This window comes from Nocardiopsis alba DSM 43377 (assembly GCF_000341225.1).
Taxonomy (GTDB): domain Bacteria; phylum Actinomycetota; class Actinomycetes; order Streptosporangiales; family Streptosporangiaceae; genus Nocardiopsis; species Nocardiopsis alba.
Genome location: NZ_ANAC01000010.1, coordinates 229,430 through 287,100, shown reverse-complemented (window position 1 = coordinate 287,100; position 57,671 = coordinate 229,430). Strand labels below are relative to the sequence as shown.

Sequence of the window (57,671 nt, the reverse complement as noted above, 5' to 3'; positions counted from 1 at the left end):
CGGGGACCTGCGCTATCCGGACGTGGACTCGCTCTACGCGGCGGTGGGGGAGCGCCAGGTCAGCGCGCAGAGCATCGTCGGCAAGCTCGTCGACGCCATGGGGGGCCTGGACAGCCATACCGAGGACATCGCCGAGTCCTCCCTGCCCTCCAAGGCCGCGGCCGGTCGACAGCGTTCGGGCAACCCGGGCGTGGTCGTGGCCGGCGACGGGGACGTGTGGGCGCGTCTGTCCAAGTGTTGTACCCCCGTCCCGGGCGACGAGATCGTCGGTTTCGTGACCCGGGGCAACGGGGTGTCGGTGCACCGGGCCGATTGCGCCAACGCCGCCAGCCTGGACCGGGAGCGCATGGTCGACGTCGAGTGGCGGCCCACCGAGGACTCCATGTTCCTGGTGGCCCTGCACGTGGAGGCGCTGGACCGGGCCCGGCTGCTGTCGGACATCACCCGGGTCCTGTCCGACCAGCACGTCAACATCCTGTCGGCCACCGTGCAGACCAGTCGGGACCGGGTGGCGCAGAGCCGTTTCACCTTCGAGATGGCCGACCCCACCCACCTGGGCAGTGTCCTGCGCGCGGTGCGCGGGGTCGACGGCGTCTACGACGTCTTCCGCGTGCGCAACTGATCGCGGACGGGTCGCTCGTGCGGCCCTGCCTCGCACAAGAGAAAGGCCCCGGCCACCCGAGGGGGTGGCCGGGGCCCTTCCCGTGTCCGGTTCAGATCCGGATGGTCGTGGACCGCACGATCCGGAAGACCGGGTGCCGATCGGCCTCGGCCACGAACGCCTCCACCGGGGCCTCCGGCGGGGCGTCGAAGTACGGGGCCACGATCGCGGCGCGGCCGTGATCCAGATACTCGCGCAGCGCCGGACCGGCCTCCTCGGGGGCCGCCTCCCGCACGCTCACCAGTTCGATCCAACCACCCCGACGCAGGGTCGCGAAACCGTCCTTGCGCAGGTTGCGCACCCAGTTCACCTCGCCGTACGGGGAGACCAGGTACCGGCCGTTCTCGCCGTCCAGCACACTGACCGGAGTGGTCCGCAAGAACCCGGACCTGCGCCCCCGGGTGGTGAGCAGGTGCATCTCCGGCGGGCAGACCCCGTACTTGACGAAGCCGCTGACGACCGCGTCGGCGACACGGCGCAGCCTCGTCGCCTCGAACCGCTTGGTCGGTTCGTTCACCATCTGGGCTACTCCCTCACTCGGCTGTTCCCCATTGTGGTGGGTGACGGCCTCCGATGACACCCGGGAATCGGCGAGATCCGGCACAGGAACGGACGAGTCCTCAGCGGAAGGCGGAGATCCCGGTGACGGCCTGACCGATGCTCAGCGCGTGGATGTCCTCGGTCCCCTCGTAGGTGGCGACGGTCTCCAGGTTCACCATGTGGCGCATCACCGGGTACTCCAGGGTGATGCCGTTGGCCCCGTGCAGCCCGCGCGAGACGGACGCCACCCGCTGGGCCGCCGCCACGTTGGCGAACTTACCGAAGCTGACGTGGTTGTGGTGGCATTCGCCCCGGTCCTTGAGTCGGCCGATGCGCAGCGCCGTCATGCCGGCGTGGTTGACGTCCACGACCATGTCGGCCAGCTTGCGCTGGGTGAGCTGGAAACCGCCGATGGGGCTTCCGAACTGCTCACGGGTGAGCGAGTACTCGCGGGCCGCCTCGTAGCAGGCGCGGGCGGCGCCGGCCACGCCCCACACGATCCCGTACCGGGCCTCGTTCAGGCAGGACAGCGGGGAACCCAACCCCTTGGAGGAGGGCAGCACCGCGTCCTCGGGCAGACGCATGCCCTCCAGGACCAGTTCGGAGGTGATGGAGGCGCGCAGGGACAGCTTCTTGTGCACGACGTTGGCGGTGAACCCGGGGGTGTCGGTGGGCACGACGAACCCGCGGATGCCCTCGTCGGTGGCGGCCCACACCACGGCGACGTCGGCGACCGAACCGTTGGTGATCCACATCTTGGTGCCGTCGAGGACCCAGTCGGAGCCGTCCTTACGGGCACGGGTGCGCATCGAGCCCGGGTCGGAGCCCGAGTCGGGCTCGGTCAGACCGAAACAGCCGATCGCGTCGCCGGCGGCCATGCGCGGCAGCCACTCGTTCTTCTGCTCCTCGGAGCCGAACTTGTGGATCGCGGCCATGGCCAGGGATCCCTGCACGGACACGAAGCTGCGCAGACCGGAGTCGACCGCCTCCAGCTCTCGGCAGGCCAGACCGTAGGCGACGGCGCTGGAACCGCCGCAGCTGTAGCCCTCCAGGTGCATGCCGAGGACACCGAGGTCGCCGAAGGCCTTGGCCAGACCACGCGGGTCGGGCAGGGTGCCGGCCTCGAACCAGTCGGCGACGTGCGGCAGGAGCTCGCGGGAGGCGAATCCGCGGACGGCGTCGCGCACGTCGCGTTCGGTGTCGGACAGTTCGGAGTCGACCGCCAGGAAGTCGTACGGGTCCGGGGCGGCGGCCTTGTGTCGGGGGTCGCTCATGGGCGGATGTCCTCTCGTGACTCTGTGCTGTGCGGGGTCGGTACGGGGGTCATTCGGTGGTATCGGGACGGACGTCGGTGCGCTGGACGGCGCCGCGTTCGACGAGCGCGGCGATGCGTTCCGGTGTCAGCCCCAGCTCGGTGAGGATCTCCTCGGAGTGCTGACCGAGCAGCGGGGGAGCGGCCATCGGTACGGGGGTCCCGGCCATGCGGAACCCGGCGCGCACCTGTTCGAGCGGGCCGGCGGTGGGGTGGTCGACGGTGCGCAGGACGTCGTCGCCCGAGGTGTCGGCGGTGCGCAGGGCGTCCAGGACCCCGCGTACGCGGCCGACGGGGACCCCGGCATCGACCAGGGCCGTCATCCAATGGTCGGCCGGGCGCGATCGCAGGACCTTGGACAGTTCGTCGATCAGGGCGTCACGGTGGGCGACCCGGTCCGGGTTGGTGCCGTAACGGGGGTCCTCGGCCAGGTCGGGGCGGTCGATCGCCGCGCACAGGCGCCGGTAGAGGGCGTCGTTCCCGGCGGCCACCACGATCTCCGCGTCGGCGGTCGGGAACACCTGGTAGGGCACGATGGTGGTGTGCGCGTTGCCCACCCTCGCGGGCTCCCGATCGGTGACCAGGGACTGCTGGGCGAGGTTGACCAGGGCGGAGAGGGTGGAGTTGATCAGCGAGACGCTGATCTCCTCGCCCCTGCCGGTCTCCCGGGCCCGCATGAGCGCCCCCAGGATGCCCACGGCGGCGTTGAGGCCGGTGAGCACGTCGGTCAGGGCCACCCCCACCTTGCTCGCGGGGCCCTCGGCCGGGCCGGTGGTCGCCATCAGACCGCTCTCGGCCTGCACGACGATGTCGAAACCCGGTCGACCGGTCGGTTCGTGCTCGGGGCCGAAACCGCTCACCGAGCAGTACACGACCGCGGGGTTGCGTTCGCTGATCCGCTCGTAGCCCAGGCCCAGACGGTCGATCACCCCCGGACGGAAGTTCTGGATGACCACGTCGGAGGAGGCGCACAGCTCCTGCACCGCGGCCAGACCCTCGGGGTCCTTCAGGTCCACGGCCAGGCTGCGCTTGTTCCGGTTGACGGACAGGAAGTAGGCGGCCTCGCCGGGGGAGTGCGCGGCCTCGTGCTCCTCGGTGGGCGCGGCGTAGGGCGGCCCCCAGGAACGGGTGTCGTCTCCTCGCCCGGGCTGTTCGATCTTGACGACCTCGGCGCCCATGTCCGCCAACAACATGGTCGCGTAGGGGCCGGCCAGGACCCGGGACAGATCGGCGATCCGGACCCCCGCCAGGGGCAGGGGCGCGTCGGTCGTGGAGGGTTCGGGACTGGTGGTCAAGGGTCACTCCTCGCCGTCGGGGGCAACGGGAAGCTGGTCGCCGTCCCGCAACTGGTAGTAGGTCTCCAGGCAGCGACGCAGGGCCGTCGTGAGCGCGGCGCCCGACTGGCCCGCGTACCGTGTCTGGACCCGATGGACGATCTCCGCGATGTCCTCGGTCACCGAGGCGCCCTCCACCAGGGCACGGAAGAAGTCCTTGGCCAGGTCGGTGAGCAGGGTGGTGTCCGCGGCGACGATGCGGCCGTCCGCGGAGTCCACCGCGAGCACGACACCGAGCCGCTGGTACTGGGAATGGCTCGCCACCGAGTCGGGAAGACGGGCGTAGCCGGAGATGAGCACAACCCTGGGGTTGCGGAAGAGCTGCTGAATACGGTCGTCGCCGTGCAACGGACACACCTCTCGTCTGCGGGCATGCGAAAACTCCGATGGACTGGAGTCTCGCGCCTGAAGGGCGGCCGGGGGAAACCGGACACCCGCGACGTGAGGGCAGTTCGGGAACAGTATGGCCCAGTGGCTCCTCTCGATGTCAAGCAGGGAGGTGTTCCAGACCACAGGAGAGCGCGGGTGCGCCCTCACCGAACGTTGTGTTACATTTCCGCACAGGTCACGAGTGCCAGCGTCAAGCCCCGGCTTGCTGGCCGGCAACCCTCCTTCCGCGGTGGGGTGCCCCGGGTGAGGACCAGGTCCCGACACGACCGTGTCAGACAAGCGCGGACCCCTGAGGCTGAGCCATGCGGAGCCATGCCCTGTGGGTCCCCCGACCCACAGAAGAGGTGCCCTCATGACCACTGTCATCCCGTTCGACCCCGCCCGTGCCGGCCGTACCGACGGAGTGCCCCACCCGGCCTCCCGCCCGGCCTCCGCCGACCGTTCGATCGTCACCGCGGACGGTGGTGTCCCCCTGATCACCGGCGAGCGCGTCGACTACGCCAACTTCGACTACGCGGCCAGCGCCCCCTGTCTGACCGCCGTCGCCGACGCCCTCTCCACGGCCCTGCCGTTCTACGCCAGTGTGCACCGGGGCGCGGGTCACCACTCCCAGGTCAGCACCGAGGCCTACGAACGCTCCCGGCGCAGCGTCGCCCGCTTCCTGGGGGCACGCCCGGACACCGACGCCGTGGTCTTCGTCCGCGGCACCACCGACGCCCTCAACCTGCTGGCCCGCTCCGTCCCCGAGGGCTGCACCGTGGTGGTCTTCGAGTCCGAGCACCACGCGAGCCTGCTCCCCTGGGAGCACCCCGCGGCCCGCTCCGGCCGGGTGGTGCGGCTGCCGCTGCCCGAGAGCCCCGAGGCCGCCGTCGAGGCCGCGCGCGAGGCCCTGCGCGCGGCGCCGGAGGGGCCCCGACTGCTGTGCGTGACGGCGGCCTCCAACGTCACCGGCGAGATCTGGCCGATCGCCGAGCTGGTGGCGGCCGCCCACGCCGAGGACGCCCGGGTGGTGGTCGACGCCGCCCAGTACGTGCCCCACCTGCCGTTCAGCCTGGCCGAGACCGGCGCCGACTACGTGGCGCTGTCCGGGCACAAGCTCTACGCCCCCTTCGGATCCGGGGTGCTGGCCGGACGTTCCGACTGGCTGAGCGAGGCCACCCCCTACCTGTCCGGCGGCGGCGCCACCCGGCGGGTGAGCGAGCACGACGTCCTCTGGAACGACCTGCCGGCCCGGCACGAGGCGGGCAGCCCCAACGTGCTGGGCGCCGTGGCGCTGGCCGCGGCCTGTGACGCCTTCACCCCCGAGGCCCTGGCCGAGCAGCACATCCGTGAGTCGGTCCTGCTGGAGCGGCTGCGTTCGGGGTTCGCCGAGATCGACGGGGTGCACGAGCTGACCCTGTGGGACGCCGAGCACGAACGGGTCGGCATCGTCTCCTTCGTGGTCGACGGGCTGCCCGCGGGCCTGCTGGCCGCCGCCCTGTCGGCGGAGTACGGCATCGGGGTGCGCGACGGCCTGTTCTGCGCCCACCCGCTCACCGACCACCTGCTCCCCGAGGGGCACGACCAGGCGGTCCGCGCCAGCCTCGGCGTGGGGACCACCGAGGAGCACGTCGACCGTCTGGTCGGCGCGGTGGCCGATCTCGTCGCCCGCGGTCCGCGCTGGGAGTACGTCGACCTCGACGGTCGCCTCGTCCCCGCCCCGGACCCGCGCGCCACGCTCTGAACCCCCTCCGAGACCCGCTCCGTCCGGTCCGGGACGCTCCGACGCGGCCCTCGGGACCTCGGTCCCGCACGAACGCGGGACCGAGGTTCGTGTGAAGAGAGCAGAAGGACACATTTCACCCGGGGGTGTGTCGGGTATCACTTTCGCAGACGGTACTATCTGGCCCTGACGGCAAGGCGCGCACCGTCGGGGACCCGACCGGTCCCCTCGGCTCCGGCGCCCTGCCCGCCACAGGCGAACCGGTTGGGGAGCGTGATCGTGACGGACGTCCGAGGACCCGAGGCAGGTCGTCTCACGGCCGTGTTCCGAGAACGTCGACCCCTCCGGGTTCCAGGGCAGCGCCCCCGCGTGGTCGAACTCGACACCCGTGATCGCCCGGCGGCGGACCCGGCACGGGCCGAGGAGATCCGTCTCCACCAGGCCTTTCTCGGCCGGGTCGTCGACTACCTGTGCGCCGACGCGGGCGTACGCCAGTTCGTGGACTGGGGCTGTCCGGTCCCCGGCACGACCGAGCGAATACGCGAGGCAGCCCCCGAGGCCCGGGTCGTCCATGTCGCCCCCGAGGGCACCGCGGGCGTCCTGGCCTCCTCCGGGACCGCGACCGCCCTGTCCGGTGACGGTTCCGGGACCAGGTCGCTCCTTCGCAGGCTCCGTGACAGCGGGCTCGTCGACTTCGGCGAGCCCGTCGCCGTTCTGATGACCCGTCCCTTCCCCTCCGGCGCCGCCCCCGATGGCCTCGGCGACCTGCGCTCCCTCATGCGCGGCGGCGGCTACCTCGCCCTCACCTCCACCGCCCCCCGTGCCGAACTGGAGCGTGCCTTCGACCCCTTCCGCACGCTCGAGCCCGGGGTCGCCGACCTCACCTGGTGGCCCTACCCGGACGAGGACGTGCCCGACCGGGGCTGTGGGATCCTGGCCGGCCTGGGCCGAGTCCGTGAACGAGGAAGGGGTACGAGCCGATGGCGGTGAACTGGAACGGCGAGATCCTCGCTCAGACCCGCTTCTACTGGGATTTCTCGCTGTGGCCCCGTCTCGAGGGGCTCACCGACGAGGAGTTCTACTGGGAGCCGGTGGAGAACTGCTGGACCGTGCGCCGGCGTGAGGACGGACGTCACGCACCCGACGGCGCCTATCCCGAACCCGATCCGCCGCCGGTCACCACCATCGCCTGGCGGCTCGGCCACATCGTGGTCGACGTGCTGGAGACCCGGATCGACCGCCACTTCGGCGACGGCACCGCCAACCGCGACACCATCGACTGGCCCTCGACCGCCGACGAGGCCCGCGAACGCCTGCGCGTCGCCTACCTCACCTGGTCCGAGTACGTGGGGCGACTCGACGACGAGGACCTGGCCCGGCCGGTCGGCTCGGCCGAACCGTCCCAGTGGTCGACCTTCCCGATGGTCGTCCTGGTCCTGCACCTGAACCGGGAGCTGATCCACCACGGCGCCGAGGTCGCCCTGCTCCGGGACCTCTACCGCGCCGACTTCGGCTAGGAGCGACGCCCGCGTCCGGGGGACTCAGATCACCCGGAGCGGGTCCACCCGCACCTGCGCCAGATGCTCGTCACGGCGGGCGCTGCGCGCCACGGCGGCCGCCTTCAACGCCCGGGCCAGGGCGCCGATCGATCCTCGGGGCACCCGCAACAGGGCGCGTTCGGTCGGCTGCCCACCCTGGTCGGAGCGTTCGGGGTCGATCGGGACCGGCCCGAGCAGTTCGGCCTCCTCGGGCAGGGCGATCTGGTCCAGAAGCTCGCGCACGTGCTCGGCGCCGCCGGTGATCGAGGCCATCGAGACGGCCGGAGGGAAGCCCAACCCCCTGCGGTCGGCCAGCTCGCGTTCGGCGAAACCGCCCGGATCCCAACGCACCAGCGCCTGGACCACCGGGGAGGAGGCGTCCGCCGACACGACCACGGTGCCTCCGGGACGGACCAGGGCGGCGGCGTTCAGCCACCGGCGCAGGGTCTCCTCGGAGGCGCGCAGGTCGGCCCGGTTGAGCAGCGCCCACCCGTCCAACAGGACGGCGGCCGCGTAGCCGTCGCCCTCGACCGTCGGTTCGGCGCCGGGGGTGGCCACCACCAGCGCCGGACGATCCGGCACCCGGGTCAGTACCTCTTCGCGGCCCGAGGTGCGCACCGCCAACGAAGGGAAGGCACGCCCCAGCTCCTCGGCGGTACGGCGGGCCCCCACCACGACGGCGCGCATACGCGTCACCCCGCACTCGGGGCAGGCCCACTGTCCGGCCACACGCCCGCACCAGCCGCAGGAGGGCATGGCGTGCGATCCGCGCAGCGCCAACGGGCCGTGGCAGGCGTCGCAACGGGCGGGCTCCCGGCATCCGGCGCAGGCCAGGCTGTTCAGGTACCCCCTCCGAGGGACCTGGAAGAGCACGGGTCCCGACCTGGTGGCCTCTCGGGCGGAGCGGAGCGCCAGGCTGGGCATACGGGCGGAGCGGGCGGCCTCGTCCCGTGCCAGCTCCCGGTCGTCCCCGGCCGGACGGATGACCGGGGCCCGCCGGCGCAGGGTCGCCCGGTCGGCGAGCAGCGGATGGGCCCACCCCGATTCCACCAGGAGTTGGGCGTCGGTGGTGCGGGTGTGTCCACCGATGAGCGCTCCGGCGCCCGCCTTGTGCGCGCGCATGGCCAGCACCGTGCGCGCGTGCGGGTAGGGGGCGTGCGGCTCCACGTGCACGTCGTCGCCGTCGTCCCACAGCACCACCAGACCCAGGTCGCGCACAGGAGCGAAGACGGCGGCCCTGGTACCGACCACCACCCGGACGCCGCCCCGCAGGACCGACAGCCAACGCCGGTAGCGTTCGGCCGGACCCAGATCGGCGGTGAGCGCCGCGTGCCGTCCCTCGCCCAGGTGCCGGACGAGCGCGGCGTCCACCGAGGCCACGTCGCGACCGTCGGGCAGCACGATCACGGTGCCCCGGTCCGCGGCCAGGGCGGCCCGCGCCGCGACCGCGATCGCGTCGGTCCAGTCGGTGCCCGGCAGGGCGTTCCATACGGCGCGGGCGGGCCGGCCCTCGCTCAGCGCGCGGACGAACGCGGGACCTTCCGGATAGGCGTCCCACGGCCCCGGGTCGATGCCCAGGACGGCGGCCTCCACCGTCCCTTGGACGGCGGGCCCTTCGCCCTCGGCCGTCTCCGGGGGCGGGGCGGTGTCCGACGGGGGGTCCTCGCCTCCATCGTCGGTGTCCGAGGTCTTCGCGTCGGGCGCGGCCTCCTTCTCCACCCGCGCGTGGCGGGGAGGGATGGCCAGACGCAGAACGTCGCTCAGCGTGCCCGCGTAGCGGTCGGCCACCGCCCGGGCCAGATCCAGGATCTCGGGGGAGAGCACGGGTTCGGGGGAGACCACCGTCTCCAGGTAGGCCAGGCGCCCCGCGAACTCCGAACTCTCCACCCGCTCGACGAGCAGGCCCGCGAGCTGACGGCCGTTGAAGCGGACCTTCACCCGACAGCCCGGTACGGCCTTCTCGTCCATGTCGGCGGGCACCCGGTAGTCGAAGGGACGATCCAGGTGGGGGAGGGGGGTGTCCACGATGACACGCGCGATGGGAAGCCGGTCGGCGGGCCTGCGCGCGGCCGGACGCCGCCCCTTCGCGGTGGCGGCCTTCTCCTTGGCCGTCTCCTTCCTCGCCCCCGCGGGCAGGTCGAAGAGGCCCTCATCGGGGTCACCGGACTGCGCTGTCATCATCCATGGTCTATCAGATCGCGACGACGGTCCCACGGCGCGAGGGATCCGACACCACCGGCGAATGGCGGGAACCCTGGTAGAACAGTGATCCGTAACCGCTGTGGAGGGGGAACCGACCATGAAGCTCGTCTTTGCCGGTACACCGGAGGTGGCGGTGCCCTCGCTCCGGGCACTGATCGACTCCGATCACGAGGTCGCCGCCGTGGTCACCCGACCCGACGCCCGCTCCGGACGCGGCCGCAAGGTGTCGGCGAGCCCGGTCGCCGAGCTGGCCGAGAGCGAGGGCATCGAGGTCCTCAAACCGGCGAAGGCCGGAGACCCGGGGTTCCTGGAGCGGCTGAGGGAGATCGCCCCCGACTGCTGTCCGGTGGTCGCCTACGGCGCGCTGCTGCCCCAGAGCGCCCTGGACATCCCCGAGCACGGGTGGGTCAACCTGCACTTCTCCCTGCTGCCCGCGTGGCGCGGGGCGGCCCCGGTCCAGCACGCCCTGCTGCACGGGGACGACGTCACCGGGGCCTCCACCTTCCGGATCGTCAAGGAACTCGACGCCGGACCGGTCTTCGGCACCCTGGCAGAGACGGTCCGTCCCACCGACACCAGCGGTGAACTCCTGGGACGGCTGGCCGAGTCCGGGGCCGGTCTGCTGCTCCGCACGATCGACGGCATCGCCTCGGGCGAGCTGTCGCCGGTGCCCCAGCCGGAGGCCGACGTCTCCTACGCGAGCAAGCTCACCCCGCTGGACGCCGAACTCGACTTCACCGCGCCCGCCCGGCGGGTGGACCGGGTCGCCCGGGCCTGCACGCCGGCCCCCGGCGCCTGGACGACCTTCCGCGGCACCCGGCTGAAGGTGGGCCCGGTCCGTCCGATCACCGACGCCGACCGCCCCGAACTGGAGCCGGGACGCCTGCACGTCGACAAGAAGCGGGTCCTGGTGGGCACCAGTACCCACCCGGTCGAACTCGGCACGGTTCAGCCCCAGGGGAAGAAGGCCATGGCGGCGGTGGACTGGGCCCGGGGGACGCGCCCCACCGAAGACGACCTTCTGGGGCGTTGAGCTGCCGTACTCTCGATGCTGGCGTGCGCGGGAGCGCGCGCCGGAACACGTCCCCGGCTTGTTGAGGCAGAGCACACGTTGAGCGAGCAGTCCCGTTCCCAGCACCACCGCCCTCGACGGGGCGCCGAGTCCGGGCGTGGCGGTCGTCGCTCCGGACCGCCGCCCCGTCCGCGCGACCCGGCCCGCAGGGTCGCCTACGACGTGCTGCGCGCGGTCGAACAGCGCGACGCCTACGCGAACCTGCTGTTGCCGGTCCTGTTGAGCGAGCGCGGCGTCCATGGTCGTGACGCGGCCCTGGCCACCGAGCTGACCTACGGCACCCTGCGCCGTCAGGGGACCTACGACGCCGTCCTGGAGACCTGCGTGGACCGCACGCTGGCCTCGGTGGACGGCGAGGTGCTCCCTCTGCTGCGGATGGGCGCGCACCAACTGCTGTCCACCAACATCCCGCCGCACGCGGCGGTCGGTGAGACGGTCGATCTGGCCAGGCGGGTGGTGGGCCACCACCGCTCCCGGTTCGTCAACGCGATCCTGCGCAAGGTGAGCGCCCGCGACCTGGAGGAGTGGACGGCGATCGTCGCCCCCGAGCGCGACCGGGATCCGAGCGGCTATCTGTCGGTCGTCCACAGCCACCCGCGTTGGGTGGTCAAGGAACTGGCCCGCGCGCTCGGGGAGCGGGCGAAGGACGCCGGTCTGCCGCGCACCGAGGAACTGCTGAAGGCCCACAACGAGCGTCCCAGGGTGACCCTGGTCGCCAAGCCGGGACGTTCGAAGGTCTCGGACCTGGAGGAGGCCGGGGCCGAGCCCGGCCGTTACTCGCCCTTCGCCGCCTACCTGCCGGAGGGGGACCCCGGCGCCATCCGCGAGGTGCGCCAGAACCGGGCCGCGGTCCAGGACGAGGCGAGCCAGCTCGTCGCCCTGGCGCTGACCCGGGTCGACGCCCATGGCGAGGACCGTCGTTGGTTGGACATGTGCGCCGGGCCCGGCGGTAAGGCGGGGCTGTTGGCCTCCCTCGCCGGGCAGCGCGACGCCCGCCTGGTGGCCTCCGAGCTCCAGCCCGCGCGGGCCGGTCTGGTGGCCGGCGCCGTACGCCGCGCCCCTCGGGACGCCGGGCGCGCGATCGTCGCGGACGGCACCAGGCCCGCGTGGCGTCGCGAGGTCTTCGACCGTGTCCTGGTGGACGTGCCCTGCACCGGGCTGGGCGCTCTGCGTCGCCGTCCGGAGTCGCGGTGGCGGCGTTCGCCGGAGAACGTCGTCGAGTTGGCCCCGCTCCAACGGGAGCTGCTCACGAAGGCGGTGGAGTCGGTGCGTCCGGGCGGTGTGGTGGCCTACGTGACCTGTTCGCCACACCTGGACGAGACCGATGTCATCGTCCAGGGGGTGCTCTCGGAGCGCGACGACCTGGAGCTGCTGCGGGCCCCGGACTACCTCGACGAGGTCCCCGACCTCGCGGCGGGGCCGGAGGGAAGGTACGCGCAGTTCTGGCCGCACGTGCACGGCACCGACGCGATGTTCCTGGCCCTGCTGCGTAAGCGGAACGGCTGATCCGACCCGGATCGAGGACCCTCGATCCGGGCTTATTCGGACATATATGGATCTACTTCGTAAAGGTGTCGGCTTGGAGGGGTGGGTCGATCGGTGGGCGGGGTCTGTACACTGCCGACGTGGGCATTCAGATCTCTCCCAGCATCCTCAGCGCCGATTTCGCGCACCTGGCCGACGAGGCCGCCGCGGTGCCGACCGCCGACTGGCTGCACGTCGACGTCATGGACGGACACTTCGTCCCCAACCTGACGTTGGGGCTGCCCATCGTGGAGTCCCTGCTCAAGGCGACCTCCACGCCTCTGGACTGCCACCTGATGATCGAGGACCCCGATCGCTGGGCGCCCGCCTACGCCGAGGCCGGAGCGGGCAGCGTCACAGTCCACGCCAAGGCCGCGAGCGCCCCAGTGCGCACCCTGCGGGAGATCCGTCGACAGGGGGCCCGGGCCGGCCTGGCCCTCAACCCAGCCGAACCGGTCGAGCCCTATGCCGACCTGGTCGGAGAGATGGATATGCTTCTCCTGATGACCGTCGAACCCGGTTTCGGAGGTCAGCGGTTTCTTGACCTGGTTCTGCCCAAGATTCGCCGAGCGCGTGAGATCCTGGACAGCAGGGAGGCCTCCGTCTGGCTTCAGGTCGACGGTGGCGTGAGCGACGAGACCATCGAGCGCGCGGCCGAGGCCGGCGCCGACGTCTTCGTCGCCGGATCGGCCGTCTACGGGGCCCAGGATCCGGCGAGCGCGGTCGAGTCGCTGCGCGAACAGGCCCGTCGGGCCTCGAACCCGACCACATAGACCATCTCCGAAGGGGCGCGGCCGCCCGCACCCACCACCCCGGTGCGGCCGCGCCCCGCCCTTCTTCTCTCCCCCGCCGGTAACGATCACGGCGCGCCCACGCGCGGGTCTGGCCATCGGCGGAGCCCGCCGCCTATGCTTCTGCCCCGGTAGTCGTAACCCTCCGCTTGGTCGCGGCTCCGTCTTCCCCACGCGAGGTCGCGGGCGACCGGGGGAGCGGCGCGGCGTGAGCGCGTTGCCAGGCGCGGATCCCTGGAGTGCGCGTGAACGCTCTGAGCGTCGGACATACGGTCATGGAGCCCTACCTGGAGGCCGAGACGGGCCCCATCCTCTGGTTGCAGGAGTGGGGGCGTCCGCTCGTCGCGCCGATGGAGCTCATCACCCATCTGGGCTCCCAGGGCGTGCTCATCGTCCTGGTGGCCACCGTCTTCTGGTGCGTGAACGCCGGTCTCGGCGCGCGCATGTTCGTCCTGTTGATCTCCTCCGGGGTGGTCAACGGCCTGTTCAAGTCGTTGTCCTACTCCCCGCGTCCCTACTGGTTCGACGCCCGGATCACCGGATACCACCATCACAGCGGGTTCGGCATGCCCTCCGGGCACTCCCAGGCCGCGGTGGTCGCCTGGGGCTATCCGGCGATCCGGTCGGGGCGGCGCGCGGCGATGTGGGCGGCCGCGGTGGTGGTCCTCCTGGTGGCGTTCTCCCGGGTCCTGCTCGGCGCGCACTTCATCGGCGACGTGGTGGTCGGTCTCGCCCTGGGGATCCTGATCCTGTGGCTGTTCCTGCGTTACGAGGGCCGGGTGCTCGCCTGGTGGCTGGGGTCGGAGCCCCGGCGCACGGCCCTCTGGCTCCTGATCGTGGTCCTGACGCCCTGCGTGATCGCGACCGCCTGGCAGTACGGGGCCCGGGGGGACTGGACGGTCCCCACGACCGAGTGGATCGGCCCGACCCCCGCGGATCCGGTCGGGGCCTCCCTGGCGGGTCTGTACACGGCCTGTGGCGGACTCTTGGGCGGGGTGGCCGGTCTGACCCTGCTGTACCGGCGTGGTTGGTACAGCGCCGAGGGGACGATCACCGCGCGGGTGGCGCGTTTCGTCCTGGGTTTCTCGGTGCTGGTGGTCCTCCTGGTGGCGGAGCGGATCCTGTTCCGCGATCTGACCGGCCTGGCCTTGGCGCTCGTCTCCTTCGTGGTGTACGCCGCGGCGGCCTTCTGGGCCTCCTATGGCGCGCCGAGGGCGTTCGTCCGCAGCGGTCTGGCCACGTCGGCGGAGGTGGAAGGGCGAGGAGGGGGCCGGTGACACCTGTCACAGCGGCTAGGCGCTTCCGGAACGAAGGGGCTAGGATCGATCGTTGAGACAGCAGTCAAACGCGTGCTCCGGGGTCGGTGAAAGTCCGAACCGGCGGTGATAGTCCGCGACCCGGCCGAATCCATCGGCCGGTTGAACCGGTGGAATTCCGGTACCGACGGTGAAAGTCCGGATGGGAGGCAGTACGCGTTGGGACGGTACGAGGGCTTCGTCGTTCTTCGGCGTACCCCTTCGTCACCGACCCCCTCGTGGATCCGTTCATCCACTCCCTTTTCCCCGGAGCCTCATCAGGCGAAGGGACGTAGGGCGTGTTCACCGGAATCGTGGAAGAGCTCGGCGAGGTCGTCTCCATCGAACCGACCGGCGACGGCGGTGAGTCCGTGGCGCTCGCCGTCCGCGGTCCTCTGGTCTCCTCGGACGCCTCGCGGGGCGATTCCATCGCGGTCAACGGCGTGTGCCTGACCGTGGTCGATCTGGCCGAGGGGATCTTCACCGCCGACGTGATGAAGGAGTCCCTGGACCGTTCCTCCCTGGGGACGCTCGTCCCGGGGGCCCCGGTCAACCTGGAGCGGGCCGCCCGTGTCGACGGTCGTCTGGGCGGTCACATCGTGCAAGGGCACGTCGACGGCACCGCCGTCCTGATCTCCAGGGACCCGGGGGACCGCTGGGACGTCCTCCGTTTCGGCCTGGCCCCGGAACTGTCCCCGTACGTGGTGGAGAAGGGCTCGATCACCGTCGACGGTACGAGCCTGACGGTCTCCGCCGTCAGCGAGCCCGGCGCAGCCGAGGAGTTCTTCGAGGTCAGCCTCATCCCGGCCACGTTGGAGGCGACCACTCTGGGCGCTCTGGCGCCCGGCGCCACCGTGAACATCGAGGTGGACGTCATCGCCAAGTACGTGGAGCGCATCGCCGCCGTGGCCCGGGTCCGGGCCTAGACACCCCTTCGGTTCGGGCCCCTTTCGTGCCCGCCACAGCATCCACCGCACACACGACGTACTCCAGGGAGCGGGAATGACCGTCACCGACACCAACCGGGCCGCCGACGCCGACACCGACGGGACCGTGGTCCTCGATCGGATCGAGGACGCCATCGCCGACTTCGCCGCGGGGCGGGCCGTCGTGGTCGTGGACGACGAGGACCGTGAGAACGAGGGCGACATCATCTTCGCGGCCGAGCTGGCCACGCCCGAACTGTTGGCGTTCATGATCCGTTACACGTCGGGCGTGGTGTGCGTGCCGATGGAGGGCGAGGATCTGGATCGGCTGGACCTGCCGCTGATGACCGCGCGCAACGAGGAGAGCCTGCGTACCGCCTACACGGTCACCGTCGACGCCCGTGAGGGCGTGACCACCGGGATCTCGGCCGCCGACCGGGCCCGGACGATCCGTCTGCTGGCGGGTGAGCGGAGCCTGCCGTCCGACTTCGTGCGTCCCGGCCACATCCTGCCGCTGCGCGCTCGCCCGGGCGGTGTGCTGGCCCGGCGCGGGCACACCGAGGCCTCCGTGGACCTCGCGCGGTTGGCGGGGCTGCGTCCGGCGGGGGTGTTGGCGGAGGTGGTCGAGGACGACGGCACGATGGCCCGGCTGCCCCGGTTGCGGGAGTTCGCCGACGAGCACGGCCTCAAGCTGATCTCGGTCGAACAGTTGGCGGCGCACCGTGCCTCCCTCGGGGAGACCCTGACCGAGGAGCAGGCCGCACCGCCGCTGGTCACCCGGATGGTCGAGACCCGCATGCCGAACCGGTACGGGGAATGGCGCGCGGTCGGTTTCAAGGGCACGGCCGACGGCGCGGAGCACGTCGCCCTGGTGTTCGGAGATCTGACCGACGGGGCCGACGTCCTGGCCCGTCTGCACTCGGAATGCCTGACCGGGGACGCGTTCGGTTCGCACCGGTGCGACTGCGGGGCCCAGTTGGACGCGGCCATGGCCGAGATCGCCGAGGCGGGGCGCGGTGTCCTGGTCTACCTCGGTGGGCACGAGGGGCGGGGGATCGGGCTGCTGCACAAGCTGCGCGCCTACAGTCTCCAGGATCGGGGGGTGGACACCGTCGACGCGAATCTGCGGCTGGGGCTGCCCGCGGACGCCCGCGAGTTCGGGGCGGGTGCCCGGATCCTCACGGACCTGGGTGTGGTCTCGGTGCGGCTGTTGTCCAACAACCCGGACAAGGCGGAGGCGCTGGAGCGCCATGGGGTGCGGGTGAGCGAGCGGGTGGCCATGCCGACGTTCGTCACCGACGACAACCTCTCCTACCTGTTGACCAAGCGGGACCGCATGGGGCACGACCTCGCCGCCGGGGTCACGCGTTAGTCGTGCGCTCGGAGCGCGGGGACATGTTCGTCATCGATTCGAAGAAGGGCCGGTCATGAGCGGTACGGGACGTCCGGAGCAGGAGCGCGTCGACGGTCGGGGGCTGTCGGTGGGCATCGTCGTCACTCGGTGGAACGAGCCGATCGTGCGGCCGATGCTCGACAACGCGTTGGAGGTGGTGAAGGCGTCGGGGGCCGCCGATCCGGTGGTGGTCGAGGTGGCCGGGGCGGTGGAGATCCCGGTGGTGGCCCAGGAGTTGGCGCGCTCGCACGACGCGGTGATCGCTCTGGGGGCGGTCATTCGAGGTGGGACGCCGCATTTCGACTACGTGTGTCTGTCGGTGACGCAGGGGCTGACCGAGGTGGCCCTTCGGGAGGCGACCCCTGTGGGCAATGGTGTGCTCACGTGTGACACCCTGGAACAGGCGCGTGACCGTGCCGGCCTGCCGGGGAGCGCCGAGAACAAGGGCGCCGAGGCCGCGCTGGCCGCTCTGGACACGGCGGTGACCCTGCGGGGGCTGCGCCGCTGATCCATGCCCCGTCGACGGTGCGCGCCCAGAGCGGACCCTTGGCGTGTGGACACGGATGGAGCTGGCAGGTGCGGACGAAGGAAGACTCCGTGGACGAGGCGTCGAAGCGCCCTGAGAGCCCGAGGACCTGGCGTCCCCGCGCGGTGCGGTTGGTCGCCTACGGGCTGGGGCTGTTGATCCTGTTGACCATGGTGCTGCTCGCCGTGATGCTTCCGGCCGACTGGCGTGTCCAGGATCGGGTGCTGGTCGTGATGTTGGGGCTGGTGGTCGCCGCCGGGCTGCACCTGTTGGCCCGACCTCGGCTGATCGCGATGGAGGACCGGGTCGTCGTCATCAACGGCATCCGTACGCATCACCTGGCGTGGCCGGAGGTGTTGGACATCCGGATGCCGGTGGGGGAGCCCTGGCCGTCGTTGGACCTGTCCGACGGCACCTCGTTGCCGGTGATGGGGATCCAGAGCACCGATGGCGATCTGGCCCGGCGCAACCTGGAGGAGTTCCGGGGGATGCTGGGGCGCGGTGAGACCGAGGAGCCCGAGCGTCCCTGACCCTCCGTGGAGCGGTCGGCGCCGCCTCCGTTCGTAGACGAAACCGAATCGAGCCCTCGTTTCCTGGAGAAACGGGGGCTCTTCCATGTGGCCCTGGGCACATAGGTTGGTATCGAGGAGCGCGGGTGTTCGGAGCGACCCGCCGGGGAGAGTCTGGGAGAGGTGCCGAGTGCGTGATGTACGAGCGACCGTGGCCGACCTGTACGCCTCGGGTGAGACGTTCGCGGTGGCGACGGTCATCGACACTTACAAGAGCGCTCCACGCGCGGCAGGGGCGTCGATGCTGGTCAGATCCTCCGGTGAGGTGGTCGGCAGTGTGTCCGGCGGCTGTGTGGAGGGCGCGGTCTACGAGGAGGCCCTGGAGGTCATCCGGACCGGCGTGCCGGTCCGTCGTACCTACGGGGTCAGTGACGAGGACGCCTTCAGTGTGGGGTTGACCTGTGGCGGGACCCTGCATCTGTTCGTGGAGCCGATCGGTCGCGACACCTATCGGGGGTTGGACGCGGTGCTGGACTCCATCGAGGAGCACCGGCCGGTGGCGGTGGCCACGATCGTGTCCGATCCTTCGGACGCCGGGAGGGTGGGTCGTCGGCGTCTGGTGTGGCCGGACTCGGCCGAGGGGGACCTGGGCGAGGGCGGGGAGCGGTTGTCCGCGGCCCTGGACGACGACGTGCGCGGCATGCTCGCGCAGGGGACCACGGGGCTGTTGCACTACGGGGTGGACGGTCAGCGGCGCGGGGACGAGCTGGAGGTGTTCGTCGAGTCGTTCGCTCCGGCGCCTCGCATGCTGGTGTTCGGGGCGATCGACTTCGCGGCGGCCGTGGCCGATCTGGGCACCTATCTGGGCTACCGGGTGACGGTGTGCGACGCCCGTCCGGTCTTCGCCACGGCGCGGCGTTTTCCCACCGCAGAGGAGGTGGTGGTCAAGTGGCCGCACGTGTTCCTGGACGAGATCGCCGACGAGATCGATCGGCGCACCGTGATCTGTGTGCTCACGCACGACCCCAAGTTCGACGTCCCCGTGCTCAAACGGGCGTTGGGCACCGAGGCCGGCTACATCGGGGCGATGGGCTCGCGTCGTACCCACGACGATCGGATGGAGCGGTTGCGCGAGGCCGGGGTCTCGGAGGAGGCGCTGGCGCGGTTGCATTCGCCGATCGGTCTCGATCTGGGGGCACGGACCCCGGAGGAGACCGCCGTGTCGATCGTGGCGGAGATGGTGGGGTCCCGTTGGGGCGGGAGCGGCCGGGAACTGCGGGAGACCACGGGGCGGATCCATCGGGATGCGCCTCTACCCCCACTGATTCCGGCCGGTTTCGGTCACTCGAGGGGGTGAACCGGAACCCGGGGGATTCGGAAAGCCCTGTTCACGGCGGTGAGTCCGGAACAGTGCGGGAAGAGGGCCCTATGGGCTCACCGAGGTGGCCCACCCTCGAAGCCCGCCCGTGACATCATCGCGTCATGGGTACTGGGGAAGCGAGGCTCGAGGGAAGCGAGCGGAGGGGCCCGGTCGCGGGCCTGCTGCTGGCGGCGGGGTCGGGGAGCCGACTCGGTCGCCCCAAGGCGCTGGTGGAGTTGGGCGGTGAACGCCTGGTCGACCGGGGGGTGCGCATGCTCGCCGAGGGCGGATGCGCGCCGGTGCTGGTGGTGCTGGGGGCGGCGGACACCAGGGTCGAGGGTGCCCTGACGGTGCACAACACCGACTGGTCGAGTGGGATGGGGTCCTCCGTGCGCGCGGGGATCGACGCCCTGCCCGACAGCGTGGACGCGGTCCTGGTGGCTCTGGCCGATCAGCCCCTGGTCACCCCGGCGGCGGTGCGTCGTCTGGTGGAGGCCTACGAGCAGGGGGCGCGGGCCGCGGTCGCCACCTACAACGGGAATCCGCGCAATCCGGTGCTGTTGGGGCGCGAGCACTGGTCCACGGTCTACTCCATGGCCGAACGCGATGTGGGCGCCCGCCCCTTCCTGCGGGCCTACTCCCATCTGGTGACCTCGGTGTCCTGTGACGACATCGCCAGTCCCGAGGACATCGACACCGCCGAGGACCTGGCCCGGATGAGCGAGATGCTCGACCGGGCCTGACCCTTCTTCCGGGTGGGGCCGAAAACCGGGTGCTCCGACGGGGCGGGCCGGGTAGCGTGTCCGGTATGTCCTCCTGAAACGCCACACGAACGACGCCGCCGTGCCCGATGCCGGTGGCTCCCTCGGCCTTTCCGGAAGGACTCTCGATGACCACGCCGTACACCGCCCTGTCCGAGATGGGGCGGCGTCCCGCCCTCTACGGCCGCACCACCACGGCCGCCCTGTGGACCGATCCCCACATCTCCGGACGGATGCTCGCCCACCACCTGGACCCCGACGTCGAGGCGGCCTCGCACGGACACGGGTTCGTCGACCGGGCCGTGACCTGGATGAGGGGGCGGTTCGATCTCGGACCCGGTTCCCGCCTCCTCGACCTGGGGTGCGGGCCGGGACTCTACACCGTCCACCCCCGTGGCCCGGCACGGGGTCCGGGCCACGGGGGTGGACTTCTCGCCGTCCTCGGTGGAGTACGCCGAACGCGTCGCGCGCGATGAGGGCGTCCCCGCCCGTCACCTGTGTCGGGACTACCTCTCCCTGAGGCTGTCGGAACGCTTCGACCTGGCCGTCATGGTCATGCGCGACTACTGCGCGATGACGCCCCGGGACCGGCTTCGTCTGTTGGACGTGGTCGACCGACACCTGGTGCCCGGCGGGGCCCTGCTCTTCGACGTCGACGCCGAGCCGGCCCTGGAACGGGTACGGGAGGACGTCGAGTACGCCCCCGGGCTCATGGACGGGTTCTGGGCGGCCGAGCCCTATCACGGCTTCCGGCACACGTTCCGTTACGACCGGGAGCGGGTGAGCCTGGACCGCTACGACATCGTCACGGCCTCGGAGGTCCGTGTCTTCCACAACTGGGTCCGGTACTTCGATCCGACCTCGCTCGCCTCGGAACTGGCTCGGGGCGGGTTCGTCGTGGAGGAGCGGTACGGCGACCTGACCGGGGCCGCCTACGATCCCGGGGCGGACTCCTTCGCCGTCCTCGCCCGACGCGGGTGAGGACGGCGAAGGGGCCGATCAACCCAGAAGACCGTCCAAGGGGATGAGGATCCCCGATCCCAGGGCCAGCAGCCCGGTGGACAGCAGCACCACGAGCATCAGGATCGAGCCGGCCACGGACAGGCGGAAGGCGGCCAGTCGGCGTCGCGCCTTGAACCGGTCCCGGGCGGCGGTCCGGCCCAGGTACAACAGGGCCAACGCCAACAGGACGGGGAGCCACCAGCTCGCGCCGATCCCGCCGGGCAGCAGGTCGGTCAGGGCGGCGGCGCCCTCGCTCACCGGGTTGGCGCTGAAGTCCAACAGACCGGTGTAGGCGTCGGTGACCATCGGGTTCTCGGGGAAGAAACCCTCCTCGGGGCGCAAGGCCCGGCCCAGGCCGTCGATGAGTCCGAGCAGGGCCGCGGGGTAGGCGAAACGGCGGCAGCGGCCGGCGCGCATGGCCCGCTGGATCTGCCCCATGGTCCGCTCCACCCGGCGCGCGGCCTTCTCCTGCCGGCGCCGGTCCTTGTCGGTCACGGCCGGTCCGGGGCGGGTCGGGTCGTCGGGCAGGGCGTTCAGGTCCGGGCGGGTGGCGGCCTCGGCGCGGCGCTGCCCCGACGAGGCGGCCTTCTCCCGTGCCTTGTCCCACCGTTCCCGGGCCGACCCGGCCAGCGAGGCCCAACGGTCCTGACGGCGGGCCCGGCCGTCGGCGCGTTCGCGTTCGGCGATGTCGGCGCCGATCCGGTCGGCCTCGGGAAGAAGGAGCAGGGCGGTGAGCGTCGCGGCGCGCGAGGACAGCGGGTCGTCCCCGTCGCGCAGGGCGGCACGGCGTTGCTCCAGCCACCAGGGGGCGTTGGGGGCCGGGCTGCGCTGGCCGGGGTGCCAGGAGCGGCGTCGCAGGTGCGAGCGGTGTCGGGAGGCGGTCTCGGGGACCAGGACCAGCTCGACCGCGCGTGCCCAGGTGGTGTTGATCTCGTGCGCGGCGGGGCGCCTGGGCGCGTCGGGGCCGGTCCCGACCAGGCGCTCCAGGGTCTCCTCGACCCGCTCCATCAGGAGCGGGACCTCGTGCTGGACGCGTTCGAGCAGCACGCACCGGCCGGAGCTCCCGGAACGGCACGAGGGGTGCGGGCACCAGTGCTGGGAGCCCAGACCGACCACGCCCGTCTCGACCGCCTCGCGGACCACCGCGTGGCGGCTGGACTCGCCGGTGGCCAGGGCCAGGAGCCCGTCGGAGCCGATCTCGTGGCCCCGGAAGCGCGGTGGCATGCCCGGCACGTAGCGGGCGGCCAGGGCGCTGATCGCCACGTGGGCGAGGTCGGGGCGTTGGTCCAACCCGGTGAGGTAGGAACGGTCGAAGGTGTAGTCGTTGACCTCGCGATCGAGCCAGGTACGCAGTTCGGGCCAGTGGCTGCGCAGCCACATGGCTCCGGTGTCGGAGCGGTCCAGCAGGTCGAAGGCCAGGCTCGGCGGGTCCTCGTGGAGGGCCCCGGCGAAGTCGATGGGGCGCAGCCGGCGGGCGGTGCGGATGGTGGGGCGTTCCCCGGCCAACCAGGCCTCGACCTCCTCGTGGCCCCAGCGGGCGGCGGGGGAGAGGGTGAGCAGGCCGCGCACCAGCAGGCGCCAGCGTTCGTCGGTGATCGCCGAGATGTCGACCTCGGTGTTGCGCGCGGTCAACCAGTTGCCGCCGCGTTCGGGGCGGCGACCGGTGACCAGCTCGTGCGCCATCACGCCCAGGGACCACCAGGCCGCGGGGGCCTCGCGGCGGCCCTCGATGACCTCGGGGGCGGCGTAGGCCTCGGTGACGGCCTGGCCGCCGTAGACACGGCTCATGGTGGCGCGCACGGCGCCGCCGAAGTCGGTGAGGGCCACGACCGGCGGTTCGGAGGAGCGCAGCAGCAGGTTCTCGGGTTTGACGTCGGTGTGGTTGTGCTGGAGTTCGTGCTGCCAGTGGTGCAGACAGTCGGCGACGGCGCGGACCACGGCGCGGGCGCCCTCGTCGTCCAGGGGCGCCCGGTCGATGATCTCGCGCAGGGTGCCCTCGGAGAAGTACTCCTGGGCCTCCCAAGCCAGGTCCTCGCCCCAGGAACTGGCGGCGGTCCCATAGCCCTGGATGGCGGGCGTGTGGGGGGAGGCGGTGCCGCGTGCGCGGAGCCGGTCCAGGAGTTCACGGTTGATGTCGTGTCCGGGCCGGTACACCTTCAGGGCGAGTCTGCGGCCGGGAGAGTCGGTGGGTTCGACCAGGTACACGACGGCCTCGCCGCCCGCGCCGATCCGGTCGAGGATCTGGTAGCGGCGGCGCAGCTCGGCGGGCACCGCGTAGTCGAGGTCGCCGGCGGGGCCGATGACCATGCGGGAGACCAGCCGGGTCATCCAGTCGAGGAGGGGACTGAAGAGAACCCGCCACCATGGGACGCGTCCGTCGGGGGAGGGGCCCGCCGAGGCGGGGCGTCGGTCGGCGGGCGTCCGTGCGGTGGGGGAGAGGGGCTCTTGGACGCGGGTGGCCCCGGGGTCCAGGACGTCGGTCCGGTCGGAGCCCTCCGGTGGGACGATCCGGGTCGGCGCCGGTTCGGCGTCGTCGGTGGATGGTCGTCGCGCCCCTGGTCGGAGCACGCGTGTCACCCGCCGCGTGATGCCCGCGCCGGGGCCGACGCGGGTGGTGGGAGCGACGGGGTCGATCCGTTGGGTCGGTGCGTTCTCGTCACCGGGGTCGGGAGTGACCATCGAGGCCGGAGCCGTCCTTCGATCGGTGGTGTGCGGATGTCCGAGGGGGAAGGAGAGCGGACCCTTCCACACTAGGTCGTACCGATACCCGAACGTAGGGGTGCGGGCACCCCGGGTGCGCGCCCCCGATCCGTGGGGCCGACGACGCCCCTTCCCCCTCGTCTCCCTGTTGGACGCTCCAGGGGCCCTTCGGGTTCCGGTGATCTCCCGATCGGAGGGGAGGGAAGGGTCAGTGTTCCCGGGGCGGGACGCCGAGTTCGGCGCAGGCCTGTCGGTACATGCGCACGACCTCGACGCGGATGGCGGCCCGTTCGGTGAGGGGGACGGACCACGGGATGCGGACGGAACGCTCCACGCCGTCCACGGTCACCTCGTAGTGGCCGCTCTCACCGTCCAGACCGACCATGCGGGCGGAGGTGGCCTCCGGTACGCCTCCCAGGGCGCGGCAGATGATCAGGGTGTCCTCGGGGTGGTCGCCGTTCATGTGCGCGGTGACGGCGGAGACGACCTCGGGGGAGAAGGGGGTGGAGGTCATGGCGGTGCTCCTGGGAAGGGTGGGTGGACGGCATGAAGGAGGGGAGGGTCGTCACGACCCTCCCCTCCCGACGATATCCGAGGCCTCACGGGCCCGTCGGTGACGTGCCTTCGGGCCCGGGGCGGCGGCCGTCCCCCGGCGGCCGCGCCCGGACATCGTCTCTCGGGCCCTCGAAAGGGGCCCGGGGTCCCGGTCGTTCGGCGGGTGGAGCCGGACCGGGACGCCCTCCCGGCCGGTCTCAGGCCTGGCGGGTGAACTCGGCGTCGATCTCGATGGCGATCTTGTCGCCGACGACCACGCCGCCGCCGTCCATCGGCATCTCGATGTCCACGCCGAACTTCTTGCGGCTGATGGTGGTGGAGGCGGAGAAGCCAGCGCGGTCCAGGCCGTAGGGGTCGAGGGTGGAGCCGTTGAACTCCAGGGTGAGCTCGATCGGGTGGGTGTTCTGCTTGATGGTCAGCTCACCCTTGAGGACGAACTCCTCGCCCTTGGCCTCCAGGCCGGTGGAGCGGAAGTGGAACTCCGGGTGCTGGTCGGCCTCGAAGAAGTCGGCGGACCGGATGTGGTTGTCGCGGTCGCCGTTGTCGGTGTTGATGGAGCTCGCGTCGATGGTGGCCTCGACGGAGGACTTGGTGGGGTCCTCGGGCACGGTCAGCGTGGCGTCGAACCTCTCGAAGCGGCCGCGGACCTTGCTCACCATCATGTGGCGGACGGAGAAGCCGACGACGCTGTGGGCGGTGTCGATCTTCCAGGTGCCGGGCTTGAGTTCCTGAGCGGCCATGGTGTCTCTCCCTGAATCGTGTCGCGGCCCGCCTCCGGGCCGGCTGTCTTGCTAAGAACAAGCTACCTTAGAAATATCTTCCTGGGAAGTAGTTTAGGTGTTCGGTCCGCGTCCGGCAAGGTCCTCCCGCTAGAATCCACCCATGGACAAGGCCTGGCTCGACGCCGACGAACAGGGCGTCTGGCGCGGATTCCTGCGGATGAACTCCTGGATCTACGACGAGCTCGAACACGATCTCCGCGACCGCGACGGACTCTCCCTCATCGAGTACGGCATCCTCGCCCATCTGTCGGAGGCGCCCGATCGGCGTATGCGTATGCGCTCCCTCGCCGACAGTGTCATCGTCTCCAAGAGTCGGCTCTCCCACCAGATCGCCAGACTGGAGCGCAACGGCCACGTGCGCCGGGAGAGCTGCGCGGACGACCGGCGCGGCCTGTGGGCGGTCCTCACCGACCAGGGCGACCGACTCCTGCGTCGGGCCGCCCCGGGGCACGCCGCGCGGGTCCGCTCGCTGGTCTTCGACCGGCTCAGCCGGGAACAGGTCGGTCAGCTGCGGGAGATCGTCGCCGCGCTCGGTGGCGCACCCGAACGCCCCTAGACGTCTCCGCCGCCCGTCGAAACCGAGGCCTCGAGGCTCTTTCGCGACCGTTTCACGTCTTTCGTGAGGAAACGCGACCCCGCGCCGCGCCCGCCTGTGAAGCTGTGGCGGGGGCACACGGCACACGGCCGATCGCCCCCGAGGAACGGCCGTCCGCGGCCCGGGAGGGGGAGAGGTCACATGGTCCTGTCGAAGAGGCGTACCCGTCGTATAGGCGCATCCCGGGTAGAGTCGGACCCCGTGAGCAGACCATCCATCATCGGCGCCCAGAACTTCCGAGACGACGACGGCAGCGCCGACCCGGTAGTCGAGAGCCGGCTGCGCGACCACGCCGCCGGCGAGGTCGGCGACCGCCAGGTCCTGTCCGCGCTCAGCGACTCCCGCGTGCTCATCCCCGTCGTGGCCGTGGCCACCGAGACCGAGGAGGGGGTGGGCGGCCTCACCAAGGATAAGAACAGCGAGGTCGCGATCCCCATCATGACCGGCAAGGACGGTCGCCGGGGCGTGCTCGCCTTCACCTCCGTGGACGCGGTCCGACGTTGGAGACCCGACGCCCGCCCCGTGCCCTTCACCACCAAGGACGCCTGCCAGGCCACCCTGGAGGAGAACGCCGACGCGCTGGTCCTCGACGTCTCCGGCCCCGTCCCGTACACGGTCCAGGGCCGTTTCCTCACCATGCTCGCCGAGCACGGCACCGTCCCCGAACCCAAGGACGACCCCCAGGTCCTGTCCCTGGTCTATCGGGTGACCCACGCCGAGTTCGGTATCGAACGCGTGCGCATCCACGCCTCCGAACGCTGTGACATCGGTATCCGGTTGGAGCTGGAGGAGCGCGACGACGAGTCGCTGCGCCGTGTCGCCGAGCGTCTGGCCGACGAACTCCGGCACGTCCTTCCCGGCGGGATCGAACTGAGCGCCGTGGTGCGCGCCCAACGCGACGAAGAGTGACCGGAGGCGGCCGCCGGCCCCTCCCCGCTCTGTCCACAGGTCGCGCGAGCCACTGTCGCCGAGCCTTCCGGGCCGGTAGTTTCCGAACATGTCCACCCCCTCGGCCCTCATGGCCTCCCCGGTGCTCTGGTCGGTCGTGGCCGCCGCGGCCCTCGGCGCGCTCGGCCTGATCGTCGGCCGCGGCACCGGACGCCTGGTCCACCTGTTCGGCCCGGCCGACGCGGACGTGGCCGTGTCCTCTCGTCCGGCGGAGCACGCCGGCCCCGAGAACCCCCCGGGTCAGGACGGTGCCACACCCGGGCCCGGGCACCCGGAAGGCGCGCCCGAACGAGGATCGAGATCGCCGGTGGAGGGGCCTCGGGAGGATCCCGGACCGGCGCCGCCGCGCTGCCCGCACTGTCGTGCGGCGCTCCGTTTCGTCCGGGGTCTGCCCGTACCGGTGGAGCGCGGGATCCTCGGCGATGGACGGTGCCCGGGATGCGGGCGGCCGATCGCGTCCCACCTTCCGACGGTCGTGGTCACGGGAGCGCTCTTCGCCCTGACCGTTCCACTTCTGGCGCACCAACCGGCGGGCTGGTCCCCGTTCGGGGCGGCGGCCGTCCTCTGGCTGATCGCCCTGGGCGTCGCGCTCTGCGCCATCGACCTGCGGGTGATGCGTCTGCCCGACGCCCTCGTGGGCCCCGCCTACCCCGTCGCGGGGGCGCTGCTGGCCGCCGCCGTCCTCCTGCCGCCCGCGGGTCCGGACCTCGAACGCGGCGCGCACGCGCTCATCGGCCTCGTCCTGGTCGCCGTCCTGTACTGGTTCCTGTGGCGGATCCACCCCCGCGGTCTCGGCTTCGGCGACGTCAAACTCTCCGGCCTGACCGGCCTCTACGCGGGTTGGGCCGCCGGCCCGCTCGGCGCGATGGTCGGCGTCCTCTGGGCCTTCGCCTCCTTCTCCCTGGTCGGTCTGGCGCTCCTGCTGCTGCGCAGGGTCACCCGATCCGAACCCCTTCCGCTCGGCCCGTTCATGATCGCCGCGACCCTCGCCACGGTGTTCACGGGGGCGCCCCTGGTGCCCTGACCCGGGGTCGGGTTCCACTCCGCCCCCCGATCCGTGGGAGGATCGTGCACATGTTGCGTTGGCTGACCGCGGGGGAGTCCCACGGACCGGCACTCGTCGCGATTCTGGAGGGCCTTCCGGCCGGTGTGTCCGTCACCTCTGACGACATCGCCGCCGCTCTGCTCCGCCGCCGCGCCGGGTACGGTCGAGGCGCCCGGATGAAGTTCGAGAAAGATCAGGTCTCCGTCATCGGAGGCATTCGCCACGGCCGTACCCAGGGGGGACCGGTCGCGATCGAGGTCGGGAACACCGAGTGGCCCAAGTGGGAGAAGGTGATGTCGCCCGACCCGGTCCCCGCCGAGGAACTGGAGGGCGTGGCGCGCAACGCGCCGCTCACCCGTCCGCGACCCGGCCACGCCGACCTCGTGGGCATGCAGAAGTACGGGCACACCGAGTCCCGCCCCATCCTCGAACGGGCCAGCGCCCGGGAGACCGCGGCGCGCGTGGCCATCGGAGAGGTCGCCCGGAGCTTCTGCCGTCAGGCGCTGGGGATCGAGATCATCAGCCACGTCGTGTCCATGGGCCCGGTCTCGGTGCCCGAGGACGCCCCCGAGCCGCGCCCCGAGGACCTGGCCGCGGTCGACGCCGACCCGCTGCGCTGCTTCGACCCCGCGACCAGCGCCCGCATGGTCGAGGAGGTCGACGACACCAAGAAGTCCGGGGACACCCTGGGCGGCGTCGTCGAGGTACTCGCCTACAACCTGCCTCCCGGTCTGGGCAGTCACGTGCACTGGGACCGTCGTCTGGACGCGCGTCTGGCCGGCGCCCTCATGGGCATCCAGGCGATCAAGGGCGTCGAGGTCGGCGACGGCTTCCGCACCGCGGCCCGTCGGGGCTCCCAGGCACACGACGAGATCGAGCCCGGGCCCGACGGCGTGCGTCGGCGCACCAACCGCGCGGGGGGCGTCGAGGGCGGTATGAGCACCGGTGACCCGCTGCGCGTGCGCGCGGCGATGAAGCCGATCGCCACGGTGCCGCGCGCCCTGGACACCATCGACACCGGGACCGGTGAGCCGGCCCAGGCCCACCACCAGCGCAGCGACGTCACCGCTGTGCCCGCCGCGGGCGTGGTCGCCGAGGCGATGGTGGCACTGGTCATCGCCGAGGCCGCGGTCGAGAAGTTCGGAGGCGACTCGGTCGCCGAGACCGCCCGCAACCTCCAGGGCTACCTGGACTCGCTGACGATCCGCTAGAGAGTCGACGGCCCGCCCTCGTCGGGGGGCGGGCCGTCCCCTTTTCCCTTCGCACGCGTGGGGACGCTCCGTCTGCTAGACAGAGGGAGGGGCGCGACCGGCGGCCCTCCCCGAGGCCATGGGCCCATCGCCGCCGGACCCCGCATCGACAGACGACCGGAACGGTCCCCGCGCGCGTGGGGACGGACCCCGATAGGTAGGCAGAGCGTGGCAAGAGCGATCGCGGTGCTCATCGGTTCGCCCGGTTCGGGCAAATCCACCGTCGGAGAGGCACTGGCCCGCCGGCTCGGGGCGGACCTGCTGTGCACCGACACCGAGATCGAGAGGCGCGCGGGCAAGCCCATCGGCGACATCTTCGTCGAGGACGGCGAGGAGGGCTTCCGGGCATTGGAGCGCGAGGTCGTCGCGGAGGGTCTGCGCTCCTGGGAAGGGGTCATCGCCGTCGGGGGCGGCGCGATCCTCGACGAGGACACCCGTAAGGACCTCGCCGTCCACCATGTCGTCTACCTCCAGGTCGAGTTCGGCGAGGCCGCCAAGCGCGTCGGTATGGACGTGGCCCGCCCGCTGCTCGCCGGGAACCCGCGCGCCCGACTGCGCAAGCTCCTCAACGAGCGGCTTCCGATCTACGAGGCCCTGGCCTCGGTGACCGTCCCCACGACGGAGTACCACCCCGAGGAGATCGTGGACTCGATCGTCGAATCCCTCCCCACCGGAAAGGCCGAGAAGTGACCGTGACCCGTATCGGAGTGGGCGACTCCGCCGGACGCTACGACGTGCTGGTCGGTGAGGACCTCCTCGGTGAGCTGCCCGCCCTGGTCGAGGGCGCCGCCCAGGTCGCGGTCATCCACCCGGAGGGGCTGGAGGACATCGCGGCCCGGGTCTCCGAGGCTCTGACGGCCGGCGGGTACACGGTGCGCCCGATGCCGGTGCCCGACGGAGAGGCCGCCAAGACCGTCGCCGTCGCCGCCGATCTGTGGTCGCGTCTGGGCTCGTTCAACTTCACCCGCAGCGATGCCGTCGTGGGCGTGGGCGGCGGGGCCGCCACCGACCTGGCCGGCTTCGTCGCCGCGACCTGGCTGCGCGGGGTGCGTTCGGTGCTGGTGCCGACCACGTTGCTGGGCATGGTCGACGCCGCCGTGGGCGGCAAGACCGGTATCAACACCCCCGAGGGCAAGAACCTGGTGGGGGCCTTCCACCCCCCGGCCGGGGTCCTGTGCGACCTGTCCACCCTGGCCACGGTGCCCAAGGCCGACTACATCGGCGGTCTCGCGGAGATCATCAAGGCCGGGTTCGTCGACGACCCGGTCATCTGCGAACTGATCGAGGACGACCCCGGGGGCGCCACCACCCCCGAGGGGCGGCACACCCGCGAACTCATCGAACGCGGCATCCGCTTCAAGGCCGACGTGGTCTCCGGCGACCTGCGCGAGAGCGGCCGCCGGGAGATCCTCAACTACGGGCACACCCTCGGGCACGCCATCGAGAAGGCCGAGAACTACACCTTCCGGCACGGATACGCGGTCTCGGTGGGCATGGTCTTCGCCGCCGAACTCGCCCACGCCGACGGGCGTATCGACGCCGACCTGGTCCGACGCCACCGTGACGTGCTCGCCTCGGTGGGGCTGCCCGTCTCCTACACCGCCGACTCCTGGGACGACCTGCGCTCCACCATGAGCGTCGACAAGAAGGCCCGTGGCAACACGCTGCGTTTCGTGGTCCTGGACGGCCCGGCACGCCCCGCCATCCTGGCGGGACCCGCCCCTGAGCTGCTGGACGAGGCCTACCGGGCCGTCTCGGACGGTTTCCGGGGCCCGCGAAGCCACTAGAATGCGTAGGGGCGGGGAGTGTCCGCGCCCCGAGCCGCGTCAGCCGCTCGGGGGCCCGGATCGCGCTTCGTCCCACCGAACACCGACCGGACCACCCCGTCCGGTCTCCGACGTGTCAAACCCCTGGGAGAGACGACCTAAGTGGCCACGACGAACGACATCAAGAACGGCACGACCCTGCGACTCGACAACGGCGTTCTCTGGAACGTCCTGGAGTTCCAGCACGTCAAGCCGGGCAAGGGCGGCGCGTTCGTCCGTACCAAGCTGAAGAACGTCCTCACGGGCAAGATCGTCGACAAGACCTTCAACGCCGGCGCCAAGGTCGAGTTCGCCAACGTCGACCGCCGCGACATGGAGTACCTGTACCACGACGGCGAGTCCTTCATCTTCATGGACACCCAGACCTACGACCAGATCCCGGTCTCCGAGACCGTCGTCGGCGACGCCAAGGGCTACCTGCTGGAGAACACCAAGGTCACGGTGGCCACCAACGAGGGCAACCCGCTCTACATCGAGATGCCCGCCGCCGTCGACCTGGAGATCACCCAGACCGACCCGGGCGTCCAGGGCGACCGCTCCACCGGCGGCACCAAGCCCGCCACCGTCGAGACCGGTGCCACCATCCAGGTGCCCCTGTTCATCAACCAGGGCGAGCGCGTCAAGGTCGACACCCGCACCGGTGACTACCTCGGGCGTGTCAACTGATGAGCGGTGCACGACGCAAGGCCCGGCGGCGCGCGGTCGAGGTCCTCTACGAGGCCGAGGTCCGCGGCATCACGATCGAAGAGGTCATCAAGCGCCGTAGGGCCCAGCCCGAACCGCCGATCAACGAGTTCACCGAGCGGCTCGCCCGCTCCGTCGACGAGCGGCGGGGGCGGATCGACGAGCTCCTCGACGAGTACGCCATCGGTTGGACCCTGGAGCGCATGCCGGTCGTGGACCGCAACATCCTCCGGATGGGCGCCTACGAGTTGCTGTGGGCCGAGGACATCCCCGACGGGGTGGCGATCGCCGAGGCCGTCGGGGTGGCCAAGGAGCTGTCCACCGACGAGTCGCCCAACTTCATCAGCGGACTCCTGTCCAGGCTGTTGGAGAACAAGTCGACGCTCTCGCTCTGAGCCCGCCCTCCGGGGTCGGGTGTCGGGGTTACTAGCTGATTGAGGGAACCAGGTGACTGACAGGAGCGGCACGCCCGCGACCGCCATCGGTGGTCTCGGCGTGAGCGGTACGACCGGCCCGGCGCGTGCGGCCGGTGCCGCCAGAACCGCGGTGGTGTGGGACGCCCTGGCCCGTCTGCTGCCCGACCTGTCCGAGGGCGCTCCCCTGGAGATCGTCGACGCGGGCGGGGGCACCGGCGGTGCCGCCGTCCCGCTCGCCGAGCTCGGCCATCGGGTGACCGTCGTCGAACCCAACCCGGACTCGCTGGCGGCCCTGGAACGTCGCGCCGCCGAGAGCGGTGTGACGGTGCGCGGGGTCCAGGGCGACACCCGCGATCTGCCCTCCCTGGTTCCGGCCGAGGGCGCCGACCTGGTGCTTGTGCACAACGTCCTGGAGTACGTCGAGGACCCGGCGGCGGCGCTGGCCGACGTCGTCGGCGTCACCCGGCCCGGGGGCGCGGTCAGCCTGCTGGCGACCAACGCGGTCGCCGGGGCCCTGCACCGCGCCCTGGCCGGGCACGTCGCCGACGCCCACCGTCTGCTGTCCGATCCCGACGGTCGTTGGGGCGAGGCCGACCCCATGCCGCGCCGGTTCACCCGGCAGGGCCTGCTGGAACTGGTCGGCGCGGCCGGCCTGACCGGGGAGAGCGTCCGCGGGGTGCGGGTCTTCACCGACGTCATCCCCGGGCACGCCTGGGAGGGCGACGCCCAGGCCGGGCAGCACCTGCTGGAGCTGGAGAAGGCCGCGGCCGGGCATCCCGAGCTCATCGGCATCGCCACCCAGCTGCACGTCATCGCCCACCGCGGCTGACCGGGGCAGGGGGCGGGGGCGGACGGCACGGGGCAGGACGTAATCTGGCGACATGAGCCGACGTCAGCTGGAACGCGGGGCCGCTCTGCGGGGTGTGGTCACCTCTGACGGCATCGTCCCGCTGGGCGCGGGTTTTCCCGTGGACGGCTCCGGTCCGGACTTCGACTGCGACGTCCTGCACCTGGACATGGACGCGTTCTTCGCCGGCGTCGAACGGTTGCGCAGGCCCGAGGCCCGCGATCGTCCGGTGATCGTGGGCGGTACGGGGCCGCGCGGCGTGGTCTCCTCCGCCGACTACGCGGCCCGCCGCCACGGGGTGCATTCGGCCATGCCGATGAGCCGGGCCCTGCGTCTGTGCCCGGACGCCCTGGTCTATCCGCCCGACGGGGCGCGCTACCGCCGTGTCTCCGAGGCGGTCATGGACATTCTGCGATCGTTCACACCGCTGGTTCAACCTCTGTCCCTGGACGAGGCCTTCCTCGACGTGTCCGGTGCCCGACGTGTGGCCGGCGGTCCGGCGCGCATCGCCGCGACCATTCGTGAGCGGGTCCGCGCCGAGCAGGGACTCACCTGTTCGGTGGGCGTGGCCGCCACACGTCTGGTGGCCAAACTCGGTTCCACCCATTGCAAGCCCGACGGTCTCCTGGTGGTCCCCACGGCGACGGTCCAGAGGTTCCTGGATCCGTTGCCGGTCGGCGCCCTGCCCGGGGTGGGGGATCGGACCGAGGAACGTCTGGCGCGTCTGGGGCTGCGCACGGTCGGTGCCCTGGCCCGGGCCGACGTCGAATTGCTGCGCATGGAGTTGGGGGAGAAGGCCGGTGTGCGGCTGGCCGAGCTCTCACGGGGACACGATCCCAGCCCGGTGGTCACCGACGCTCCGGACAAGAGCGTCGGGGCCGAGGAGACCTTCTCCGTGGACGTGGACGACCCGGATCTGGTCGATCGTGAGTTGCTGCGCCTGTCCGGGAAGGTGGCGCACAGATTGCGTGCCACGGGGCAGGTGGGACGCACGGTGAGCGTGAAGCTGCGGAGGGCCGACTTCTCCACGATCACCAGGTCCAGAACCCTCACGGAGAGCACGGACGTGGCTCACGAGATCAGTCTCGTGGCCCGTGAGCTCCATGCGTCCTCGGGGCTCAGGGGCACGCCGCTGCGCCTGGTGGGCGTACGTGTGGAGGGGGTCTCTCCGGCGGAGCTGACCCCCCGTCAGATGACCCTGGGGGAGGAGGACACGGGTTGGCGGGACGTTGAACGGGTTATGGACCGCGTAACGGCTCGTTTCGGGCCAGGCGCGATACAGTCGGCCATATTGGCCAAGAGTGATGAAAACGACGTATGATGCGGCAACTTTCGGTGACCCCCGAGCGTTCTCAGGGGAGAACCGGAAGCAGGTAAGAAGAGAGGCATGGAAGCCGGTGTTTCCTCTACAGGGCGGGGGTATCGTGGCCGTGGTGGGCCCGATACAGACGCAGCTTTTCTTTCCACCAGGCGCTAGCGCACCGTATTCTGGGCATACCACTGATCAAGAGACCGTTCACCAGTACCCGTCACCCCAACCGGGGACTGCCGTAGGGAGGCGCCGTGCCGCTCTCTGAACACGAGCAGCGCATGCTCGACCAGATCGAGCAGGCGCTGTATGCCGAGGACCCGAAGTTCGCCAACACCGTTCGGCAGACGAACCCCTCGGTGCATTACAAGCGCTGGATCATCAGGGCCGGAATCGGTTTCGTCGTCGGTATCGTGCTGCTGCTCCTGGGTCTGCTGCTGAGCAACCCGGACACGTCCATGGTGCTGCCGGTGACGATCAGCGTCCTCGGTTTCGTCATCATGCTGGCCTCCTTCCTGATGGGGGCCAACGCCTGGCGCAAGTCGTCGGGTGGCGGAGCCGAGATGGCCACCGAGGAGGCCGCGCCCAAGAGGCGCAGGGGCGACAAACGCTCCGGGATGATGAACCGTTTCGAGGAGCGTTGGCGTCGTCGTCAGGAGGGCGACGGACGTTGACCGGGCGGGCGGGGTACGCCCCGCCTCTCCGGTGAAACGCTTCCTGCACCGGGACATGCCTGACGGTGGGGTCCGTGGACGACCATAGGTGGTCGCCTACGGGCCCCACCGTCTTTCTCTTCGTGAGGGGCCGATGACCTCGCGGGCCGGGGCCCGCCGTGTCCGCTCGGTGGAGCCGGCGGGCGACCCGGCTCAGAGAGGCGCGGGGGCCGGCTCGTCCCCCGGCCCCGACCGCCGCCGAGGCAGGAGCGAGAGCGGGATCAAGAGGGCGCGCCACCGTCGGCCGGGTGGAACGGTGGCGGTCAACGCCGTGACGACCGTGTCCAGGTCGACGCCCGAGCTCTGTACGGTGTGCGGTTCGGGCGCGTAACGGGCGGTCTCCTCTGCCAGGGCCAGCCGCCACAACGCGGCACGGGCGGGCTCGGAGGGTTCCGGAAGGGAGGCCCCCAACCGTCGTGCGGTCGCGCGCGGGCTCTCCTCCAGGTTCCAGGCGGTCCCCAGATCCAGGCAGGTGTCGCGCACCTCGCGCCAGGCCGAGTGCGCGGAGGAGACCCCTCCGGAACCGACCGAGGCCCGCCGGGAACGGCGGATCAGCGCTCGTGACAGCAGCGGGGCGCAGAGTAGGAACAGGGCGGCCAGAGCGACACCGACCGCGGGCAGCCAGGCCGGTGGCGTGGACCCCGACGTGCCGGAGGCGTCGTCCCGTTCCGTGCCGTCCGAGCCGCTGGCGGTCGCGCCGTCCGTCTCGGGGGAGGACGGGGTCGCCTCCGGGGAGGCGCTCTCCTCGGGGTCGGACGAAGGGGAGGGGGAGGCCTCCTCGTCGGCCGAGTCCCCTTCCGAGGAGTAGTCCGGTCGGGAGGCGGTGCCCTGGCCGTCTTCGGGAGCGGCCGGAGTGGGTTCGAAGCGCACCCAGCCCGAACCCTCGAAGTACAGCTCGGGCCAGGCGTGCGCGTCGCGTGCGGACACGGTCCAACGATTGCCGCCGTCGGGGCTGCCGGCCGTGTACCCCACGGCGACACGGGAGGGGATCCCCGCCTGGCGGGCCATGACCGCCATCGCCCCGGCGTACTGCTCGCAGTAGCCGGTCCGGTCGTCGAAGAGGAAGTGGGCGAGGGGATCGGAGCCGGTGGGCACCGGGGGAGGGGCCAGATCGTAGGTGAAGGAGCCGTCGGTGAAGAAGTCCTGGAGGGTGAGGGCCTTCTCGTAGTCGGACCCGGCGCCTTCGACGAGGGAGGCGGTCAGTTCCCCCACCCGGCCGTCCAAGCCGCCGGGCAGGGCGAGATGGTCGTCCAACGACGTGCCGGGAGGCCCCGCGGAGGAGAGGGCCTCGGCCCCCGGCCGGTTACGGGCCGAGAGCACCACGAACTCCTCCCCTTCCACCGGGGTGTCGGTGGTGAAGACCATCAGGGTGGCCGGATCCACGTACCAATCGCCGTCGACCTCCACCGACACGGAGGGGTAGGGCAGAGGCAGGAAGTCCATGGACGGGGTCCCCGAGGCCGGTGTGATCCGTGTGGTCACGACCTCCTCGTTCGGTCCCCACTCCCGGCCCGGGGGCCGCGGCAGAGGGTCGTCGAGGGCGTTGTCGCGCCCGGTGCGTACCGGGGTCATCGTCCAGTTCTCGCCGTCGAACCCGTCCAGGACGAAGGTGCGCAGGTACTCGGGGTCCTCGTCGTCCGTGCGGTAGGTCAGCACGGTCCGGTCGGAGGTGGCGGCCAGATCGCGGCGCAGGGACACCAACGGATGCGTGGTGGTCACGGTGTCGCTCGCGCCGCCGAGCCGTCGGTCGCCGACGAGGGCATGGAACGCGTCGGTGCGCAGCGAGGACATCGTCAGCGGGAGCAGCAGCGCGGGCACCAGGGCCAGGACCACGACGGCGGCCACGACGCCCGTACCGCCGACGACCCCGCTCACCCGGGAGACGGGGCCGCCGGCCGAGGGGATCAGGGCGCCCCACTCCCGATTGCGGACCCATGTGTCCAGGGCCAGCAGGGTCAGGAAACCGACGGCGCAGATCGCGGTCGGGACCCAGGGGAGGCCGGCGTCGTCCACGAACAGGGGCACCGACAGCAGGGTCAGCAGGAGACCGCCCACCATGCCGGGGCAGCGCGCCGTCACCGCCAGGAAGTCCGCCGTCATGGCGAACACCACGAACAGCAGGGCGACGATCAGGGTCAGCCCCTCGGTGGGGGACACGGGCGGTGAACCGGAGGCGATGGTGCCCAGGCCCTGTTCGATCAGGTCGACGGTCCGCCTCAGGGTCTCCAGCGTGGGCAGGACACCCAGGGCGGCGGTCCCCGGGGCGTACATCGGCGTGTACAGCAGGACCACGGCGAACAGTTGGAGGAAGGGCACGGCCACCGAGTCGTTCACGTACCACCGGTAGACGGCGGAGACGAGCGCGACGACGGCCATGAACACGGCGGCCTGGATCCACCACGTACCGCCGTTGATCAGACCGCCGAACAACGGCAGCGACGCCAGCATCGTGACCAGGACGGCCAGGGACATCAACGCTCTCAACGCGGACCTTCCCAGGGGGTTCGGGAGGCGGTGGCGGTCGGGGCCCATCCGTCCTCGGTGGACAGTGCCCGGTGCCACAGCGCGGGGAGTTCGGTCGGGTGGTCGATGGACAGCACCCGCCATCCGTGTTCGGAGAGCAGGCCCGCGACCCGGGTCGGGGCCTCGGGGTCGGGCCAGTCGGCTCCGGAGCACAGCACCGCCACACGGGTCGCCGAGTCGTCCACGGTGATCAGGGAGGAGACGTCCTCGGCGCTCAGGGCGCCCAGGACCGCCACGAACAGTCCGATCGAGGGACCGTGGGCCCCGCCCGGTCCCACGACGGCCTCGGCCAGGGAGGTGGCCTCGGAGGCCTCGACCACGGCCAGCTCCTCCAGCACCTCGGAGGGGTTCTCGGTGCCCAGCCGTCCCCGTTCGGTGTGCAGACGCAGCCGGTGCCCACGCTCCATCAGGTGCAGGACGATCGAGGCGGCCGCGCTCACGGCGGTCTCCAGGGAATCGTCCTCGTCCTCGCCCAGGTGGGCGTGGTCACGGGTGTCCAGTACGAGGACGTCGTGTTCTCGGTGGTGCTGCTCCTCGCGGCGCACCATCAACTCGCCGTGTTTGGCGGTGGAGCGCCAGTGCACGCGGCGCAGCTCGTCACCGTGCCGGTAGGCGCGGGGGATCGGATCCTGTTCGCCGACCCCGGTCACCGAACGTCGTGGGGCGTCCTCGCCGTGGGAGCCGTCGGAGGTTCCGGGAGAGCCCAGAGGGACGAAGCGCGGGGTGACGAGCAGTGAGGAGGGGGCGCCCAGGTCGCGGGTCGCCCGCACACAGCCCAGGGGGTCGAGCACGGTGATCCGCAGCGGCCCGACGGGATAACGGCCCCGTACGGCCGGGCGCACGAGATAGGTGATGTCCCGGACGGCGCGCGGGCCCAGGTGCCCCAGCGTGTAGCGGGGCTCGTGGCCCAGGAGGGCGGGGACGGTGTCCTCGATCCGTATCCGGCCCACGGGCCAGGCGAGGGAGGAGTTCCCGATCCGGATCAGGACACGGGAGTCGGAGCCCGCCGCGACCCGGCGGGGCCGCAGGTCCCGGCTGTGCGTGACACGCCCCAGGGCCCCGATGAGGGTCAGGGCGCCGATCGGCGGGAGCAGGAGCAGCAGGAGACCGACGCCGACGATCTCGCGTTGACCGACGACCAGGCCGACGACGAGGGCGATCGTCCCGAAGGTCGCCATCAGGCCGCCGCGGGCGGTGAGGGTGCGGTGCGGACGCATGAGCGGTCTCTCGGAAGGTCGATCGGGGTTCGGGAGGGCGGGAGGACGGAGGCGAGGGGGCGGTCAGCGGGGGCCGGGGACGGCCAGACGGGAGACGATCTCGGCCACGATCTGCTCGGCGGTGAGACGCTCCATCCGGGCCTCGGGGCCGGGGAGCAACCGGTGGGCGAGGACCGGCACGGCGAGGGTCTGCACGTCGTCGGGGACGACGTAGTGGCGACCGTTCAGCGCGGCGTGGGCACGGGCGGCCCGCACCAGATGCAGGGTGGCGCGGGGCGAGGCGCCCAGCCTCAGTTCGGGCGAGGTCCGGGTGGCGTTGACCAGGTCGACGACGTAGCGGCGCATGCCCGGGGCCACGTGGACGTGGCGCACCCGTTCGACCAGATCCCGGATCCGGGCGGCGTCGGTGACGGGGGAGAGGTTCTCCAGGGGGGACCGGGATCCATGGCTGTCGATCATGTCGAGTTCGGCCTGGGGGGAGGGATAGCCGACCGAGATCCTGGCCATGAAACGGTCTCGTTGCGCCTCGGGGAGGGAGTAGGTGCCCTCCATGTCGGAGGGGTTCTGGGTGGCCACGACCATGAACGGGCGTTCCAGCTCGTGGGTCCTGCCGTCCACGCTGACCTGGCGTTCGGCCATGCACTCCAGAAGGGCGGACTGGGTCTTGGGCGAGGCGCGGTTGATCTCGTCGCCGAGCACGATGTTGGCGAACACCGGGCCCGGGGCGAACTCGAACTCGTTGCGATCCTGGTGGTAGACGCTGACCCCGGTGATGTCGCCGGGCAGCAGGTCCGGGGTGAACTGGACGCGTTGGACCGAGCAGTCCACGGCCCGGCCCAGGGCCTTGGCCAGCATGGTCTTGCCCACACCCGGCACGTCCTCGATGAGGAGATGCCCTTCGGCGAGCAGGACGGTCAACAGGACCCGGAGCACGTCGGGTTTGCCCTCGATGACCGTCTCGATGGCCTCACGGATGCGGTCGGCGACGGCGGAGACGGCTCCCAGGTCCTCCCGGAGTCCGCCCTCGTGCTCGTCGTGCCGTGTGTCGAGTGACACCAGACCCCTCCCGCTCCCTATGTCCAGGTGTATCGATCCGAGGCTAGGCCCAATCGGACCGATTGCAAACCAAAGTGCCGGAATCGGTGGTCTCGTGCGGAGCCGGAGAACGGAAGTGGCCATTGGTCCCGAATCATTATCCCGATCATCGGTGCGGGGGTGGTGTGAAAAAGCGGGATGGACGCGGAAAAACGGTCGAAGGGCTCCCAAGAGGGACGGGCGGGGCGGAGGCGCCGGGGGAGAGAGGGACCCGGAACCCCGGGTGGGGCGGCCCCGCGGCGGTGCCCCCGACGCGCGCGAGGGGGCACGGCCGCCCTGCCCGGCACGCGCCGCTTCCACCTGCGTATTTGTCGATCATTCGGGGGATCGACACCGATTGGAGCTGTTGACGGTGGGGAGGAGTGGAGTAAGGTGGAGCGGCGTGGAGAGGGTGAATTCTCCACATGGGGGGTGAGGGGGTGAGAGCGTGTTCCTCGGCACCCACACACCTCGCCTCGACCAGAAGGGACGATTGTTCCTTCCCGCGAAGTACCGCGACGAACTGTCGGGGGGTGTGGTGATCACGAAGGGCCAGGAGCGCTGCCTCTACGTCTTTCCCACGGACGGCTTCGTCCATCTCACCCGATCCCTGCGTTCGGCGCCGGTCACCGCCAAGGCGGTTCGCGACTACGGTCGAATGCTCTTCTCCGGCGCGTCGGACCAGGCCTGCGACAAGCAGGGCCGGGTCACCATCCCCCCGAAGCTGCGCGACTACGCGGGTCTGGAACGCGAGTGCGTCGTCATCGGGGCCGACACGCGCCTGGAGATCTGGGACGCCCACGCGTGGGCGGAGTACGAGGCCGAACAGGAGCAGGTGTTCGCCCGACTCTCAGAGGAGGTGCTGCCCGGGATGTCGTGAGCGAGGCGGCCCCGGCCGTTCGCTCCCACGACACGCGGACCATGCGGTGCCGGGACCGGTAGCGGTCTCCGGAGACGGCCGCACGAGCTGGCGCGACTTCCCCGGCGCCAGGTCGTGAGCGTGAACCCGCCGAAAAGGTGGACAATGGCGGCCGTGTCCGGAGGCCCACCGGCGATCACCGGCCGGGCCACGCGAAGGACACCGTGGCACGCCCCCGGGGCGTCGTCACGGACTCAGGGGGAGACCGCGACAGCGTGGAGGAACAGCACCGCATGGGGGACACCCGGCAGCAGGATCGGCCCGACGGGGACGACCGGCCAGACCACGACGACATCACCGCCCACGACCAGGCGGGCCGGGCGCCCGCCGAGGCCGGGGACGACGCTCTGCACGTACCGGTGATGCGCGACCGCATCATCGAACTGCTCGCTCCGGCGCTCGAACGGCCCGGAGCGGTGCTGGTCGACGGCACGCTCGGGCTCGGCGGACACTCCGAGGCGCTGCTCAGGGCCTGCCCCGAGGCGCGCCTGGTCGGCGTCGACAGGGACACGACCGCGCTGGAACGCAGCGCCGAGCGCCTGGCCCCCTACGCCGACCGCACCCACTTCGCGCACGCGATCTACTCGGAGATCCCCCGGGCCCTGGACGAGGCCGGCTTCGCCGAGGCCGACGCCGTCCTGCTCGACCTGGGGGTCTCCTCCCCTCAGCTGGACGAGGCCGAGCGGGGTTTCGCCTACGCCCACGACGCGCCTTTGGACATGCGCATGGACCAGGGCCAGGAACTCACCGCGGAACGGATCGTCAACGACTACCCCGTCGGCGAGCTCATCCGGGTCCTGCGCACCTACGGCGAAGAGCGCTTCGCGCCGCGTGTGGCCCGGGCCATCGAACGCCGCCGGGCCCAGAGGCGGATCGAGTCCACCCGGGAACTCGCCGAACTCGTCCGGGAGGCCATCCCCGCCGCCACCCGTCGTACCGGAGGGCACCCGGCCAAGCGCACCTTCCAGGGGCTGCGCATCGAGGTCAACGCCGAACTGTCGATCCTCCAGGAGACCTTCCCCGCGGCCCTGTCGAGGCTGGCGGTGGGGGGACGCATCGCGGTGCTGTCCTACCACTCCCTGGAGGACCGGATGACCAAGCGGGCCTTCGCGGCCCTGGCCACCGACACCACACCCGCCGACCTCCCGGTCCCCCTCCCGGACCGTCGACCGGAACTCCGACTCCTCACCCGGGGAGCGGAACTCCCCACGGAGGAAGAGAACGAACGCAACCCGCGCGCGCAGTCCGCCCGGCTCAGGGCGGCCGAACGCGTGCGCAGGCCGTCGCGGCAGTAGGGAGAGCACATGGGTACGAAGACGGACACACGCCGCACCACGAAGGGGCGAGGGACCGGGAAAGGGCGTACCGGGGCCGCCGGCCGTCCGGCCGCCCCGACCCGTCCCGTGCGGACCAAGGCCCCCGCGGCCGGGACCCGGAGCGCGCGACCGGCGGCCCCGGGGCGGGCACCGAAGATCCCCTTCGTGCTGCTCATCCTGTGCCTGTTGGCCGGAGCCCTGGTCAGCCTCCTGCTGTTGCGCAGCGTCGTGGCGCAGGAGGCCTACACGATCACCAGCCTCCAGTCGGAGAACCGCGAGATGTCGTACGTGGAACAGGAGCTGGAGGAGTCCGTCGCCCACTTGGAGACCTCGGAGCGCATCGCCGAGGAGGCCGAGAGGATGGGGATGGAGCCGGGCGACGCCCCGCTCTTCCTGGATCTGGACAACGGTGAGATCACCGGGGACGCTGGGAGCGATGATTGAGCACGCCTCGGGACCGACGCCCTCGTGACCCGCGCAGGCCCGGAGCGACCGGTCGCTCCGGGTCCCGGCCGAGCAAGGGCCCACAGCGACAGTCGCGCCGTCCCTCGGGCGGCGCGCGCCCGCGTTCCGCCGCGGGGGGCGGCGGTTCGGCGCGTCAGGTGCGTCGGGGCGGGGAACGCCCGACCCGACGCGGGGGCTCGACGCCCCCACCGCCCCCGCCTCTGTTGCGGCGGACCTTTCGGCAGGGGGATCCGCGCAAACGGATCAAGGTCGGCGGGATCATCATCGTCGTGATCCTGGTGCTCTTCGCCGGGCGCCTCACCCAGATCCAGGGGATCAACGCCGACACCTACGCCGAGGCCGCCGCCAACCTGCGTATGCAGACCATCGACATCCCCACGCTGCGCGGGCGGATCACCGACGCGGAGGGCAACCCCTTCGCCCTGTCGGTGGAGGTCCGCAACGTCTTCGTCGACCCCGAGGAGGTCGAGGAGGGCGAGCGGGATCGGCTCATCGACGAACTGGTCACCCGCTTCGACCTCGACGAGGAGGACGTCACCGAGAAGGTGGACGCCAAGCCCAGCCGCTACCAGGTGGTGGCGCGGAAGGTCTCGCCGACGGACTGGCAGGACCTGCGCTCGGAGGGGCTCTCCGGCCTGGGGGCCGAGGTCGACTACCAGCGTGTCTACCCCGAGGAGACCGGAGCCGCCGACCTGGTGGGTTTCGTGGGCTCGGAGGGGTACGGGCTGGAGGGCCTGGAGGGCTACCTGGACGACACCCTCGCCGGCGAGGCCGGGAAACGTCAGGTCGAGGTGGCCCAGGACGGCACCCAGATCCCGATGGCGGGCGGGCTGGTCCGTGAACCCGAGGCCGGCCAGGACGTGCGCCTGACCCTGGACCGCGATCTCCAGTGGTACGCCTACCAGGCCCTGGCGGACCGGGTCGAGGAGCTGGACGCCCAGGGCGGCAGCGTCGTCGTCTCCAACAAGGAGGGCGAGATCCTGGCGATGGCCGACTACCCGTCCTACTCCCAGAACGACATCGCCTCCAGCGGTGCCGAGGAGTGGGCCAACGGAGCGGTGGCCGCCACCTTCGAGCCGGGCAGCACCAACAAGGTGATCACCATGGCGGCGGCCCTGGAGGAGGGCAAGACCACCCCGGAGACGGTCTACACCGTCCCCTACGCGCTCCAGTACTACGACCAGACCTTCCGCAACTCCACCAACAACGGCACCCAGCGTCTGACCGTCAACGGCATCATGGCCCAGTCCAGCAACGTGGGCACGATCAAGATCGCCGACCAGGTGGGCGCGAACGTCCTGCACCGGTACATGACCGACTTCGGGCTGGGGCAGCCCACCGGACTGTCCCTGCCGGGCGAGGAGGCCGGGGTCCTCACCGACCCCGACGACTGGTGGGGTACCCAGCTTCCCTCGGTGTCCATCGGGCACGGCCTGTCCGTGAACGCCGCCCAGATGGCGTCGGTCTACGCGACCATCGCCAACGGTGGTGTGCGCGTCGAACCCCGCCTCATCGCGGGCACCGTCGCCCCCGACGGGGAGTTCACCCCGTCGGAGGAGCCCGAACGGAACCGGGTGATCAGCGAGGAGACCGCCGAACAGCTCCAGTTGATGCTGGAGGCGGTCACCGGGGACGAGGGCACCGCGCCCCAGGCCCGTATCGACGGGTACCGGGTGGCGGGCAAGACCGGTACCGCCAACCGGATCGACCCCGAGACGGGCCGCTACGACGAGGGCGGGTACACCGCGACCTTCGCCGGTTTCGCTCCGGCGGACGACCCCGAACTGGTGGTCCAGGTGGTCTTGCACGACCCTCAGGGCACTTACTACGGAGGCGAGGCGGCGGGTCCGGTGTTCAACGACATCATGTCCTTCGCCCTCAAGACCTTCAAGGTGCCGCCGACGGACGAGGAGCCTCCGGCGATCCGCCTGTTCGAGAACGAGGAGGGCTGAGTCGGGGCCTCGGAGCCTATGAGGGACGGCGGCCCCTCTCCCGGAGATCGGGGGAGGGGCCGCCGCCGTGCGAGCTCCGGTCGCTCAGCGGAGCCCCGCGTCCTCCAGGGCCTCGCGTACGGCGCGCACGTGTTCCGGCCCGGTACGGCAGCAGCCGCCCACCAGGACCGCCCCCTCCCGGCACCACGAGACGGCGGCCTCACCGAAGCGCTCGCTCTCCCCGGAACCGGTCCACACACCGCGCGCGGCGTCCCACCCCTCGCCCGAGTTGGGGTAGGCCACGGCGGGCAGCCCCGCCGAGGCGACCGCGCGGACCAGGGAGGGCACGTGCCGGGGCGGGACGCAGTTCACCCCCACCGCCACGAGGCGTCCGCTCTCGCGCAGCGGCGCCAACTCCGCCGCCACCTCGCGCAACGGTGTCCCATCGGAGATCCGCTCCCCATCGGAACAGGAGAAGGAGAACCACACCCGCGCGCCCGGGGTCTCCAGCGTCAGCCGGGCCAGAGCCCTGGCCTCGGCCAGGGAGGGCAGGGTCTCACAGGCCACCAGGTCGGCCCCGGCATCGGTCAGTACGTTCCAGCGCTCCCTATGCCAGCGGTAGAGCCCCTCCTCGTCCAGGTCGTAGTCGCCGGTGTACTCCGACCCGTCGGCCCGGGCGGCACCGTAGGGTCCGACCCCGGCCGCCACCAGCCCCGACCCGAAGGCGTCCCGTTCCCCGACCGCCAGCTCCACCGACCGGGCGATGGACTCCAGGGCCCTCCTTCGCGAGTATCCGAGGGAGACGAACCCCGCCACGCTCGCCTGGTATCCGGCGGCGATCGCCACGTCGGCGCCCGCCTCGAAGTAGTCGCGATGGACCCGCGCTATCAGCTCCGGTTCCTCGGCCAGCAGCCGCGCCGACCAGAGACCTCCACCCAGGTCACGCCCGTAGGCCTCCAGTCGGGTCGCCAGGCCCCCGTCCACGACCAACGGCCGCTCCGGGCGGCCGGGCCCCTCCGTCACCATCGAACCCCGATCCATACCGGACCCCCTCCTCTTCGATACCCGGGACGACCTGGAACGGGCCCCGAGGCGGGAAACGCCGACGGTACCGGTGTGGAAATTACCGACCGGTCCTCCGCACCCGTTAACCTCCACTCGTGCCACCGGTAATGCGACCTGAACACACCAGTCTCCGTCCACTGTCCGACCTCGTCACCACGCTCGGCTCGGACGCCACCCTGCTGCGACCGGACACCGATCCGGAACGCCCGGCGGACATGCCCCCACGGGAGGTCCATGTCCGCGGTATCACCCATGACTCCCGGCGCGTCCGACAGGGCGACCTGTACGCCGCCCTGCCCGGTACCCGTGTCCACGGCGCCGAGTTCTCCCGACAGGCGGCCGACGCCGAGGCCTCCGCGATCCTCACCGACGCGGAGGGCGCCGAGAGCGCCGCCGCCACCGGCCTGCCGGTGATCGTGGTGCCCGACGTGCGGGCCGTGCTCGGCCCGGTCGCCTCCTGGGTCTACGGCGACCCCGCCCAGGACCTGCTCCTGGTCGGTACCACCGGGACCAGTGGCAAGACCACGATCAGCTACCTGATCGAGTCCGGTCTGCGCAAGGCCGGTATGAGCACCGGCCTGGTGGGCACCGTGGAGATGAGGGTGGGCGACGAACGGGTCGCCTCCTCCCTGACCACTCCCGAGGCCACCGACCTGCACGGCCTGTTCGCGGTCATGGCCGAACGCGGGATCACCGCCGCCGCCATGGAGGTCTCCAGCCACGCCCTGGCCCTGGGCCGGGTCGGCGGAGCCCGCTACGACGTGGCGATCTTCACCAACCTGTCCCAGGACCACCTGGACTTCCACTCGGACCTGCGCGACTACTTCGACACCAAGGCGCGCCTGTTCACGCCCGAGTACTGCGACATCGCGGTGGTCAACACCGACGACCGCTTCGGTCGGGCCCTGGTGGACATGGTCGCGGGGCGCGGGGACATCCCCGTCACCACCTTCGCGGTGGAGGGCGGATCGGACGCGGGCCCCGAGAACGGGATGGAGGCCGACTGGAACGCCGTCGACGTCCGTCTGGGGGACACCGGAAGCTCCTTCCGCGTGGTCGGCCCCGGCGGAATGGAGGCGGAGGCCTCGGTGGCCCTGCCCGGCCCCTTCAACGTCTCCAACGCCATGGCGGCCATCGTCGGTCTGGTGGAGGCCGGTCTTCCCATGGAGACCGCCATCGCCGGTGTGGCGGCCGCCCCCGGGGTCCCCGGGCGGATGGAGCCGGTGGCGGCCCGGAGCGCGGCGTCGGAACAGGACTTCACCGCCCTGGTCGACTACTCGCACAAGCCCGGGGCGATCGAGGCGGTACTCGACTCGCTGCGCGCCACCACCAAGGGGCGGATCACCATGGTGGTCGGCTGTGGTGGCGACCGTGACCGGGCCAAACGCCCGCTCATGGGCGAGGCCGCGGCGCGCCTGGCCGACCAGGTGATCATCACCAACGACAACCCTCGGAGCGAGGACCCCGTCTCCATCGCGGCCGCGATGCTCGAAGGGGTCGCCAAGGTCCCCGAGAACCACCGTGCCCACGTCACCGTGGAACTCGACCGGGCCGAGGCCATCGGCCTGGGCGTGGCCAGGACCGGGCCGGGCGATGTGATCGTCGTTGCGGGCAAGGGCCACGAGACCGGCCAGTACGTCAAGGGCGAGATGCTGCCCTTCGACGACCGCGAGGTCCTGCTCAACGCCATCGAGGACGCTCTGCGCAGTCGGGCCAGCGAACGTCTGGGCAGTGCGCTCCAGAACGTGCACCGGGCCCCTGACCCGGGCTGAGCCCACGACACACCGGGGAGGGCGCCGAATCGATGCCTTCCCTTCGCCGGGACGCGGTCGATGATCGCGTCCCGGCGGCGCCACGCCGTGCGACGTGCGCGGATCGAGAGCCGAACGTCCGCTCCCGATCACGAAGTGGAGCATATTGCTCCGCGCAGGGCCCCGCCGGGACTCCGAACGCCCCAACATGTTCTAAGGTAGGTCCGGCAATCGCAGCCCGAAGCGCCGCCCACGTGGCGCCCACGGCCCGGCACCGGCCGGTTCGCCGTGGCCCGGCGCGGCCCCGCGCGCACGGTATCCGCGGTGCCATCCCCTGACTCGAACCCGAGGCCGGGTGGCCGATGCCCCTGGGGCGCCGTGGGCCGGGCCTGACATGAGGAGTGGATTTGATCGCGCTCACGCTCGATCGGATCGCTGAGATCACCCAAACCGCCATCGGCGGATCAGCGCGCCCCGAAGCCGTCGTCGACGGCCCCGTCGTCATCGATTCGCGGCAGGTGGAGCCCGGAGCGCTCTTCGTCGCTCTGAAGGGCGAGAGGGTCGACGGACACGACTTCGCCGCCGCCGCCGTGGCGGACGGAGCGGTCGCGGTCCTGGCCTCACGGCCGGTCGACGCCCCTCACCTGCTGGTGGACGGTGGAGACGACGAGGTGGTGACGGCACTGAGCCGTCTGGCCTCGTACGTGGCCCGTGAACTCGGGGATCCGAAGCGCGAAGCGGCCACGACCGAGATCGTGGGGGTCACCGGCTCCTCCGGCAAGACCACCACCAAGGACCTCATCGCCCAGGTGGTGGGTCGCCTGGGCCCGACCGTGGCCCCGGCGGGATCCTTCAACAACGAGATCGGCCACCCGCTCACCGTGCTGCGCGCCGACACCGGGACCGGCAACCTGGTCCTGGAGGTCGCCGCCCGTGGCATCGGCCACATCGCCCACCTGTGCCGGATCGCTCCGCCCCGGATCGGCGTGGTCCTCAACGTGGGCAGCGCGCACATGGGCGAGTTCGGCGACCGCGACGCCATCTCCCAGGCCAAGGGGGAGCTCGTCGAGTCCCTCCCGGCCGGTACCGAACGGCGCGGCGAGGGCGGCGTGGCCGTCCTCAACGCCGACGACCCGCGCGTGCGGGCCATGGCCTCGCGCACTCGGGCGCGTGTGGTGCTCTACGGCACCGCCGAGGAGGCCGAGGTGCGCGCCACCGACGTGGTCATCGAGGCGAACGGCGCCCCGTCCTTCACTCTGAACCTGAGCGGCCGTCGGGCCCGGGTCGAGCTGGGGCTGGTCGGCGCCCACCAGGTGAGCAACGCCCTGGCCGCGGCCGCCGTCGCCGACGAGCTCGGTATGGACATCGAGGACATCGCCGTCGCCCTGGCCGCGGCCACCCCTGTCAGCCGTTGGCGGATGGAGGTCACCGAACATCACGGTGTCACCCTCGTCAACGACGCCTACAACGCCAACCCCGAGTCGATGCGGGCGGCGCTGACCACCCTGGGCTCCTTGGCCCGGGACCGCCGCGCCATCGCCGTGCTCGCCCACATGGCCGAGCTCGGTGAGGACGGGGACGCCGAACACGAGAAGGTGGGTGAACTGGCCGCCGAGACCGGTGTGGCCCACCTCGTCGTGGTCGGCCCGGCGGCCGAGGGCATCGCCGTCGGCGCCGAACGCGCCGCCCACCAGGGGCGGTGGAGCGGTGAGAGCATCCGAGTGCCCGACGCCGAGGCGGCAGCCGAAGCGGTGCGCCAACGGATGCGCACAGGAGACGTCGTCATTGTGAAGGGATCGCGCGTGGCTGCGCTCGAAAGGGTTATCGACCTCATCACCAAGGGTGATGACCAGTGATCGGCATCACCGTTGCGGCGGCGCTCTCTCTGATCGTCTCCATGCTGCTGATGCCGCCGCTCATCAAGCTCCTGTACCGGTTCAAGTTCGGCCAGGAGGTCCGGGACGACGGACCCGAGGGCCACAAGACCAAGCAGGGCACGCCCACCATGGGCGGCATCGTCATCATCCTCGGTGCCGTCATCGGCTACTTCGGATCGCACCTGGCCCTGTGGACCACCCCCACGGTCTCCGGCCTGCTGGTGATGTTCCTGTTCGTCGGTATGGGCGCCGTCGGCTTCCTTGACGACTTCATCAAGATCTACAAGCGCCGCAGCCTGGGTCTGCGCAGTGGCGCGAAGATGGTCGGCCAGGCCATCGTCGGTGTCGGCTTCGCCTACGGGGTCACCCAGTTCCCCAACGGGTACGGCTACACCCCCGCCGCGCCCCAGCTGTCCTTCCTCCGGGACTTCGGGCCGCCGCTGATGATCGGCGTCTTCGTGATCTGGGCGCTCTTCCTCATCGTCGGCTTCTCCAACGCGGTCAACCTCACCGACGGTCTGGACGGTCTGGCCACCGGTGCGACGATCCTGTCGCTGTGCGCCTACGTCATCATCGGTAACTGGCAGCTCCGTCAGTCCTGCGTGGAGGCCCTCACCTCCAGCTGCTACACGGTCCGCGACCCCTTGGACCTGGCCGTGGTGGCCTCCGCCGTGCTCGGCTCCTGCATCGGTTTCCTGTGGTTCAACGCCCCGCCGGCCAAGATCTTCATGGGCGACACCGGTTCGCTGGCCCTGGGCGGTCTGATCGTGGGTCTGGCCATCACCACCCGCACCCAGCTCCTGCTGCTGCTCATCGGTGGCCTGTTCGTCATCATCACCATGTCGGTGATGATCCAGATCACGTCGTTCCGCCTCACCGGGAAACGTGTGTTCCGCATGGCGCCCCTTCAGCATCACTTCGAGCTCAAGGGATGGGCGGAGACCACCATCGTGATCCGGTTCTGGATCATCCAGGGCCTGTTCGTGGCGGTGGCGATCGGACTCTTCTACCTGGAATGGATGCCAAGCTAGAGGCATGCCGCACCAAGGACCTTCCGACACCACCCCGTCCCCGGCCTCCGTCGGGGACGAGAATCCCTTCGCGGACGCGTTGGTCTGCGTCGCCGGTCTGGGCGTCTCCGGACCCCCCGTCGCCAGGGCACTCCTGGCCCGGGGGGCCCGGGTGGTCGTCGTCGACGGCCGGGACGACGAGACCACCCGTCGCGTCGCCGCCGAGCTGACCGAGGCCGGAGCCCGGGTCGTCCTGGGCGAGACCCCGCTGCCCGAGGGCTGCGACCTGGTCGTCATCTCCCCCGGATGGCGCCCCGACTCCCCGCTGGCGGAACGGGCCGCCGAGGCCGGTGTCGAGGTCATCGGCGACGTGGAGCTGGCCTGGCGTCTCAAGCCCGCCGACCAGGTGTGGCTGGCCATCACCGGCACCAACGGCAAGACCACCACGGTGCGCATGCTGGAGTCGATCCTGCGCGCCGACGGCCGTGACGCGCTCGCCGTGGGCAACGTCGGCACCCCGATCGTGGACGCCGTCCTGCCCGACGCCGAAGGGCACGTGCACGACATCCTCGCGGTGGAGCTGTCCAGCTTCCAACTGCACTGGTCCGAGTCCCTGCGCCCGCACGCCGCCACCGTCCTCAACGTGGCCCCCGACCACCTGGACTGGCACGGAGGGCTCGAACCCTACGCGCGGGCCAAGGGCAGGGTGTTCGCGCGAGGGACCCTGCGCGTGGTCAACACGGCCGACGCGTGGTCGGTCCGGCTGGCCGAGGAGGAGGGCGACCCGCACACCCCGCTGGTGGGGATCCGCTCCGACACGCCCCGCGCCGGTGAACTCGGCGTGGTCGAGGACCTGTTGGTGGACCGGGCCTTCGTGGACGAGCCGCACAGCAGCGCCGAGGAACTGGCCACCCTGGCCGACGTGCGTCCGGCGGCCCCGCACAACGTCTCCAACGCCCTGGCCGCCGCGGCGCTGGCCCGTTCGGTCGGCGTGGCGGCGGACTCGGTCCGTGCCGGGCTGGTCGCCTTCGTCCCCGAGCCCCACCGGATCGCCCACGTGGCCCGGGTCGCGGGCGTGGACTACGTCGACGACTCCAAGGCCACCAATCCGCACGCCGCCGCGGCCTCGCTCAACTCCTACCCCTCCGTGGTGTGGGTGGCGGGTGGACTGCTCAAGGGCGCCGAGGTCGACGACCTGGTCTCCTCGGCGGCCCACCGGCTGCGCGGCGCGGTGCTGATCGGCGCCGACCGGGCCCGTATCCGCGAGGCGCTCGACGAGTACGCGCCCGAGGTGACGGTGGTCGAGGTCGAGGGGCCGGCCGCCGACGCCCCGGAGGGGCACACCGTCATGGACGTCGTGGTCGCCGAGGCCACCGCCCTGGCGGGCGAGGGGGACACCGTCCTGCTCGCCCCCGCCGCGGCCTCCATGGACATGTTCACGAACTACCCCGAACGAGGCCGTCTCTTCGCCGAGGCCGTCCACCGTCTGGGCTGAGGTCTCCGAACCCCACGAGATCCACTGCGCAGGGTCGCTCGCCGATCACCCAGAGTCGGCGTGCGGCCCTCGTGTGTCCGGCGACACCCCCGAAGGTCGCCAAAGATGGCCAACACGCGGGAAATGTCCACGGTTCCCGACCCGCCGGTACGCCACTATTGAGGCGCCGATCGTGCGGAGGGTGTGGATGGCGGCGACGACAGCGGTTCCCAGTACGGCCCGAAGCCGGGGGCGTACGGCCTCCGGTGGAAGGGAACGCGCGCTCTGGCGCGAGTGGGCTCGGTCCCTGGACCGACCACTCACCTCCTACTACCTGATCCTCGGCACCGGGATGATGCTCATCGCCCTGGGCCTGGTCATGGTCCTGTCCTCGACGATGGTCAACTCCATCTCCGAGACCGGGTCCGCCTTCTCGGTGTTCCAACGCCAGTTGGTGTCGGCGACGATCGGCCTGCCGCTCATGATCATCGCCTCCCAACTCCCGTTGTGGGTGTTCCGGCTCGTGGGCTACCCGGCGATGATCCTCTCGGTGGCGTTGCTGTTGCTCACCGCCTTCCAGGGCACCGAGGTCAACGGCGCGATCCGCTGGCTGGAGATCGGCGGCCTGCTCATCCAGCCCTCCGAGCCCGCCAAGCTCGCCTTCGTCCTGTGGGGTTCCAACATCCTGGCCCGCAAGGAGGAGCTCAAGGAGCTCACCGAGTGGCGCCACCTGCTCATCCCGCTGCTGCCGGGCTGCGGTCTGCTCACCCTGCTGGTCCTGCTCGGGTCCGACCTGTCCACCACCCTGGTGCTGCTGGTCGTCTTCCTCAGCCTCCTGTGGGTCGTGGGCGCCCCGGGCAAGCTGTTCGTGGGCATGTTCGGCCTGGTCCTGGGGCTGGCCGCCATCGTCATCGCGATCGAGCCCTTCCGGCTCCGCCGTATCACCGCCTTCCTCGACCCCGGGGCCGACCCGACCGGCTCGGGGTTCCAATCCCTGCACGGTCTCTACGCCCTGGGCACCGGCGGGATCTTCGGGGTCGGGATCGGCGCCAGTCGTGAGAAGTGGGGTTTCCTTCCCTACGCCGAGTCCGACTTCATCTTCGCCATCATCGGCGAGGAGTTCGGCCTCATCGGCACCCTGGTCGTGCTCGGCCTGTTCGGCATGCTCGGTTACGCCGGACTGCGGGTGGCCTTCCGGGTCAAGGACCCGTTCTCGCGCCTGGCCGCCTTCGCCATCGTGACCTGGATCATCGGCCAGTCGATGATCAACATCGCGGCCGTCATCGGGCTGGTCCCGGTCACGGGCATTCCACTGCCGCTGGTCTCCTATGGTGGGTCCTCGCTCATCCCCACCATGATCGGTCTCGGTGTGCTCCTCGCCATCGCCCGGAACGAGCCTCAAGCGCAGAAGGCGCTGGCCGCCCGGGGTCCCAGTTGGGTCCAAAGGGCTCTAAGCTGGCTTGGCCTGGAGAAGTTCGCCGCATCCGTCCAGAATCGTGGCGGAGGCGCGCCTTCCAGGCGCACCACCGCGCCGAGCGTCCCCCGCACGGCGCGCGAACGCGGCACCAAGACGACGGCCAAGCACAAGAGCGGACCGGTCCCGGTGGGGGACCGGCCAAGGAGGAATCGACGACGATGAGGGTAGCCCTCGCCGGAGGCGGCACGGCCGGGCACATCGAGCCCGCACTCTCACTTGCGGACGCGCTACGGCGCATCGACCCCGATACCGAGATCCTCTGCCTGGGAACCGAGCGGGGGCTGGAGACCCGGCTGGTCCCCATGCGCGGCTACGAGCTGAGCCTGATCCCCGCGGTCCCCCTTCCGCGCAGGCTCACCCCACAACTGCTCTCCGTACCGGGGAAGCTGGCGGGCGCCCTCAGCGCCGCCGGCGAGCAGCTCGACAAGCTTCAGGCCGACGTCCTGGTGGGGTTCGGCGGCTACGTCGCCACCCCCGGATACCTCGCGGCGCGTCGGCGCAAACTCCCGATCGTCGTGCACGAGGCCAACCCGCTGCCGGGGCTGGCCAACCGGCTCGGCGCGCGACTCACCCCCCACGTGTTCACCGGGCACCCCCACACCCAGATCCGGAACGGGCGCTTCATCGGCATCCCGCTGCGCGGTCAGATCACCTCGCTGGACCGGCTCGCCATGGGCGACAAGGCCCGCACCTACTTCGGACTGCGCCAGGACCTGCCGACCCTGCTGATCTTCGGCGGCTCCCAGGGCGCTCAGCGCGTCAACGAGGCGGCCTTCGCCGCCCGTAACGCCTTCCGCGACGCGGGGGTGCAGGTCCTGCACGTCGTCGGCCCCAAGAACGCCGACGAGCCCCAGGACCTCACGCAGGACGGCGTCCCCTACGTCGCCGTCCCCTACGTGGACCGTATGGACATGGCCTACGCCGCCGCCGACATGGCGATGTGCCGGTCCGGCGCGATGACCTGCGCCGAGCTCACCGCGGTCGGGCTGCCCGGCGCCTTCGTACCGCTGGCCATCGGCAACGGTGAGCAGACCATGAACGCCGAGCCGATCGTCAAGGCCGGCGGCGGGGTGATGGTCGACAACGCCGAGCTCTCCCCCGAGTGGATCGCCCAGAGGCTGATCCCGCTGCTCACCGACACCGACCGGATCGTGTCGATGTCCGAGGCTGCCTCCCGCATGGGGCGCCGCGACGCGGACATGGAGCTGGCCCGGGAGGTCATGGCGATCGCCCGAGGGGACAAACCCACCCCCGACATGCCGTTGCCCGACGACGACGGCTACGAGGACTACTACGACGACGGCAAGGACGCACGATGAGCCTGGTCCGACCGACCGAACCCGTCCCCGTCGACAAGCTGGGACGCACCCACTTCATCGGCCTGGGCGGGGCCGGCATGTCCGGTATCGCCCGTGTGCTGTTGCAGTCCGGTGTGGAGGTCTCCGGCAGCGACGCCCGGGACAGCGACACCCTGCGCGACCTGGAGCGGATGGGCGCGCGGGTCCACGTGGGCCACGCGGCCGAGAACCTCGACACCGCCGAGACCCTGGTGATCTCCTCCGCGATCCGCGAGGACAACCCGGAGCTGGCCGAGGCGCGTCGGCGGGGTCTGCGGATCCTGCCCCGCGCCGCGGCGCTGGGCGCCCTCCTGTTGGGCCGTGAGGGCATCGCGGTCTCCGGAACCCACGGCAAGACCACCACGACCTCCATGATCACCGTGGTCCTCCAGCACTTGGGCGTCGACCCCGGTTACGTGATCGGCGGGAAGCTGGTCACCACCGGGCTGGGCGCCGACGCCGGTGTCGGGGAGGTCATCGCGGTGGAGGCCGACGAGAGCGACGGCTCCTTCCTGATGCTCTCGCCCAAGATCGCCGTGGTGACCAACGTCGAGGCCGACCACCTGGACAACTACAGCGGCATCGACGAGATCCACGAGAACTTCGCGGACTTCGTCGACCGGGTCGAGCGCACGCTGATCGTCGGTATCGACGACCCCGGCGCCCGCCGGGTCGCCGAGATCGCCCGGGAACGCGGCAAGAAGGTGCTCACCTACGGTGAGGCCGAGGACGCCGACCACCGGATCACCCGAGTGCGCGCACGCGGCTTCTCGACGGAGTTCACCCTTCAGACCGCCGACGGGGAGCCGATCGACGGTACCGTCGCCGTTCCGGGGCGGCACAACGTCCTCAACGCCGCCGCCGCGGTCGTGGTCGCCGACGAGCTCGGTCACGACCTGGAGGTCGCGGTGGAGGGTGTGGCCGACTTCGCCGGGGCGGCCCGCCGCTTCGAGCTCAAGGGCGAGGGCGGCGGTGTGGGCGTCTACGACAGCTACGCCCACCACCCCACCGAGATCGAGGCCGACCTGCGCGCCACCCGCGCCGCCCTGGAGTCGTTCTCCCAGGACGACGAGGACGTTCCCCTCGGCCGGGTCGTCGCCCTCTTCCAGCCGCACCTGTACAGCCGCACCCGTATCTTCGCCGAGGAGTTCGCGAACGCCCTCTCCCTGGCCGACGAGGTCGTGGTGATGGAGGTCTACGCGGCGCGCGAGGATCCCGAACCCGGGGTGACCGGCGAGACCATCACCTCCCGCGTGGGCCACGACCGTGTGCGGTACGTGCCCGGCCGCGAGGAGGCCGTACGACGGGTGGCCGAGCTCGCCCGCCCGGGCGACATCGTCCTGACCATGGGCGCGGGCGACGTCACCGAACTCGGTCCGCACATCGTGGCCGCCTTGGCGGCCGCGGCGGGCGACACGCGTAACGACTAGAAGAAGACGACGGCGCGGACAGCCAGGGGGCATGAACGTGGGCGCTGACCGGGGTGGGAGCGAACGGGCGACGACGGCGCGCGGGGGCTCGGACCCCTGGAAGGTCACCTTCGCGGTGCTCCTCGTGGTCGCGTTGGTCTGTGCCGTGGTCTGGGTGCTCCTGGGCTCACGTCTGCTCGTGGTCCGGGACGTGGCCGTCACCGGGACCGAACGGGTCACGGCCCAGGAGGTCGAGACCGCGGTGGCCGTGGACACCGGAACCCCGTTGATCCGGGTGGACCTCGACGGCGGCCGTGAGCGGGTCGAGGGCCTGGACCTGGTCGAGTCGGCCACCGTGACCCGTGGCTGGCCCGCCACCCTGCGAGTGGAGGTCGTCGAACGACGGCCTCTGCTCGCGGTCCGGGTGGGGGAGGAGTACCGGTCGGTCGACCGGGACGGTGTGCGCATCGAGGACTCCCCGACCCGTCCGGGCAACCGACCGCTGGTCCGTGTCTCCGGAGAGCTGGAGGACAACGCCGCGGTCCGGGCCGCCGCCGACATCGTCGAGGAGGCCCCCGACTCCCTGCTCGCCCGGATCCAGCTCATCGACGCCCGCGACACCGACGAGATCATGATCGAGCTCGGTGACGGTTCCGTCGTGGAGTGGGGGGACTCCGAGGCCACGGCGGACAAGAGCGACATCCTGCGTGTCCTCATGCGCGAGCACCCTTCACAGGAAGGGCGTGTCTACGACGTCGGAACCCCGGACCTGGCCATCGTTCGGTGAAGCGTCGACCAAGGGCCGGTCTTGAGCCGGAATGGACGTGGTGAGGGGTCGTGAGCGGGTTCCGGAGGGCCACTGCCCGAGGAAACGGCGGACCGCGAGGACATTCCAGACGCGACGCGCCGAGTGCGCACTTCGCTTCCTTGCGTTATACGCGGTTAGGCTGAAGTCATCATCGGTTGCCCGCACCCGACGGTCCGCTTACTGTCGGGAAGCACAACCACCGTCAACAACACACTAAAACACGCTTTTCGGGATACGCAGGAACCGTTTCGCCGCCGCTTCTGGAAGCGAACCGTCTCTCGGCCCCAAGGCCGCGGTGACGGAGGGGGAACGGTACCGGTGACCCGGGGTCCTCGCCGGAGACCGCCTCGGCGGTGAAGGTGGAAGAACCCGAAACGCACACTCTGTAGAACCGGATGCCGGTCCGCCGGCGTGTTCCTCGACCCCTGGTCGACGGACGCGAAGACGGAACGGCTCATGCGAGCGGAAAGGCCCCTCGTCGTGGCAGCACCGCAGAACTACCTCGCGGTCATCAAAGTCGTCGGTATCGGCGGCGGCGGTGTCAACGCCGTCAACCGAATGATCGAAGAGGGGCTCAAGGGCGTCGAGTTCATCGCGATCAATACCGACGCCCAAGCGCTGCTGATGAGCGACGCGGACGTCAAGCTCGACGTCGGCCGCGAGCTCACCCGTGGCCTGGGCGCCGGCGCGAACCCCGATGTCGGCCGCAAGGCGGCCGAGGATCACCGTGAGGAGATCGAGGAGGTCCTCAAGGGGGCCGACATGGTCTTCGTCACGGCGGGTGAGGGTGGTGGCACCGGTACCGGTGGCGCCCCCGTCGTCGCGAACATCGCCCGTTCCCTGGGAGCCCTCACCATCGGTGTGGTCACCCGCCCCTTCGGTTTCGAGGGCAAGAGGCGGGCGACCCAGGCGGAGTCGGGGATAGCGATGCTCCGTGAGGAGGTCGACACCCTCATCGTCATCCCCAACGACCGCCTCCTGTCCATCTCCGACCGTCAGGTCAGTGTCCTGGACGCCTTCAAGGCGGCCGACCAGGTCCTGCTCTCCGGTGTTCAGGGGATCACCGACCTGATCACCACGCCGGGCCTGATCAACCTGGACTTCGCCGACGTCAAGTCGGTCATGTCCGGGGCGGGATCGGCGCTGATGGGAATCGGATCCGCGAGAGGGGACGACAGGGCCGTGGCGGCGGCCGAACTGGCGATCTCCTCACCTCTGCTGGAGGCCAGTATCGACGGGGCGCACGGAGTCCTGCTGTCGATACAGGGAGGCTCGGATCTCGGGCTGTTCGAGATCAACGAGGCGGCTCAGCTGGTCGCCAACTCCGCGGCCCCCGAGGCCAACATCATCTTCGGAGCCGTCATCGACGACGCCCTCGGCGACGAGGTGCGTGTCACGGTGATAGCCGCGGGGTTCGACGAACCCGAGGTCGGTGCCCCGGCGGCGCAGGAGCGCCGCCCGGTGGACCCTCCTGAGGCCGTCGCCCCCACGGCAGGCATCACGTCCGGTT

Annotated in this window: 52 protein-coding genes and 2 riboswitches (2 of these 54 running past the window's edge); of the genes, 40 read left to right on the top strand and 12 right to left on the bottom strand. The window is 71.1% G+C overall.

Annotated features, from left to right (window positions below; translation table 11 throughout):
- Positions 1-622: the 3' portion of a RelA/SpoT family protein gene (locus D451_RS0108580; RefSeq protein ID WP_017534114.1), read on the top strand. Its footprint begins 1,556 nt before the window's first position; the window shows 622 of its 2,178 coding nt (coding positions 1,557-2,178); its start codon lies off the left edge, out of view; the stop codon is at positions 620-622.
- A gap of 91 nt (positions 623-713) precedes the next feature.
- Here the strand turns inward: D451_RS0108580 and D451_RS0108575 are convergent, their stop codons facing one another.
- The 4 genes from D451_RS0108575 to D451_RS0108560 all read right to left on the bottom strand — a co-directional run bounded on the left by D451_RS0108575 (position 714) and on the right by D451_RS0108560 (position 4,195).
- Positions 714-1,181, bottom strand: coding sequence for a nitroreductase/quinone reductase family protein (locus tag D451_RS0108575; protein ID WP_017534113.1), 468 nt, complete (start codon positions 1,179-1,181; stop codon positions 714-716).
- 100 nt (positions 1,182-1,281) lie between these two features.
- Positions 1,282-2,475 (bottom strand): acyl-CoA dehydrogenase family protein, encoded by a 1,194-nt coding sequence (locus D451_RS0108570; protein WP_017534112.1) that lies wholly within the window; start codon positions 2,473-2,475, stop codon positions 1,282-1,284.
- Positions 2,476-2,524: 49 nt separating this feature from the next.
- Positions 2,525-3,808, bottom strand: coding sequence for a CaiB/BaiF CoA transferase family protein (locus D451_RS0108565; protein WP_014911943.1), 1,284 nt, complete (start codon positions 3,806-3,808; stop codon positions 2,525-2,527).
- Positions 3,809-3,811: 3 nt separating this feature from the next.
- A complete protein-coding gene (locus D451_RS0108560; protein ID WP_014909282.1) occupies positions 3,812-4,195 on the bottom strand; it encodes a DUF3870 domain-containing protein in 384 nt (127 codons plus the stop codon).
- Positions 4,196-4,410: 215 nt separating this feature from the next.
- A riboswitch (SAM riboswitch) is annotated at positions 4,411-4,525 on the top strand.
- A gap of 64 nt (positions 4,526-4,589) precedes the next feature.
- Here D451_RS0108560 and D451_RS0108555 point away from each other — a divergent pair.
- From D451_RS0108555 to D451_RS0108545, 3 genes are all read left to right on the top strand, one after another.
- Positions 4,590-5,960: an aminotransferase class V-fold PLP-dependent enzyme gene (locus tag D451_RS0108555; RefSeq protein WP_017534111.1), complete on the top strand. Its 1,371-nt coding sequence runs from the start codon at positions 4,590-4,592 to the stop codon at positions 5,958-5,960.
- A 252-nt stretch (positions 5,961-6,212) separates the two neighbouring features.
- Positions 6,213-6,929 (top strand): SAM-dependent methyltransferase, encoded by a 717-nt coding sequence (locus D451_RS0108550; protein WP_017534110.1) that lies wholly within the window; start codon positions 6,213-6,215, stop codon positions 6,927-6,929.
- Positions 6,920-7,456 carry a DinB family protein gene (locus tag D451_RS0108545; protein WP_017534109.1) on the top strand — a complete coding sequence of 179 codons (537 nt, stop codon included), beginning with the start codon at positions 6,920-6,922 and terminating at the stop codon, positions 7,454-7,456. Before D451_RS0108550 ends, D451_RS0108545 begins: the two co-directional genes overlap by 10 nt.
- A gap of 24 nt (positions 7,457-7,480) precedes the next feature.
- On the opposite strand, the gene D451_RS0108540 is transcribed toward D451_RS0108545, so the two are convergent.
- Complete coding sequence (locus D451_RS0108540; protein ID WP_026124926.1) at positions 7,481-9,655, bottom strand: primosomal protein N'; 2,175 nt, start codon at positions 9,653-9,655, stop codon at positions 7,481-7,483.
- Positions 9,656-9,776: 121 nt separating this feature from the next.
- Here D451_RS0108540 and fmt point away from each other — a divergent pair, with 121 nt between their 5' ends.
- The 12 genes from fmt (at position 9,777) to D451_RS26350 (ending at position 20,817) form a co-directional block, all read left to right on the top strand.
- Entirely contained in the window at positions 9,777-10,712 is a 936-nt protein-coding gene (fmt, locus tag D451_RS0108535) for a methionyl-tRNA formyltransferase (RefSeq protein WP_017534107.1), read from the top strand.
- 78 nt (positions 10,713-10,790) lie between these two features.
- Positions 10,791-12,257, top strand: coding sequence for an RsmB/NOP family class I SAM-dependent RNA methyltransferase (locus D451_RS0108530; RefSeq protein WP_014911175.1), 1,467 nt, complete (start codon positions 10,791-10,793; stop codon positions 12,255-12,257).
- 119 nt (positions 12,258-12,376) lie between these two features.
- Entirely contained in the window at positions 12,377-13,048 is a 672-nt protein-coding gene (gene rpe, locus D451_RS0108525) for a ribulose-phosphate 3-epimerase (protein WP_017534106.1), read from the top strand.
- A gap of 293 nt (positions 13,049-13,341) precedes the next feature.
- On the top strand, positions 13,342-14,343 hold the full coding sequence (locus D451_RS0108520; RefSeq protein WP_017534105.1) for a phosphatase PAP2 family protein: 1,002 nt from the start codon (positions 13,342-13,344) through the stop codon (positions 14,341-14,343).
- A 68-nt stretch (positions 14,344-14,411) separates the two neighbouring features.
- A riboswitch (FMN riboswitch) is annotated at positions 14,412-14,542 on the top strand.
- Between the two features lie 118 nt (positions 14,543-14,660).
- Entirely contained in the window at positions 14,661-15,287 is a 627-nt protein-coding gene (locus D451_RS0108515) for a riboflavin synthase (RefSeq protein WP_014910686.1), read from the top strand.
- A 76-nt stretch (positions 15,288-15,363) separates the two neighbouring features.
- On the top strand, positions 15,364-16,659 hold the full coding sequence (locus D451_RS0108510) for a bifunctional 3,4-dihydroxy-2-butanone-4-phosphate synthase/GTP cyclohydrolase II (protein ID WP_017534104.1): 1,296 nt from the start codon (positions 15,364-15,366) through the stop codon (positions 16,657-16,659).
- A gap of 55 nt (positions 16,660-16,714) precedes the next feature.
- Positions 16,715-17,188, top strand: coding sequence for a 6,7-dimethyl-8-ribityllumazine synthase (gene ribH, locus D451_RS0108505; RefSeq protein ID WP_017534103.1), 474 nt, complete (start codon positions 16,715-16,717; stop codon positions 17,186-17,188).
- Between the two features lie 89 nt (positions 17,189-17,277).
- Positions 17,278-17,736 carry a PH domain-containing protein gene (locus tag D451_RS0108500; RefSeq protein ID WP_014910411.1) on the top strand — a complete coding sequence of 153 codons (459 nt, stop codon included), beginning with the start codon at positions 17,278-17,280 and terminating at the stop codon, positions 17,734-17,736.
- 169 nt (positions 17,737-17,905) lie between these two features.
- Positions 17,906-19,072, top strand: coding sequence for an XdhC family protein (locus tag D451_RS0108495; protein ID WP_017534102.1), 1,167 nt, complete (start codon positions 17,906-17,908; stop codon positions 19,070-19,072).
- A gap of 125 nt (positions 19,073-19,197) precedes the next feature.
- On the top strand, positions 19,198-19,818 hold the full coding sequence (locus tag D451_RS0108490; protein ID WP_169336170.1) for a nucleotidyltransferase family protein: 621 nt from the start codon (positions 19,198-19,200) through the stop codon (positions 19,816-19,818).
- Positions 19,819-19,964: 146 nt separating this feature from the next.
- A complete protein-coding gene (locus tag D451_RS28430) occupies positions 19,965-20,312 on the top strand; it encodes a hypothetical protein (protein WP_206539076.1) in 348 nt (115 codons plus the stop codon).
- A complete protein-coding gene (locus tag D451_RS26350; RefSeq protein WP_206539075.1) occupies positions 20,230-20,817 on the top strand; it encodes an SAM-dependent methyltransferase in 588 nt (195 codons plus the stop codon). The genes D451_RS28430 and D451_RS26350 overlap by 83 nt, the downstream gene beginning before the upstream one ends.
- 18 nt (positions 20,818-20,835) lie before the next feature.
- Here D451_RS26350 and D451_RS0108480 read toward each other — a convergent pair whose 3' ends face one another.
- From D451_RS0108480 to D451_RS0108470, 3 genes are all read right to left on the bottom strand, one after another.
- A complete protein-coding gene (locus tag D451_RS0108480; RefSeq protein WP_026124924.1) occupies positions 20,836-23,517 on the bottom strand; it encodes a protein kinase domain-containing protein in 2,682 nt (893 codons plus the stop codon).
- Between the two features lie 229 nt (positions 23,518-23,746).
- Complete coding sequence (locus D451_RS0108475; protein ID WP_014913046.1) at positions 23,747-24,052, bottom strand: DUF2470 domain-containing protein; 306 nt, start codon at positions 24,050-24,052, stop codon at positions 23,747-23,749.
- A 238-nt stretch (positions 24,053-24,290) separates the two neighbouring features.
- Positions 24,291-24,833, bottom strand: coding sequence for a YceI family protein (locus D451_RS0108470; RefSeq protein WP_014911037.1), 543 nt, complete (start codon positions 24,831-24,833; stop codon positions 24,291-24,293).
- A 142-nt stretch (positions 24,834-24,975) separates the two neighbouring features.
- On the opposite strand from D451_RS0108470, the gene D451_RS0108465 reads away from it, so the two are divergent.
- The 11 genes from D451_RS0108465 (at position 24,976) to D451_RS0108415 (ending at position 34,469) form a co-directional block, all read left to right on the top strand.
- A complete protein-coding gene (locus tag D451_RS0108465; protein WP_014910797.1) occupies positions 24,976-25,431 on the top strand; it encodes a MarR family winged helix-turn-helix transcriptional regulator in 456 nt (151 codons plus the stop codon).
- 240 nt (positions 25,432-25,671) lie between these two features.
- Complete coding sequence (locus D451_RS0108460; protein ID WP_014912022.1) at positions 25,672-26,379, top strand: SseB family protein; 708 nt, start codon at positions 25,672-25,674, stop codon at positions 26,377-26,379.
- 88 nt (positions 26,380-26,467) lie between these two features.
- Positions 26,468-27,442 (top strand): prepilin peptidase, encoded by a 975-nt coding sequence (locus D451_RS0108455; protein WP_017534100.1) that lies wholly within the window; start codon positions 26,468-26,470, stop codon positions 27,440-27,442.
- Between the two features lie 50 nt (positions 27,443-27,492).
- On the top strand, positions 27,493-28,674 hold the full coding sequence (gene aroC / locus D451_RS0108450; RefSeq protein WP_017534099.1) for a chorismate synthase: 1,182 nt from the start codon (positions 27,493-27,495) through the stop codon (positions 28,672-28,674).
- Between the two features lie 225 nt (positions 28,675-28,899).
- Positions 28,900-29,403 (top strand): shikimate kinase, encoded by a 504-nt coding sequence (locus D451_RS0108445; protein ID WP_017534098.1) that lies wholly within the window; start codon positions 28,900-28,902, stop codon positions 29,401-29,403.
- Positions 29,400-30,500 (top strand): 3-dehydroquinate synthase, encoded by a 1,101-nt coding sequence (aroB, locus tag D451_RS0108440; protein ID WP_017534097.1) that lies wholly within the window; start codon positions 29,400-29,402, stop codon positions 30,498-30,500. Before D451_RS0108445 ends, aroB begins: the two co-directional genes overlap by 4 nt.
- Before the next feature lie 141 nt (positions 30,501-30,641).
- On the top strand, positions 30,642-31,205 hold the full coding sequence (gene efp, locus D451_RS0108435; protein ID WP_017534096.1) for an elongation factor P: 564 nt from the start codon (positions 30,642-30,644) through the stop codon (positions 31,203-31,205).
- Positions 31,205-31,618, top strand: a complete 414-nt coding sequence (nusB, locus tag D451_RS0108430) for a transcription antitermination factor NusB (protein ID WP_017534095.1) — start codon at positions 31,205-31,207, stop codon at positions 31,616-31,618. Before efp ends, nusB begins: the two co-directional genes overlap by 1 nt.
- 52 nt (positions 31,619-31,670) lie before the next feature.
- Positions 31,671-32,468, top strand: coding sequence for a methyltransferase domain-containing protein (locus D451_RS0108425; protein WP_017534094.1), 798 nt, complete (start codon positions 31,671-31,673; stop codon positions 32,466-32,468).
- 52 nt (positions 32,469-32,520) lie between these two features.
- Positions 32,521-33,807: a DNA polymerase IV gene (gene dinB, locus D451_RS0108420; protein ID WP_014908944.1), complete on the top strand. Its 1,287-nt coding sequence runs from the start codon at positions 32,521-32,523 to the stop codon at positions 33,805-33,807.
- Between the two features lie 242 nt (positions 33,808-34,049).
- On the top strand, positions 34,050-34,469 hold the full coding sequence (locus tag D451_RS0108415; protein ID WP_014913501.1) for a DUF3040 domain-containing protein: 420 nt from the start codon (positions 34,050-34,052) through the stop codon (positions 34,467-34,469).
- Between the two features lie 192 nt (positions 34,470-34,661).
- Here D451_RS0108415 and D451_RS0108410 read toward each other — a convergent pair whose 3' ends face one another.
- The 3 genes from D451_RS0108410 to D451_RS0108400 all read right to left on the bottom strand — a co-directional run bounded on the left by D451_RS0108410 (position 34,662) and on the right by D451_RS0108400 (position 39,304).
- Entirely contained in the window at positions 34,662-36,980 is a 2,319-nt protein-coding gene (locus D451_RS0108410; protein ID WP_036567921.1) for a transglutaminaseTgpA domain-containing protein, read from the bottom strand.
- A gap of 8 nt (positions 36,981-36,988) precedes the next feature.
- Entirely contained in the window at positions 36,989-38,248 is a 1,260-nt protein-coding gene (locus D451_RS0108405; protein WP_017534092.1) for a DUF58 domain-containing protein, read from the bottom strand.
- 63 nt (positions 38,249-38,311) lie between these two features.
- The gene (locus tag D451_RS0108400; protein ID WP_017534091.1) at positions 38,312-39,304 is read right to left on the bottom strand and encodes an AAA family ATPase; all 993 of its coding nucleotides are present in this window, start codon (positions 39,302-39,304) and stop codon (positions 38,312-38,314) included.
- 466 nt (positions 39,305-39,770) lie between these two features.
- On the opposite strand from D451_RS0108400, the gene mraZ reads away from it, so the two are divergent.
- The 4 genes from mraZ (at position 39,771) to D451_RS0108380 (ending at position 43,974) form a co-directional block, all read left to right on the top strand.
- Entirely contained in the window at positions 39,771-40,202 is a 432-nt protein-coding gene (gene mraZ, locus D451_RS0108395) for a division/cell wall cluster transcriptional repressor MraZ (RefSeq protein ID WP_014911491.1), read from the top strand.
- Positions 40,203-40,474: 272 nt separating this feature from the next.
- A complete protein-coding gene (gene rsmH, locus D451_RS0108390) occupies positions 40,475-41,536 on the top strand; it encodes a 16S rRNA (cytosine(1402)-N(4))-methyltransferase RsmH (RefSeq protein ID WP_017534090.1) in 1,062 nt (353 codons plus the stop codon).
- 9 nt (positions 41,537-41,545) lie between these two features.
- Positions 41,546-42,001: a hypothetical protein gene (locus D451_RS0108385; RefSeq protein WP_017534089.1), complete on the top strand. Its 456-nt coding sequence runs from the start codon at positions 41,546-41,548 to the stop codon at positions 41,999-42,001.
- Positions 41,998-43,974, top strand: a complete 1,977-nt coding sequence (locus D451_RS0108380; RefSeq protein ID WP_026124922.1) for a peptidoglycan D,D-transpeptidase FtsI family protein — start codon at positions 41,998-42,000, stop codon at positions 43,972-43,974. The genes D451_RS0108385 and D451_RS0108380 overlap by 4 nt, the downstream gene beginning before the upstream one ends.
- Positions 43,975-44,058: 84 nt before the next feature.
- Here D451_RS0108380 and mmuM read toward each other — a convergent pair whose 3' ends face one another.
- Positions 44,059-44,994, bottom strand: a complete 936-nt coding sequence (gene mmuM / locus D451_RS0108375) for a homocysteine S-methyltransferase (protein WP_014912446.1) — start codon at positions 44,992-44,994, stop codon at positions 44,059-44,061.
- Between the two features lie 131 nt (positions 44,995-45,125).
- On the opposite strand from mmuM, the gene D451_RS0108370 reads away from it, so the two are divergent.
- From D451_RS0108370 to ftsZ, 9 genes are all read left to right on the top strand, one after another.
- Complete coding sequence (locus D451_RS0108370) at positions 45,126-46,790, top strand: UDP-N-acetylmuramoyl-L-alanyl-D-glutamate--2,6-diaminopimelate ligase (protein ID WP_017534087.1); 1,665 nt, start codon at positions 45,126-45,128, stop codon at positions 46,788-46,790.
- Between the two features lie 386 nt (positions 46,791-47,176).
- Positions 47,177-48,625 carry a UDP-N-acetylmuramoyl-tripeptide--D-alanyl-D-alanine ligase gene (locus tag D451_RS0108365; RefSeq protein WP_014910238.1) on the top strand — a complete coding sequence of 483 codons (1,449 nt, stop codon included), beginning with the start codon at positions 47,177-47,179 and terminating at the stop codon, positions 48,623-48,625.
- On the top strand, positions 48,622-49,677 hold the full coding sequence (mraY, locus tag D451_RS0108360) for a phospho-N-acetylmuramoyl-pentapeptide-transferase (protein ID WP_014911182.1): 1,056 nt from the start codon (positions 48,622-48,624) through the stop codon (positions 49,675-49,677). The genes D451_RS0108365 and mraY overlap by 4 nt, the downstream gene beginning before the upstream one ends.
- A gap of 4 nt (positions 49,678-49,681) precedes the next feature.
- Positions 49,682-51,151, top strand: a complete 1,470-nt coding sequence (murD, locus tag D451_RS0108355; protein WP_014909759.1) for a UDP-N-acetylmuramoyl-L-alanine--D-glutamate ligase — start codon at positions 49,682-49,684, stop codon at positions 51,149-51,151.
- A 187-nt stretch (positions 51,152-51,338) separates the two neighbouring features.
- Entirely contained in the window at positions 51,339-52,769 is a 1,431-nt protein-coding gene (gene ftsW / locus D451_RS0108350; RefSeq protein WP_014910843.1) for a putative lipid II flippase FtsW, read from the top strand.
- On the top strand, positions 52,766-53,926 hold the full coding sequence (gene murG / locus D451_RS0108345; protein WP_014909897.1) for an undecaprenyldiphospho-muramoylpentapeptide beta-N-acetylglucosaminyltransferase: 1,161 nt from the start codon (positions 52,766-52,768) through the stop codon (positions 53,924-53,926). Before ftsW ends, murG begins: the two co-directional genes overlap by 4 nt.
- On the top strand, positions 53,923-55,374 hold the full coding sequence (gene murC / locus D451_RS0108340; protein WP_014911048.1) for a UDP-N-acetylmuramate--L-alanine ligase: 1,452 nt from the start codon (positions 53,923-53,925) through the stop codon (positions 55,372-55,374). Before murG ends, murC begins: the two co-directional genes overlap by 4 nt.
- Positions 55,375-55,405: 31 nt before the next feature.
- Positions 55,406-56,140, top strand: a complete 735-nt coding sequence (locus D451_RS0108335; protein ID WP_014912783.1) for a cell division protein FtsQ/DivIB — start codon at positions 55,406-55,408, stop codon at positions 56,138-56,140.
- Between the two features lie 501 nt (positions 56,141-56,641).
- Positions 56,642-57,671 carry the 5' portion of a cell division protein FtsZ gene (gene ftsZ, locus D451_RS0108330; RefSeq protein WP_014909981.1) on the top strand. It continues 500 nt past the right edge of the window, so the window shows 1,030 of its 1,530 coding nt (coding positions 1-1,030); the start codon lies at positions 56,642-56,644; the stop codon falls past the right edge of the window.

Coding starts and splice junctions, on each gene's coding strand:
- D451_RS0108575 (WP_017534113.1), bottom strand. CDS start 1,181: ATGGTGAACGAACCGACCAAGCGGTTCGAGGCGACGAGGCTGCGCCGT.
- D451_RS0108570 (WP_017534112.1), bottom strand. CDS start 2,475: ATGAGCGACCCCCGACACAAGGCCGCCGCCCCGGACCCGTACGACTTC.
- D451_RS0108555 (WP_017534111.1), top strand. CDS start 4,590: ATGACCACTGTCATCCCGTTCGACCCCGCCCGTGCCGGCCGTACCGAC.
- D451_RS0108545 (WP_017534109.1), top strand. CDS start 6,920: ATGGCGGTGAACTGGAACGGCGAGATCCTCGCTCAGACCCGCTTCTAC.
- D451_RS0108540 (WP_026124926.1), bottom strand. CDS start 9,655: ATGACAGCGCAGTCCGGTGACCCCGATGAGGGCCTCTTCGACCTGCCC.
- fmt (WP_017534107.1), top strand. CDS start 9,777: ATGAAGCTCGTCTTTGCCGGTACACCGGAGGTGGCGGTGCCCTCGCTC.
- D451_RS0108520 (WP_017534105.1), top strand. CDS start 13,342: ATGGAGCCCTACCTGGAGGCCGAGACGGGCCCCATCCTCTGGTTGCAG.
- D451_RS0108510 (WP_017534104.1), top strand. CDS start 15,364: ATGACCGTCACCGACACCAACCGGGCCGCCGACGCCGACACCGACGGG.
- ribH (WP_017534103.1), top strand. CDS start 16,715: ATGAGCGGTACGGGACGTCCGGAGCAGGAGCGCGTCGACGGTCGGGGG.
- D451_RS0108490 (WP_169336170.1), top strand. CDS start 19,198: ATGGGTACTGGGGAAGCGAGGCTCGAGGGAAGCGAGCGGAGGGGCCCG.
- D451_RS28430 (WP_206539076.1), top strand. CDS start 19,965: ATGACCACGCCGTACACCGCCCTGTCCGAGATGGGGCGGCGTCCCGCC.
- D451_RS0108480 (WP_026124924.1), bottom strand. CDS start 23,517: ATGGTCACTCCCGACCCCGGTGACGAGAACGCACCGACCCAACGGATC.
- D451_RS0108475 (WP_014913046.1), bottom strand. CDS start 24,052: ATGACCTCCACCCCCTTCTCCCCCGAGGTCGTCTCCGCCGTCACCGCG.
- D451_RS0108470 (WP_014911037.1), bottom strand. CDS start 24,833: ATGGCCGCTCAGGAACTCAAGCCCGGCACCTGGAAGATCGACACCGCC.
- D451_RS0108465 (WP_014910797.1), top strand. CDS start 24,976: ATGGACAAGGCCTGGCTCGACGCCGACGAACAGGGCGTCTGGCGCGGA.
- D451_RS0108455 (WP_017534100.1), top strand. CDS start 26,468: ATGTCCACCCCCTCGGCCCTCATGGCCTCCCCGGTGCTCTGGTCGGTC.
- aroC (WP_017534099.1), top strand. CDS start 27,493: ATGTTGCGTTGGCTGACCGCGGGGGAGTCCCACGGACCGGCACTCGTC.
- nusB (WP_017534095.1), top strand. CDS start 31,205: ATGAGCGGTGCACGACGCAAGGCCCGGCGGCGCGCGGTCGAGGTCCTC.
- dinB (WP_014908944.1), top strand. CDS start 32,521: ATGAGCCGACGTCAGCTGGAACGCGGGGCCGCTCTGCGGGGTGTGGTC.
- D451_RS0108410 (WP_036567921.1), bottom strand. CDS start 36,980: ATGTCCCTGGCCGTCCTGGTCACGATGCTGGCGTCGCTGCCGTTGTTC.
- D451_RS0108405 (WP_017534092.1), bottom strand. CDS start 38,248: ATGCGTCCGCACCGCACCCTCACCGCCCGCGGCGGCCTGATGGCGACC.
- rsmH (WP_017534090.1), top strand. CDS start 40,475: ATGGGGGACACCCGGCAGCAGGATCGGCCCGACGGGGACGACCGGCCA.
- D451_RS0108385 (WP_017534089.1), top strand. CDS start 41,546: ATGGGTACGAAGACGGACACACGCCGCACCACGAAGGGGCGAGGGACC.
- mmuM (WP_014912446.1), bottom strand. CDS start 44,994: ATGGATCGGGGTTCGATGGTGACGGAGGGGCCCGGCCGCCCGGAGCGG.
- D451_RS0108370 (WP_017534087.1), top strand. CDS start 45,126: ATGCGACCTGAACACACCAGTCTCCGTCCACTGTCCGACCTCGTCACC.
- murD (WP_014909759.1), top strand. CDS start 49,682: ATGCCGCACCAAGGACCTTCCGACACCACCCCGTCCCCGGCCTCCGTC.
- ftsW (WP_014910843.1), top strand. CDS start 51,339: ATGGCGGCGACGACAGCGGTTCCCAGTACGGCCCGAAGCCGGGGGCGT.
- murG (WP_014909897.1), top strand. CDS start 52,766: ATGAGGGTAGCCCTCGCCGGAGGCGGCACGGCCGGGCACATCGAGCCC.
- murC (WP_014911048.1), top strand. CDS start 53,923: ATGAGCCTGGTCCGACCGACCGAACCCGTCCCCGTCGACAAGCTGGGA.
- D451_RS0108335 (WP_014912783.1), top strand. CDS start 55,406: ATGAACGTGGGCGCTGACCGGGGTGGGAGCGAACGGGCGACGACGGCG.